The organism is uncultured Rhodoblastus sp. (assembly GCF_903903185.1).
GTDB lineage: Bacteria > Pseudomonadota > Alphaproteobacteria > Rhizobiales > Beijerinckiaceae > Rhodoblastus.
Window position 1 is genome coordinate 1 of record NZ_CAIUXT010000135.1, and the last position, 57,441, is coordinate 57,441.

A 57,441-nucleotide genomic window follows, 5' to 3' on the forward strand; every position below is an offset into this window, starting at 1 on the left:
ATTGCCGGCGCTGATCCTCGACGAGAAAGACCATTTCGCCCATCTGATCGCGCTGGCGGCGCAATTGCCGCGTCTCAAAGTCGTCGTGGTCTGCCCGGAGGACCATAATTCGCTCGGCGGCGCGCTGCTTTCGGCCGAAAAAGGCCGGATTACAACGTCATGGGACCGGTCAAGTCGGCGCTGGAGGCGACGACGCGCGACCTCGCCGCCGAACTCGGCGAAAAGCGTATACGCGTCTATGCGGTTTCGCCCGGCCCGCTGAAGACCCGCGCGGCGAGCGGCATCGCCGATTTCGACGAGTTGGTCGAGGCGGCGGTGAACCGCAGCCCGGCGCGTCGTCTGGTCGATATCGCCGAAGTCGGCCGCGTCGTCGCCTTCCTGGTCGGCGGCGGCGCCTCGGGAATGACCGGCGATACGATCTATGTCGACGGCGGCCTGCACAACGTCGCCTGAGCGGGGGCGAAACTCAAGAGACCGCGCGCTGCCGGACCGTTCGAGAATATTTGACGCGCCGCTCGCCGCCGAAAAGAGGTTTATTGCATTGGGTTTGCGCTTTACGCCGACCTCGCCACCATTTTCGAGGACGAATTCAATACCGGCCGCTTCAAGCGTGGTTCAAGATCAAGGTTGCACGACGAACGATATTTTTCTGCAGCTCGCTCGAAGCTCACTCCCATTCCTTCATTCGGTTGATCAGAACGAAATCGGTAATGCCGGCCTTCCCGGCAATATATGCCGAAGCCGCCTCCGAGAGCCGATCAACCAGTTTCTTTTTGTATTTTTCAGACAGGGGGTCGAGGACAATGGTCGTCACAATCACGAGAACATTGCGGTCGGATCCGTCCCGCGACTTCATCGGCCAGACCTTGGCCCTTTTAGCAAGGGGGTGAGCAAAACTCATGGCAGCCTCGATTGCGTAGTTGAAGAAAATATCCAATCCAATGTTGCACAACAATGACCTGACGTCTTCAACGTCGTGATATCCGCAAATTCCAATATGCGGATCGGCCCACACACAACAATATTGGAATGACGACGACGATCGTTCTCTTGACGGCTTTACCCTTCCCAAGGCTCGATCCGGCCCTGCCAGTAGAGCCTTTCCTTCCCGTCGATTACCCAGCAGACTTCGCCGGCGTAAGGAATCCAAACAGTGCCGCTTTGGCGATAGTCGGCGAACCTCCCGCGCCATGGCGTCGGCAGGATTGGCGCCGCAACCGACCTAGCCCCCGAGAGGCTGCGCGCGAAGTCATGCGGCGTCTTTTCTGCTGACTGGAGGCGCTTTGCTGGCCGCCAGCGCTCTTGCGGACGGATTTGGATGTCTTGGCTCTATGGCGACATTTGCGCCTGCCGGCTTCGTCTCGGGACTGGCCCTGCTGGCGTTGGCGGGGACAACGTGGACAGGGCGCATAATTCGCCGACGAAATCAGCGCAAAAGGCTGGCGCCATTTGAGCCAGACGAGTCCGCCGCGAATGCGCAGCTATCTGTGAACTCTATGGCGCTTGACAAATCATGAGCTTCGGACGCTGATCGGAACCGCGGCGCGAGGACGGTCAGCGACCTCTCTCAGCGCATGGGCGACGCCTGTCGAACTGGGCGCTATGCGACCTCTTGACAGCTGAATCATGGGTTGCAGCCATCGCCGGATCGGGACCAGATGATTTCGACGCTCAACCCTTCGCAAATTGGACGGCCTGCCGATTTTCTATCGAATGACGAGGTGTTGCAAATCCTCGAACGCCGCCTGGGCCCGCTGCACGCGCGACAGCGCCGGGGGATAGAATCAGCCCATGAAGCTCAGGTTTTCGGACAGGGCTTGACCTTCTTTCATTTCGAAAACATGCCATTATCGCACGTAATCATCGAAACGATCCTGCGTCTTTCGGGAACATATTGGCGCGGACGGTCGAATGCAGCCAAGGTAGAGCTGCGGACGCATGACGTCATTTCGGCGAGGCTTCCCGCCGCCTTTGACGGCTACACGATTCTCCATCTTTCCGATCTGCACACCGACATCAGCGCGCCCGCGATGAAACGCGTCGCGGAACTCGTGGCGGGTCTGCACTATGACTTATGTGTCCTGACCGGCGATTATCGAGGCTTGACCTTTGGTCCCTCTCGTCCGGCGCTCGAAGGATTGGCGGAACTCCGTCAGGCATTGAGCGGCGACATTTATGGCGTACTCGGCAACCACGATTCAATCCTGATGGTTCCGGATCTCGAGCGCATGGGTGTGCGGATGTTATTGAACGAGCACGTCATGATCGAGCGTGGCGATGCTCATGTGTTCGTGACGGGCATCGACGATGCGCATTTCTATCGCGTCGACAATATCGAGAAGGCGGCGGCCGAAATCCCTCACGAAGCGTTTTCAATCCTGTTGTCGCATACCCCCGAAGTCTACCGTCAGGCTAGTCATGCAGGTTTCGATCTCATGCTTTCGGGACATACGCATGGCGGCCAGATTTGCTTGCCGGGCGGCATTCCAGTGACGTTGGACTCCGATCTTCCCCGCCGGATGGGACGCGGTGTCTGGAAGCACCACGACATGATCGGATATACATCCGTTGGCGCCGGCTCCAGCGTCGTGCCCGTCCGATTCAATTGTCCGCCGGAAGTAACTGTCCATACGCTCCGAAAGTCGCCGTGAAGCAATCAATACGGCTTTTCACGGATGTTAAGCCAACAAGCGCGAAGCAAGCGTCGTTAGCAGGAGCGAAGACAGAAGTCCGCGAACGGTCTTGGATGCGCCAGGCAGCGGCCCTTCCATCCAGGAACCGAGCCCCGGCATCGAGCGGCCACGATAGGCGATTTTTCAACAACTTCGTCATGACGACAGGCGCGCCATTTGCGACCGCGAGAAGGACAAGAAGCTGTCCCAACAGAACAAAATCCACAGAAATTCCGCGCTGAAAGCCATATTCGCCGCCCGCGACGCGAAGCTTCGACCGTGGATATGTCTTTCCTTCGAGCCGCGCGCCAGAATAATTTCTTGCGGGAGTTATGGACGCGGTTGAACCGCGCCGGCTTCGCCCGCGTTTCTCGTTTTCCTGGCGCGGCCTTGCCTTCCGCCCTTCAGATCGAATAATCGAGCGGGAAATCGACATGGGCGCGGCGGGCGGCGAACCAGACTTTTTCGCCGCGTTCGAGTTTCAGCTCGTGGTAAGCCTGAGCCGTCAATTCGACATCGACGCGGTGGTTGTCGGCGCCTTCGAGTTCGATCTTCACCACCGGGCCGCCGAAGCCGATATGCGAAACCACGCCTGCCCGGGCGTCCGGTTGGCCGCCATCCGCCTCGCGGAAAATGGCGATGTCATGCGGGCGCACGAAGGAGCCGGCGCCGGCGCGGCCGTGGAATACGTTGTAATTGCCCAAAAATTTGAAAACGAAGGCATTGGCGGGATTTTCATAGACTTCCTGCGGCGAGTCGAATTGCTCGATCTGGCCATGGCCCATCACCGCCACGCGGTCGGAGACCTCCAGCGCTTCTTCCTGGTCATGGGTGACGAAAATCGTCGTGACATGGATCGTATCGTGGAGATGGCGCAGCCAGCTGCGCAATTCGCGCCGGACGGTGGCGTCGAGCGCGCCGAAGGGTTCGTCGAGCAGCAGCACGCGCGGCTCGACCGCCAGCGCGCGCGCCAAAGCCACGCGCTGGCGCTGGCCGCCGGAAAGCTGCGAGGGGTAGCGCTGCGCAAAACTGCCGAGCTGGATCAATTCCAGCAGCGATTTGACCTTTTCCTGGATCTGGGCCTCGTTTGGCCGCTCGCGGCGCCGTTTGGCGCGCAGGCCGAAGGCGATATTCTCGAAGACGGTCAGATGCTTGAACAAAGCATAGCTCTGGAAGACGAAGCCGATTCCGCGCCGGCCAAGATCGACGCCGGAGACGTCCTCGCCGTCAAACACCACCGCGCCGGAGCCCGGATCGGCCTGCTCGATCCCGGCGATGATGCGCAGAAGCGTCGTCTTGCCGGAACCCGAAGGTCCGAGCAGCGAGACGAGTTCGCCGGATTCGATCGTCAGGTCGATGTTGCGCAGCACCTTGGTGGGGCCATAGCTCTTCGAGATATTCCGCACTTCAATGGTCATGGCTTCGAAGTTCCTCCTATTCCATTCGATTCAAGCGCGATGTGTCGCGATTGAGGAGTCGTTGGGGCAGGCCTCAATCGGATCGTTCGATGTCGCGCGCCGCTTTCCATTCGACGATGCTCTTGGCGACCAGCGTGATGACGGCGACGAAGGCCAGCAGCGAGGCGACGGAAAAGGCGGCCTGGTTATTATATTCGTTCCAGAGTTTTTCAATGCGCAGCGGCATGGTGTCGTTGACGTCGATATGGCCGGACACCACCGAGACGGCGCCGAATTCGCCGAAGGAGCGCGCCATGCACAGGATCACGCCATAGAGCAGCGCCCATTTCACGTTGGGCAGGGTGATCTTGAAAAAGGTTCGCCAGCCTGAGGCGCCGAGCGACAGCGCCGCCAGTTCTTCGTCCGTTCCCTGGCTTTCCATCAAGGGCGTGAGCGAGCGCGCGACGAAGGGGAAAGTCACGAAAATGGTCGCGAGCACGATCGCGAGCGGGGTGAAGATGATCCCGACATGGGTCTGCCCGAAGGCGAGGGGCCAGAACCCGTCGGCGAACCCGACCCAATGCAGCGAGAAAGGGTCCGGCCATTCGAGTTTCGTCGCCCAGGGCCCCCAGATGCCGTTGCGGCCGAGCAGCAGCACGAAGACGAGGCCGGCGACCACCGGCGAGACCGAAAAGGGAAGGTCGATCAGGGACGTGAGCAGCGCGCGGCCGCGAAAATTGAACTTCGTCGTCGCCCAGGCGGCGGCGAGGCCAAAGAGGATGTTGAGCGGCAGCACAATGGAAGCGACGGCGGCGGTCAGGCCGATCGAGCGCCAGGTGCGGGCGGCCTGCGCCGCAGCTTCCGCAAGGCGGCGCTTCTGGCTGAAGGTCAGGACGGCGTCGGGGTCCGGCCGCTGCGGGAAGAAAACCGACAGATAGGCCTCGTAGCCTTTGGAAAAGGCCTGGTTGAACACATTGATCAGGGGAATCACGACGAAGATTGTGAGGAAGAGCACGGTGATCGAGATCAGGATGCGGCGCGCGGCGGGGCTTTCGGTCGAGACGGCGCGTTTCGTTTCGGCGACGTGGGGGACTGCTGCGGTGATGGCTCCGGCCATGGGGACGCCTCTTGCGTAATCGTGTCAGGCCGCCGCGCGTTCATGGCGGCGGGCGTAATGCTCCACCGCATTGATCGCGAGCAGGATGAGAAGGGAAATGAACAGCAGGACCACGCCGATCGCCGCCGCCGCCGCATATTGGAAATCGTCGAGCTTGGTGACGATCTGCAAGGGCGCGATCTGTGATTTGCCCGGAATGTTCGCGGCGATGAATATCACCGAGCCATATTCGCCAATGCCCCGGGCGAAGGCGAGGGCGAATCCCGAAACCCAGGCGGGGAAAAGCTCCGGAAAAATCACGCGGCGGAAGATCATGAAACTGCCGGCGCCGAGGCTGCGCGCGGCGGTTTCGAATTCGGGGTCCCATTCGATCAGCACCGGCTGGACGGTGCGCACCACAAAGGGCAGGCCGACGAACACCAGCACCAGCACGATGCCGGCCGTGCCGCCGGTATAGGGAAAGGTCAGCCAGTCGAGCGCCTCCGGCGCCAGCGGCGCCGACAGCCCGGCGAGGCCGGCGAGGCCGTTGACGCCGCCGACGATGCGCGGACCGAGGCCGCCGATCCAGCCGTCCTTCAGGTAGAGGCTGGCGTAGGTCAGGCCCGCGACGGCGGTCGGCAGGGCGAACGGAAAATCGATCAGGGCGTCGAACACGCGCCGGCCGGGAAATTCGTAGCGCACCAGCGCCCATGCCACGATGAGGCCGAAGATTCCGTTGATCAGCGCCGCGAGGAAGGAGGCCGTGAAGGTGAGCCGATAGGACGCGAGGACGATCGGATCGGTGGTGACGGCCCAGAACTGCGCGAAGCTCATCTCGGTGGTCTTGAGCACGAGCGCGCCAAGCGGAATCAGCACCAGGGCGGACAGATAGAACAGGGTATACCCCAGGGTCAGCGAAAACCCCGGTATCACGCGCGACGGAGAACCGGCCATCGATATTCCTCGATTGGAGAAAGGCCGCGCCTTTTAGTCGCGGGGCGCGGCCTTTCAGTCCATCATTTCGCGGGCTTGTAGATCTGGTCGAATGTGCCGCCGTCGGCGAAGAACGTCGTCTGCGCCTTCTCCCAGCCGCCGAAAGTCTCGTCGATGGTGAAGAACGGGATGTTCGGCAGTTGGGCGCTGTATTTCTTCAGCGCTTCGAGACTGCGCGGCCGATAATGCAGCTCTCCGGCCAGATTTTGCGCCTCGGGCGTATAGAGTCCCTTCAGATAGGCTTCGGCGACGGCGCGCGTGCCGCGCTGGTCCACGACCTTGTCGACCACGGCGACCGGCGGTTCGGTGAGAATGCTGACCGGAGGATAGACGATGTCGAACTTGTCGGCGCCGAATTCCTCCTGCGCCAGCCAGAGTTCGTTCTCCCAGTTCAGCAGCACGTCGCCGAGCTGTTTCTGTGCGAAGGAGACGGTCGAGCCGCGCGCGCCGGCGTCGAGCACCGGCACGTGGTTGTTGAACAGATCCGCGACCTGGGCCTGGACCTCGGCGTTCCGGAAGGCTGGGAAATCCTTGGCGGCCGCGCCGGCCGCCACCGCTTCGGCCTGGCCCTTGGCCGTGGAAAAGTCGTGGGTATTGGCCTTGGCGAGAGCGCCCCACAAAGCGAGATAGACCCAGCGCGCGCCGCCGCTGGTCTTCGGATTGGCGGTGATGACCTGGACGCCTGGCTTGAAGAGGTCCTTCCAGTCCTTGATGCCCTTCGGGTTGCCCTTGCGCACGAGGAAGGCGATGGTCGAGGTATAGGGCGCCGCGCCGTTGGGGAGTTTCTTCTGCCAGCCGGGCGCGATCAGGCCGGCGCGCTCGATGGCGGTGATGTCCCAGCCCAGCGCCAGCGTCACCACGTCGGCGTTGAGCCCATCGATGACCGAGCGCGCCTGTTTGCCGGAGCCGGCATGGGATTGCTCGATGGTGACGATGTCTCCCGTCTCCGCCTTGTATTTGGCGGCGAAAAGCTCGTTGTAATGGGTGTAGAGTTCGCGCGTCGGGTCATAGGACACATTGAGCAGGCGCACCTGCGCCGCTTGCGAGACCGGAGCCGCGCCGAAAAGGGCGATGACGCCGAGGGCGGCGCCAAGCGTGCGCCGGGAAAGCCAATTGTTCATGTGCGCCTCGTGATGGTGGACTGGAAGGTTTTTTATCCTTATACAGAGCATATTCGTTTGTCTATAAAAATAGTCATGTTTATTGGAGGGATGTCGCCGCTTGTTGGGTGCTTCGCGGGAGGCGCTGGATTTTCCGGTGAAACGCGGCGTTTTTCGCGGGCGTTTAAAGGCCAGTTTTACGCCAATCGCGATAATGACCCGCTGACCTTTCCCGCCTATCATGCGATCATCGACACTTGGGGAGCAAAGAGCGGAGGCCGGTTCAAGAATGCGAAAACATTTTCTGCTCGGCGCATGGGCGATTTTCTCTCTTCTTTCCGCCAGCGAAGGAACGGCGGCGAAAGACGGGGCCATGCCGCCGGTCCCCGGGCCGGCTGTCGAGGAAATTCCCATTCCCGACGTGGACGTGAGCGCCAGCGCGGGTCCGCGGGAACTTTCCTATGAGGCGATCGCCCGGGGGCTGGAGGCCTTCGCCCTCCACCAGCAGCAGGCTCCGGCGGCGAAACCGCAGTTCAGGGTCAGGCCGGTTCAGCAGGAGGCGAGCCTGAAGGGGCTGCATCTTGTCCTGTCCACGCCGGGCCGGAACAGGGACCTGCCTTTCGACAAGAACGGCGCTTTCACGCCGCCCCAACTCGACGCCGCCGACCGCGCCCAGGCGCGCATCGCTTTGAACCCGACGGATGGCGCCTTTGCGATCGCGCCCTTCGTCCGCACGCCCGGCCTCGCGCCCGACACGCTGCGCATGGGCGACCTGCGCGTGGGATGCGAAATGCGCTGGGCGATCGCGCGCGAGGACAACGATACATTTCCGCTGATTCTGTATGGGCCCGGCGGCCCCTGTCACAGCCACCTGGTCAAGTCCGTCCTGCAGGCGCCGCGCCCCGTTTCCTCGATCTGGCTGGTTTATGGCCAAAGGCGGGAGGCCTTGCCGGTCGAGCGCCTCAAAGCGGACCGCATCACCTTCATGCCGCCCATCCATGACGATTCCTGGCCCGACGATACGCTGATCGAACTCAAATTCCTCGAGGACGCGAGGCGGTGACGGACGGCGACTTGCTTGACTGGCGAGAGGATCGAGGCAGGTCGATGCAATGATCCAGGACTTTCCGCCAGAGCTTCAGCAATTCGCCAGCGATAATTACGCGGGCGTCTGCCCGCAGGCCTGGGCCGCGATGGAGGCGGCCAATAGCGGCCACGCGGCCGCCTATGGCGATGATTTCTGGACGGCGCGCGCGGCGGACGCCTTGCGCAATCTGTTCGAAACCCATTGCGAAGTCTTTTTCGTGTTCAACGGCACGGCGGCCAATGCGCTGGCGCTGTCGGCGCTCTGCCAGTCTTATCACAGCGTGATCTGCTCGTCGGTCGCCCATGTGGAAACCGACGAATGCGGGGCGCCGGAGTTCTTCTCCAATGGCTCCAAACTGCTCGTCGCCGCGACCGAACAGGGCAAGCTCACGCCCGACTCGGTGCGCGCGCTGGCGACGGGAAGGTCGGACCTGCATTTTCCCAAAGCCCGGGCGGTGACGATCACCCAGGCGACGGAAACGGGGCAGGTATACAGTATCGATGAAATCAAGTCGCTGTCAGCCGTCTGCCGTGAACTCGGTTTGCGCTTGCACATGGATGGCGCGCGTTTCGCCAACGCCTGCGCGGCGCTCGGGCGCCCGCCGGCGGAGCTGACCTGGAAAGCCGGCGTCGATGTGCTGTGTTTCGGCGGAACGAAAAACGGCATGGCCATGGGCGAGGCGGTGCTGTTTTTCGATCCCGCTCTGGCGCAGGATTTCGCCTACCGCTGCAAGCAGGCGGGGCAACTCGCGTCGAAAATGCGCTATCTGGCCGCGCCATGGGTGGGGATGCTGGAAAGCGGCGCCTGGCTGGCCAATGCGGCGCACGGCAATGCCTGCGCCCGGCGGCTCGCGGCCGCCATCGAGCGCGTTCCCGGCGTGGCGGCGCTGTTTCCGGTCGAGGCCAATTCGGTGTTTTTGCGCGCGCCTCCGCGTGTATTGGAAGGCTTGCGCGAAAAAGGCTGGCGGTTTTACAGTTTTATCGGCGGCGCCGGACGGTTCATGTTCGCCTGGGACGCCGATCCCGCGCGCGTCGACGCTCTGGCCGCCGACATCGCCGAACTTGCGGAGGCCAAACGCGAGTGACTGCGTCTGTTGCGCAGGGCTCCGAATCCAGTTTAATTTCCGAGCCTTGGGGGCCGTCATGGCCGTGCTTGTCACGGCCATCCACGCCAGCGAACTGCGCGAAAGATGCCGGAAGAAGCGGGATTGGCGCAATTCCCTTCGCCGATGATGCTGCGGCGCCGCGTGGATGCCCGTGACAAGCACGGGCATGACGGCGTTGTTAACCCGAGTTCGGAGCCCTGGTCTGTTGCGCGGGTGGAGCCGCAAGCTCGTTAAAGCCAGGCTTTGGCGGCGGACGCGAAGCCCGCGCCGTGAATTTGGCTCCGGCGGCAATTGAGGGTAATCCTGTTGGAACGACAGGCGTATAACGGATGTACGCGCGCCGCCGCGCCGGGCATGGCGGCGGCGGAAGGAGTGGTGGCGCGTCTTGGGGCTGTTCGGAAAACGGGCCGAAACGGCAAATTTGCCCGGGCAATCGCCAGACGCGCGGCAAGGCGCGTCGGCGCCGGAGGATGTTTTCGCGCCCTTTTGCGCCGCCCCGGCGCATCGGCCTTTCGTCGTCGCCCAGCTCGGCCAGTCGCTCGATGGACGCATCGCCACAATCAGCGGCGAATCCCGCAACATCAGCGGCGATGCCGCGCTCGATCATCTGCACCGCCTTCGCGCCCATGTCGATGCGGTGATTGTCGGCGCGGGCACGATTGTCGCCGACGATCCGCGCCTTTCGGTTCGCCGGATTCTTGGACAAAGCCCGGCGCGGATCGTCATCGATCCTTCGGGTCGTCTTGGCGAAGGCTGGAACTGGCTCGCGGAAGACGGCGTCCGGCGCCTCGTCGTCTGCTCTGCCGCGATCGAGCCGCCCGCGGGCGCTGAAACGATCCTTGTTCCCGCGTGCGAAAACCGCATCCCGCCGGCCGCGATCCTCGACGCGCTTTTCGCGCTCGGGTTTCGCCGCATCCTGGTCGAGGGCGGCGCCCGCACCATCGCCGCCTTCATCGAAGAAGGCTGTCTCGACCGGCTGCATGTGCTGGTGGCGCCAATCATCATCGGCTCGGGCCGCTCCGGCCTCGACCTGGCGCCCGAACCCAAACTTGCTTTGGCCCGGCGCCCCAGCGCGACGGCATATCTGCTTGGCCAGGGCGAGGTGCTGTTCGACTGCGACTTTTCCGCTTATCGCCGCAACGAGAGCTGAAGAGGGCTTGCCGCCGGCTGCCGTTGGCCCCGCTGCGCTAAACAGGGTGGCCGTACGCCGATGCTTGTGGCCCCCGACATGGCCCGCGACTGACCCTATACGGCGAGGAGCGGACGATCCTGATAACCGCCGGCAAGGACGGGTGCGCGTAAAATTGCGGACGTCGGAAAACCGGTCGCGGGGCTGATAGCCGATGTCGCCCTCTGCCAAGCGGCGGCGCAACGAGAGTTGGACGAACTGGAGCGGCGCTTGCAGAGGGTGATGTCGGGAAAAAAGCTCAACTGACGTTGAGGCGCTGACTCAAGAGCGCCGAAGGCTTGAAGATGAGGACGTTGCGCGCTTCGATTTTCGCGTCGACGCCCGTTTTCGGATTGCGTCCAACGCGCTCCCGTTTCGGTCGCACATGGAAGCTTCCGAAACCCGGAAGCTTGACGTTTTCGTTGCGGGTGAGGGCGTCGCCAATTTCGACCAGGAGCATTTCGAGCAACCGCCCGGACTCATGGAGCGAAAAGCCAATCCTGCGACGCATGGCGTCGGCAAGCATCGCTCGCGTCAAGGTCGCTCGTTCGTCGACGAAAGGCGCCGCAATGACGACATTGGCATCAGAGCGGAACTCGGTTTCTGGAGGTAAGGGCCGATATACGTTCATGGTACGTTCCAGTATTGTTTGACCAAACCCCCCACAAGTCTGACGCCAAACGGTAATCTTTGCTTCGGTGCTCGTCGATCTGCTGAAAAATGGTCTGCCGCCGGGAAAGGCCACGTCGCGACGGTCTTTCCGAAGTCGTTGGCAGAGGTTATCGGCTAGCGATAGAGGCCCTCTTGTTCCGTCGATAGCGCGCTATGCCGATACCGACGAAACCAAGCAGCATCAGCGCCCAAGTCAAGGGCTCCAACTCCCACCAAGCCGATAGTGTATCGCTGAGCGCCGGTCGATGTCCACGCGTGTTCACATATTGCCGTGTCAGATTTTTCTGACCGCCACATGCGGAAGTCCTGGTATTGACTATGGTGGTTTCACTGACGAAGGAAGCGGTGCGAGAGGGTTATTACCGACGAAGGCCGCCGGGCCGTCATGCTGCGGAGCGACGCCCATCCGCTTGCGTCCTTTTTCTCCAGCTCGCTGCGATCAAATGGCAAAAACATCGGGGTCTCCTTTTTGTGAGCGAGCTTTTTTCGGCACTTGATGTTAAGCTGTTGGAAGAAAACGCTAAATTCGTTTCGCCGAACGCGAAGATGCGCGCTTGGCGCAGAGGCGGACCGATGCGTTGCAAACGCGAAGGCGGCATGCGATGAGCGAAGCTCCCCCACCGGACCAGACGGCAGGCTTGTGCCGACAGGGGCCGGCTTTCGGCGGCGTGGACCTGACCAGTTGCGACAGGGAGCCGATTCACATCTCTGGATCCGTTCAACCGCACGGGGCCCTGGTTGCGTTCGACCCGCTGACGCTGCGGGTAGTGCATGCCGGCGGCGATACGCTGCGGGTCTTCGGGATTGCGCCTGTCGATTTGCTCGGACAGAGCATGGAGGCGCAGCTTCCACCCGATCGGTGGGCCTGCCTGCGTTCGCTGCTGGTCGACGGCGCCTTGCCGGGTCCAATGCACGCGTTCGTCGTTCCGGCGAAACGGGACGCCCGGGATATGGACGCCATCGTGCATTTCAGCGGCGGCCTCGTCGTGCTTGAGTTTGAACCCTTGTTGGAACGCTTGCCTGACGACGCGATGGTCGTCGTGCAGGCGATGCTTTTGCGCGTGCAGCAAGCCGCCACGTCTCGGGCGCTTTGCCAGACGATCGTCGAACAGGTGCGCAGGGTCACCGGCTTCGACCGCGTCATGCTGTATCGCTTCCTCCCGGATGGCAGCGGCGCGGTCGATGCCGAGGCGCGGGACGAGATTTCCGAATCCTTCCTCGGGCTGCACTATCCAGCCTCCGATATCCCGCGGCAGGCGCGCGCCCTGTATCTGAAAAACTGGATTCGGATTATCCCGGACACCGGTTACAAGCCGGCTCCGATCGCGCCGGCGCTCAATCCAGCCAATGGCCAACCGCTTGACCTCAGCTTCAGCGTACTCCGCAGCGTCTCGCCGATCCATATCGAGTACCTGGCCAATATGGGGGTCGCCGCGTCGATGTCCTTATCGATCGTCATGGGCGGGGAACTTTGGGGGCTGATTGCCTGCCATCACCGAACGCCGCACTTTCTGCCGCACCGACTGCGCATGGCGTGCGAATTATTTGCGCAAATGGCGTCGTCGAAGCTTGAGGCCAAGGTCGCCGCCGAGCAATTCGACGCACAGATCCACTGCAAGCGCTTGCACGAAGAACTCATCAAGAACATGAGCCAGGAGGCAGATCTAACCAGGGGGCTAACCCGTTACAGACCCAATCTTCTCGACTATATCCCCGCCGATGGCGTAGGGCTGTGGCTCGACGGCCAATTCACCAGGCTCGGCAATACGCCTGACCCCGAGCAGGTGGCCGCATTGATATCCTGGCTGAACGAGACGGTCGCGGATGGCGTGTTCTGCACCGACCGGCTGCCACTGCTCTATCCGCCCGCGGAAGCTTTCGCCGATGTCGCAAGCGGCCTGATCGCCTTTTCGGTGTCCAAGACGCCACGTGACTACGTACTCTGGTTCCGGACGGAATTCTTGCAGACAGTGACCTGGGCCGGCAATCCCGACAAGCCATTGGAGTGCGGGCCCAACGGCGACAGGTTGACGCCGCGCAAGAGCTTCGCCGCGTGGCGCGAGGCCGTGAAACTGCAGTCCCGTCCATGGCGGAGCGCCGAAATCGAGGCGGCCCAGGTTTTGCGTTTGTCACTGCTGGAGGTCGTCCTCAGACGTATAGATCAACTTGCCCGCGAGCGGGCGCAGGCCCAGCTAACGCAGGCGGCGATGACGATCGAACTGGACCGGCGGCTCCATGAATGGCAAGCTGTCGCAAAGGAGTTGAAAGAGGAGGCCGAACGGCGCACGATCCTTGAGTCCGAACTTTCGCGGGTGCGTCGTTCTGCCTTTGAGGATCAGGAAGCCGAGCGCCGCCGGATTGCCCGCGAACTGCACGACACGCTCGGGCAGACTCTCACCCTCATGCAACTCGGTCTTGATGGATTGAGCCGCGCTTCGGCCGAGGACGCGCCTTCTCAGGTGGCGGCATTGAAAGCGATCGCAGACGGCGTCGGGTCGGAAGTGAACCGGCTTGCATGGGAGCTCCGGCCTACAGCGCTCGATGATCTGGGCCTTGATGCAGCCGTTCGTCACCTCACCCATACCTGGAGCAAAAGATCGGATTTGCGATTTGGACTACATCTGACGCTCGAGGATCGGCGGCTTGCTCCGGCGGTGGAAACGGCGTTGTACCGCGTGCTGCAAGAGGCCATCATCAATATCGTTCGACACGCCGAGGCGACCAAGGTCGACGTGCTGCTCGATGCGAACGATACGGAAGTCCGAATGATCATCGAGGATAACGGACGCGGCTTTTCGACTCACTTCGAGCCGTCCGACCCGCCCTCGGAACGCCTCGGCCTGCTCGGCATCCGGGAACGGTTGTCCCTCGTGTCGGGGCGGCTGGAGGTTGAGTCGGCCCCCGGCCAAGGCTGCACGCTGTTCGTCACGGCGCCGTTATGAGCGATCCATCGAAGCTGCGCGTGTTTCTGGCCGATGACCACCCCGTGGTCCTGGCGGGCATCAAGTCCTTGTTGATCGCGGACGCGGGGATAGAGGTCGTCGGCGAGGCAGGCGACGGACCTGCCGCGCTGAAGATGGCGAGCGAGCTCAAGCCGGATGTTTTGGTGCTGGACCTGTCGATGCCTGGCCTGAACGGTGTCGAAGTGGCCCGCGAAATGCGGGTGACGTCGCCCCAAACCAAATTGCTGGTGTTGACCGTTCACGAGGATCAATCCTACGTTCGAAAGTTGCTCGAGGTCGGTGTAGCCGGTTACGTTTTGAAACGCTCGGCGGCGGCTGATCTTCTTCGCGCCGTTCACGCCGTCGCCGGAGGCGGCATCTATCTCGACCCCAGGATTGCCGGACAGATCGTCGACAGCGCTGTAAACCCGTCGCACGTTGGTTCAAAGGAGCAAGCGGTTGAACTGAGCGAGCGCGAAGTCGAGGTGCTTCGCCTTACTGCGATCGGCCATAGCAACAAGGCTATCGCGAACAGCTTGCAACTCAGCGTCAAGAGCGTGGAAACCTACAAGGCGCGTGCGATGGAAAAACTCGGATTCCATGGCCGTGTGGAGCTTGTGGGCTATGCCCTCATCAAGGGATGGCTGGCGCCGGCGCCTGAGGCATGTGGTTGATCCAGGCCGCTTCGCCGCCAGTTTCACAAAATGGAACGCGACAGCTGCGCCTTTGCTCCGCCGGAAGGCTTTTGCGAATGAGCGCGCGATCAACAATTGCCTCAGCGTCGGCGAATGAGCCGAACCTGACAAGTCGGTCGAATAAAATTCCCAACGCCTATTCGATACTGGCATGACCGCTGCAGGTCGAATATGGAAAAGGCGAACGGCGGCTATCTGCTCAGGACGGGACGATCGCCGATCCTATCGCGATGGTCGCCTTCGAGCAGAATGCGGAAGATGCGCGAGTCTCTCGCGGCGCGGCCTGTTCGCGCTCAGGTTGCAAAACAGAGCGGGGGCGGCGGCAATGGGATTTTTTGAAAAAAGGCGCATTTTTTTGATGAATTTGTGAAAAATCGCGTCGATTTTCACTCGTTTTCACTCGTTTTCGCCCCTGTTTTTCCCGTTTCAACCGCAAGGTTGTGGTTCGCGGAGGCGCGGCGCGCGGCTTTCCGGCTCTCGCGCGGGCCGAAGGACGGCGCCGGAAAAGCGCGCTATTTCAAGGAAAAAGCCGCAGCGACGGCAAACCGAACCCTTGCCTTGTTTCACGTGAAACAAAACAAGAACGCTCCCCACCCGGCGCTTGCGCTGTTTTCGCCATTTTCACATTCACGCCAGAGAATGTTTTGGCAAAATCTTTCATCGGCGCGCCCCTCGGCGAGACTTCAACTCCGATCATAACAAGCGACCAGCACATCTGGCGTTTTTGGAGCCTCCTCCGTTGCGGAAGAAACCGCGCGAAGAATCTCGGGCGTGCAAAACTCCTCCGGCGTCCCGCAGAGCCCTCGCGTGAAAAACCAGCGGCCGATTTTTGGCGACGCGCTGGCGACAGCGAAGGGAATGGCGAGGAAATAGCCCGCCGTCAGCGGCAGGGACCAGAGCGCGAGTTTTGGCGCGAACGCCGCCGCCACGCCGACGACAACAACGCCGAACAGCAGATGCGGCCAGAAGGCTCTTGTCGCCGCCCGCCAGGAAACGCCATGGACGTCGCGGGACTGCGCGCCCCACTCGATCTTGCGGCCGAAGGGCAGGGTGGCGAGCAGCAGGGTAATGTTCAAATTGGTCGCCGCGCCGATGATGAAGGAGCAGAAGGTCTCGGCCAGCACCCCGGCGCCAAAGCGCAAACTCCCCCCATAGCGCGCTAAGCCGCCGCGTTGCAGGATCGCATCGAAAAAGCCGGCCAGTTTCGGCGTCAGATAAAAAGCCAGAAACAACAGATAGAGCGCCTTGGCCGAGCCGGCGGGGATTTTTGCGACATTTTCGGTCGCCGGCAGCAACGCGGCCAGAAAAAGGATCGCCGTCCAGGCGGGAGCGCCGATGAACATGCTGATCGCCCAGATCAATTGAAAGCGGCTCATCGGCAAAAGGCCGGGCGTGCCGAGCAAATGCGGATATTGCATATTGCCCCGGCACCAGCGGGTTTCGCGCGCGACGAAATCGAGCAGGGTCGGCGGGTTTTCCTCGAAACTGCCGCATTCGACCGGCAGCACCCGCACCTCGAAGCCGCCGCGCCGCATCAGCGCCGCCTCGATCTGGTCGTGCGACAGGATCGGCTTGCCGCTTTTCAACTCCGGCAACTCGCAATGGGCGACGAAAGGCGCGATGCGTACGAGCGCGTTATGGCCCCAGAACGGGCCGCAATCGCCCGCCCAAAAAGTCGCGCCCATCGTATAGGCGCGCATGCCCGCCCTCATGCCGAACTGGAAGATGCGGGCGAAGGCCGAATGCGACGGCGCGCCGACGACGAGCGTCTGGACGATGCCGATTTTAGCAAAGGCCTCGCCGATGCGCGCGAGCCGTAAAATCGTCGCGCCATCCATCAGGCTGTCGGCGTCGAGCGGGATCATGAATTCGTAATCGCCGCCCCAGTGTTCGCAGAAATCGGCGATATTGCCGGCCTTGAAGCCGATGTTCTCGCTGCGGCGGCGGTAATGCAGCCGCTCAGCGTCGCTCATTCCCTCGCGCCAGAGCGAAAATTCCGCCTCCTCGGCCTGCGCGATAGCTGTCGCCGTGGTGTCGCTCAAAACGAAAAAATCGAAAGCGGCGCCTTCGGGCAGGGCGTCGAGGCTGGCCTTGATCGCGCGCAGCCGGGCGAAGGCGCGCGCCGGATTTTCGTTGCGCAGGGTCATCAGGATGGCGCTGCGGGTTTTCAGCGGCGACGCTTCCAGCGGCAGAGCGAAAGGCGCCGCCTGTTCGAGCGCGTCGGCGCGAAAATGCAACAGCCAGAAGCCGAGCAAGGAATTGCAGACGCCGAGCACGCTCCAGGGCGTGGCGACGGCGAAAGCGACGAAAATGCCCACCCGCAACAGGGTCCACCCGTCCGAGCCCAAAATCGCGGCGAGCCAGACCAGCAGCGCGGCGTAAAGCCCGAGATTGGCCAGCGCCACTCCCATCCGCCGGCGTCGCAACGTGGACCGGCTTTGCAGGCCCGCGGGCGTCAGATCGGGGTTCTGGGGCATGTTTCGCTCAAATCCGTTTGACCTTGCGAGGGATTTTGCCTTTGACCGGTAGATGGAATAGAGAACTATGCAATGTCCGTCGAGAAATTATCGGATCAATTCGGCATGATGAGCGCCCGCGCTCTATGGTTTGAGGCGCCACGCTTCGCGGGTCTGCGGGAGACGCCGCTCCAGCCGCCGGGCGAGGGCGAAGCGCGCGTCGCCGCCTTGTGGAGCGCCGTCAGCCGAGGCACCGAAAGGCTGGTGTTCGAGGGGCGCGTGCCGGTTTCGCAGGCCGAAATCATGCGGGCGCCGTTCCAGCAGGGCGATTTTTCCTTCCCGGTCAAATATGGCTACTGCCTGGTCGGCCGCGTCGAGGCGGGTCCGTCGGACTGGCTGAAAAAGACCGTGTTTTGCCTGCATCCGCATCAGGATCGCTTCAACCTCAGCGTCGATTCGCTGCGCCCCGTGCCGCAAGAAATTCCGCCGCGCCGGGCGACGCTGGCCGCCAACATGGAAACGGCGCTCAACGCCCTTTGGGATTCCGGCGCCGGGCCGGGCGACCGCATTGTCGTCATCGGCGCCGGCGTTCTGGGACTGCTGACGGCGGCGCTGGCGGCTGGCTTGCCCGGCGCCGAGGTGATGGTCGTGGATCGGCAGAGGGCGCGAAAAGAAGTCGCGGAATCCCTCGGCGCGGAATTTTGCCTTTCGGATTCTTTTGCCGAAAAAGCCGGCGTTGAAGCCGATATCGTTTTCCACGCCAGCGCCAGTTCCGCCGGGCTGGCGTTGGCGCTGGGCTGCGCCGGACTGGAAGCGAAAATCGTCGAGCTGAGCTGGTATGGCGACGCGCCTGTGTCCGTCCCGCTCGGCGGCGCCTTCCACAGCAAGAGACTGCGGCTGGTCTCCTCGCAGGTCGGGCAGGTGTCGCCGTCGCGCCGCCCGCGCTGGAGTTTTGCACGCCGCCTCGACAAGGCCCTGCAATTGCTCGCCGATCCGCGTTTCGACGCCCTGATCACCGAAGAAATCGCCTTCCCCGATTTCCCCAACCAGGCGGCGCGTGTTTTCGCCGCCGACGCGCCAGGTCTCGCAACCGTCCTGCGCTATTGAACCGCGTTTCCGGAGAGCCCCATGTATGCCGTCGAAGTCCGCGATCACATCATGATCGCCCATAGTTTCAAAGGCGAATTCTTTGGCCCGGCGCAAAGGCTGCATGGGGCGACTTTTGTCGTCGATGTCGCCTTTTTCCGCGAGACCCTGACCGCCGATAATGTCGTGGTCGATATCGGCCGCGCCCATGAGGCCCTGAAGGCGGCGCTCGCCCCGCTCAACTACCGCAATCTCGACGAAATCGAGGTTTTTACCGGCAAGCAGACGACGACCGAATTCTTGTCGCGCGAAATTTTCAATTCCATGGCGGAAGCGGCGCGTTCCGGCGCGCTCGGCCCCGGCGGCGAGGGCATTGGCTCGATCCGCGTCACCTTGCATGAATCCCATGTCGCGCGCGCCTGGTTCGAGGGGCCGGTCGGCTGAATGGGGCGGCTCGTCTTCGCCATTCCCGGCGATATTTCAGCACGCACCGGCGGCTATGGTTATGACCGACGCCTTCTCGCCGAACTGCCGCCTATCGGCGTCGAGGCGGTCCATCTGCCGCTGCCGGGCCGCTTTCCGGACGCCGGGCCGCAAGACGTGGCGGCGGCGCTGGCCGCGATGCAACAGGCGTTGCAACCCGGCGGCGCGCTGCTCATCGACGGTCTCGCTTATGGCGCCTTGCCGGCGGAGGCGATCGGCGCCCTCGCGGCGCCTGTCATCGCGCTCTGCCATCACCCTTTATGTCTCGAAACGGGGCTGGCGCCCGGGCGCGTCGAGTTTTTAAGGCAAAGCGAACGTGCGGCGTTGGCGCTCGCTCGCCATGTCATCGTCACCTCCGCACATACGGCCGAGATCCTGCGCCGGGACTTTGACATCGCGCCAGATCGCCTCACTGTCGCGCCGCCGGGAACCGATCGGGCGCCCAGGGCGCGGGGTTCCGGCGGCGCGCCCTTACTGCTGGCGGTCGGCGCGATTATGCCGCGCAAGGCCTTTGACGTTCTGGTCGAGGCGCTCGGCGGGCTGACGGAGTTGGATTGGCGGTTGCAAATCGTCGGTTCGCGCGCGCTCCATCCCGTGATCGTTGCGGCGCTTGAAGCCCAGATCAAGGCGCTCGGTCTTGAATCGCGCATCGAATTGGCGGGCGAATTTTCCGGCGGCGAAATCGACGCTATTTACGCGGCCAGCGATATTTTCGTTTCCGCTTCGCTGTTCGAGGGATTTGGCATGGCGCTGGCCGAAGCCATGACGCGCGGCCTGCCGATTTTGACGACGACGGGTGGCGCGGCGGCGCAAACCGTTCCCGACGCGGCGGCGCTGAAAGTTCCGCCGGCGGATGTCGCGGCCCTGCGCGAGGCTTTGCGCCGGCTCCTTTGCGATGACGGCCTTCGCCGCCGCCTCGCGCAGGCGTCGTGGCGCGCCGGACAGGGTCTGCCGCGATGGCGCGAATCCGCGCGGCTTGTCGCCGCGGTCTTTCGGGCGACGATCGGAGGTTAAATTTGCCGCCGGGCGCGAATCGAAAACCGCTCTTTTTCCCCGAAGCCAAAGCGTGTGAAAAAACAATCTCGTTGACGGGAAATTCAATTTAATAAATACTAAAACGGTCGGATTTAACGATTGGAAAGATCCGACGCCGTGTTCCGCCCTGTTGTCCCCGGCCTCGAGAGGCAAATCGATGATCCGCCGCCCGCCGGCCTCCCTGCGATGTCGCCGATGTCTGTTCCGCCGTTCTTGAAGCAAACAACATCTGGCCATTCGAGGCGCCGGTTCCGGCGTGAGGGAAATCATGTCTCAAGCTTACATTATCGAATGCGGCGACGACGACGCGGGCATTGTCACACGGGAAACGCGCGGCTTTCTGTTTCACGCCGCCAACCGGACCTATCGCCGTCTCGAAGGGCGGACCTTCGAGACCTTGCGCAAGGCGCAACTGGCCGCAGAAGCGCTGCAACGCGAGAAACTTGCGTCGCAGGGCGCCCAGGAGTTGCCGGTCTTGCCGGCGCGAAACGGCCGCGCATTTTGAAACCAAATTCAACGAAATTGATCGGGAGTTGAACCATGACGATTCGCATCGCAAGGAAAACGCTGTTTCTCGCCGCCGCGCTGCTGGCGGCGACGGCGGCGCAGGCGCAACAGCAAAGGCCGGATTTCAGCAAGGTCGAAATCAAGACGACCAAGCTCGCGGACAATTTCTATACGCTCGAAGGGCAGGGCGGTACGATCAGCGTGCTGACAGGACCCGATGGCGTATTGCTGGTCGATTCGCAATTCGCCCCGCTCACCGAAAAACTGGTCGCGGCGATCCGGCAGGTGTCCGACAAGCCGATCCGCTTTCTCGTCAACACCCACGTCCATGGCGATCACGTCGGCGGCAACGAGAATTTCGCCAAGCTCGGCGCGGTGATCTTCGCGCGCCAGCAGCTGCGCGAACGCTTGGAGCATCCGGCCCCGGCCGCCGACGGCGCGCCGGGGAAACCGGCCGCGCCGGACGCTTTGCCGGTGGTGACCTATGACGATCCGGTCACGATCCATCTCGACGGCGAAAACGTGCGCCTGCTGCCGATCCGCAACGCCCATACCGACGGCGACACGCTGGTGAGCTTTCCCCAGCATGACATTCTCGCGGTCGGCGATTATTTCCGCAGCGTCGGTTATCCGATCGTCGATCTCAACAATGGCGGCAGCCTAAACGGCCTGCTCGAAGCGCTTCGCGTCACCATCGAGCGCGCCGGCCCCGACACCAAAATCATTCTTGGCCACGGCCCGATCGTCGGTCGCGACGCGGTGATCGCCCAGCGCGACCTGCTGATCGCCTATCGCGACAAGGTCGCTGTGCTCGTCGGCCAGAACAAGACGCTCGAAGAAGTGATCGCCGCCAAAATCACCGCCCCGACGGATGCGCAGATTCCGCTCAGCGAGCAAAGCGCCGAGCGTTTCGTCAAGTGGCTTTACGCTGAAGTGAAAGCTGCGAAGCTCAAGTCCTGATAGGAACCGCCGTGCGATCGCAGCGCGTTTTCGGGTCCCGGAAGCCATGGCTTCCGGGCCCCGCTTTAGACATGAGGCGGCCTCGATGCGGCAGGACCGCCTTTGCGCCGCTTTGCAACCCTCCGCCAAAAAGCTATGTTCAACTTATGTTCCGATGGGGCGAATCGCTTGAGCGTCGCCTTCCCCGGCTTCGGACATTTGTAAAATGGAACTGGAGCTTTTCGTGGTCGCCGCGCATCTCGCCAAACTCAACGCCGACCAGATTCGGGCGGTCGAACATGGCGTCGATGCGTGCAAAACCGTCGGCGCGCCGCTGTTGATCATCGCCGGCGCCGGCACGGGCAAGACCAATGCGCTCGCCCATCGCGTCGCCCATCTGATTCTCCACGACGCCGATCCGCGCCGCATCCTGCTGATGACCTTTTCGCGCCGTGCGGCGGGCGAGCTGACCTCGCGCGTCCGGCGCATCTGCGCCGAGACTTTGGGCGCCAAAGCCGGCGTTCTCGCCGATGCGCTCGCCTGGGCGGGGACTTTTCATGGCATCGGTGCGCGGCTGCTGCGCGAATATGCGCAGATCATCGGACTCGATCCCGATTTCACCATCCACGACCGCGAGGACAGCGCCGACCTGATCAATCTGGCCCGCCATGACCTCGGGTTCTCAAAAACCGAAAAGCGCTTCCCTGCCAAGGGAACCTGCCTTGCGATCTATTCGCGCGCCGTCAATGGGCAAGCGCCGCTCGACGAGGTTTTGGGCAAGAACTTCCCGTGGTGCGCCGGCTGGAGCGAGGAACTGAAAAAACTGTTCGCGGCTTACGTCGAAGCCAAGCAGGCGCATAACGTGCTCGATTACGACGATTTGCTGCTCTATTGGGCGCAGATGGCCGGCGAGCAGGAACTGGCGCGGGAGATCGGCGGGCGCTTCGACCATATTCTCGTCGATGAATATCAGGATACCAACCGCCTGCAGTCCTCCATCCTGACGGGACTGAAGCCCGACGGGCGCGGCCTGACCGTGGTCGGCGACGACGCCCAGTCGATTTATGCGTTCCGGGCCGCCGACGTGCGCAATATTCTGGATTTTCCTCGGCAATTCGCGCCGCCGGCGCGAATCGTCACGCTGGAGCGCAATTACCGTTCGACCCGGCCGATTCTCGCCGCCGCCAATGGCGTGATCGCGCTGGCGAGCGAAGGTTTCGCCAAAAACCTGTGGACGGAGAGGTTATCCACAGAGAAACCGCGTCTGGTCGCGGTGCGCGACGAGACCGATCAGGCCAATTACATCGTCGAACAGGTTCTGGCCGCGCGCGAGGCGGGCGAGCGGCTAAAGGCGCAGGCGGTGCTGTTTCGCGCCTCGCATCACAGCGGGCCGCTCGAAATCGAGTTGACGCGTCGCAATATTCCGTTCGTCAAATTCGGCGGCCTCAAATTTCTCGACAGCGCTCATGTCAAGGATATCCTGGCCTTGCTGCGTTTCGCGCAAAATCCGCGCGACCGCGTCGCCGGTTTCCGCCTGTTGCAGCTTTTGCCCGGCGTCGGCCCGACCTCGGCGCGCAAAACGCTTGACGCCATGGCCGAGGCAGCCGAACCGCTGGCGGCGCTGGGCGCTCTAAAGGCGCCGCCGCGCGCGGGCGATTGCTGGGCCGATTTCGTCGCCCTGTTGCAGGACTTGCGCGGCGGCAAGGGGCCATGGCCGTCCGAACTCTTCGCCGCGCGAACCTGGTATCAGCCGCATCTGGAGCGCCTGTACGAGGATTTCGCGACGCGCGCGCTCGACCTCGCGCAGCTCGAACAGATCGCCTCGACTTATCCGTCGCGCGAAAAATTCCTCACCGAACTGACGCTCGATCCTCCCGACGCCACCAGCGCCGAGGCCGGGATACCGCTGCGCGACGAGGATTACCTGATCCTGTCGACCATCCATTCCGCCAAGGGCCAGGAGTGGAAATCGGTGTTCCTGCTCAATGTGGTGGATGGCTGCATCCCCTCCGATCTCGCCACGGGCGCGGCGGCGGAAATCGAGGAGGAGCGCCGCCTGCTCTATGTCGCGATGACGCGGGCCAAGGACCAATTGCATCTGATGGTCCCGCAGCGCTTTTTTACCCATGGGCAGCATCCGCAGGGCGACCGCCATGTCTATGCCGGGCGCAGCCGGTTCATTCCCGCCGATCTTGCGCCCTTGTTCGAGGCGACTTCCTGGCCGCGCGCCTCGCCGGAGACCGCCAGCGCCATGGCTGCGGCGAGAAAACTCGACCTTGGCGCGCGGATGCGCGGCATGTGGCGTTGAGGCCGAACCGAAACAGGCGGACACGAAAACGTTGCAAAAGACGCTTATGAGGTCATGCTGACGCCTTGTTTTTTCTTCTATGGTAAACTGCCGGAAAGACCTTAGCCCGACGGCGCCGTCCCGATGACAAGGAACCCGACCATTCGCAGCCTCGACACGCCGCCGCCCTCCGCGCTCACCCCGGCCAATCCGGGCGTCGAAGCGTCTTTGGCGCTAGCGGCCGAATCCCTGACAGATCCGGCCTCCTTCGAGCGGCTCAGGCGTTTTTCGCCGCGTATGGGGCGCTGGATCGAGACGTTGCAGGAAGCGGACCTCGAATCGGTGCGCATCCTCTCGCGCACGGCTCAGGGGCCGGTGGGGCGGCGTTGCGCCATCGTCATCAGCAAGCTCGGCAATGGCTGGTTCTATCTGTTTCTCGCCGCCCTGCTGTTCGCCCGCTGGGGCTGGGGCGGCGCGCGCATCGTTCTGCTGGCCTGCGTCAACGCCGGGGTCATGCACAGCCTTTATCCGCGGCTCAAGCGCCGTTATCGGCGCCGGCGGCCTTTCCGGGTCGATCCGGAACTGTCGTCGCTGCTGGCGACGCTCGACGAACATTCCTTCCCGAGCGGTCACGCGATGACGCTTTCGGCGGTGCTGGCGCCGATCGTCATGCTGTGGCCAGCGATGGCCGTTCCGGGCGCGATGATGTGGCTCAGCCTCGCCTGGTCGCGGGTCGCCACCGCCCATCATTATCCAAGTGACGTGCTTGCCGGGGCTTTGCTCGGGCTCGGCCTCGGCTATCCGGTTTCCGCCGGCATCCTGTCCTTGTGGTAAGACTGCGGAAATCGGGAACCGACCATGCTGAAATGGGTCTATCTGCTCGTCGCCATTTCGGCCGAGGTCGGCGCGACAACCGCGCTGAAGGCCTGCGAGCGATTCACCCGGCTGACGCCCTCGGTGCTGGTCGTCCTGGGCTATGGCGTCGCCTTCTATTTCCTGTCCCTGACGATGGAAACCATTCCGGTAGGGATTTCCTATGCCCTGTGGTCGGGCATAGGAATCATTTTGATCTCGCTGATCGGCTGGCGCTTCTTCGGCCAGGGTCTCGACGCGCCGGCGCTGATCGGCATCGCCTTCATTCTTTCGGGCGTGGTCGTCATCAACCTGTGGTCGAAAACGGCGGTGCGGTGAGTGTCGCCCGGACGGCGCGAAATCAGGGCACCGCCGACAGCAGCAAAAAGACGCCGAAAATCACTAGATGCACGGCGCCTTGCAGAATGGTCGCGCGTCCGGTCGAGAGCGTCAGCGTGCTGGCGATCAGGGTCAGCGCCAGCAGCACCATTTCCTGCGAGCCGAGGCCCAGAATCAACTCCTGCCCCAGATAGAGCGACACCGCGCCGACCACCGGAATCGTCAGCCCGATGCTGGCGATGGCCGAGCCCAGCGCGAGGTTGAGGCTTGTCTGGATGCGGTTGGCCCGGGCGGCGACCACCGCCGCGCCGCTTTCCGGCAGCAGCACCAGAGCGGCGATGACAACGCCATTGAACGAGGGCGGCAGGCCGGCGGCGGCGATGGCCTGCTCAAGCGCCGGCGAAAGGGATTTGGCCAGGAGCACCACCGCGACCAGCGAGGCGAGCAAAAAAGCCATCGAGATCAGCGCCAGCCTGGTCGAGGGCTTGTATTCGGCGATGTCGGGCGTAGCTGCGGAAAAATCATCGGCCAGCGCCGGCGACGGTTCGGGGACAAGAAAATAATCGCGGTGGCGCACCGACTGGACGAAAACGTAAACGCCGTAAAGCAACAGCGACAACTCGCTGACGAAGATCAGTTGGGTCGGCGCATATTGTGGCCCGAGCTTGGTGACGGTGAAATTCGGCAGGACCAGCGTCATCACCGACAGCGTGGCGAGGACGCTGAGCGAGGAGGCGGTGCCCTCGACGCGAAAGGTCTGTTCGCGGTGGCGCGCGCCGCCGGCGACGAGACATAGGCCGATCACCCCGTTCAGCACGATGATGACCGCCGAAAACACCGTATCGCGCGCCAGCGCCGAAGCTCCTGGCGGCGCCGACACCATCATCGACACGATCAGCGCCACCTCGATCACCGTCACGGAAACGGCGAGCAGGATCGAGCCGAACGGCTCGCCGACCTTGAGCGCCACCACCTCCGCATGATGGACGGCGGCGAAAACCGAGGCGAGCAGGAAGATCGAGGCGACGACGAGGAGGCCGGGCGCGTCCTTGGGCAGCACGCCGCCATATTTGAGCCCCAGCAGCACCAGCGCGCCGAGCGGCGCCGCCCAGACCCACCAATGCGACTCGTGCACGGATTGCGACGCGCTCATCCACCAGCTCCCGAAACGTTTCGAGCCGGCGCCAGCGCGTCACGGCCAAGGCTGTTGTTGAGAGCTTTGGCCGGCTTGTCAATCCGGCCGCGGCGACAGCCCTCAGGCGGGCGCAAGATTATTTGAGCAGCACGATGTAGTGTTCGGCCTCGCCCGGGCGCTGAACTTCGACGCGCCTCATGCCGATATAGCGCGTGATGCGCAGGCGGTCGCCCCCCTTGAATTTGGCGCAAATCCCGGCGGCGACCTGTTCGTCGATGAAGTTTTCCGCCGCGTCCTTGCCGACTTCGATATTCAGTTCGATCCAGCGCTTGATCGGGCCGGGGTCCTTGCAGCCGAATTGCGGACCCTGGATCGTGCAGAGATCGCCGACCGCACAGGCGCCGAGCGCCGAGGCTTTGGCGCCCGCCAGAACGGCGAGGAGGCCGGCGGCGGCCAATCCCTTGCTGAAAGACATGGAGGCGTCCTTGAGAAAATCGGGCTTCGGTTTAGGCCCGGTTTCTAAACGCCAAAACTTGCTCCAAGCCTTTCGGCTTTCGCAGCGGAGCCTTTTGGACATCGCCGCTTGAGCGGCGCGGATAAAATTCCGGAATATCTGGAGATTTTCACTTCACGGTTTAACCACGTCGCGCAACTGGGGCAGAACCGAGTCGGCTATCGCGGCATGTCCCAGGGCGTTGGGATGAAAAGCGCCGCTCATCGTCGCCGCGAACAAGGGCTGAGCGATGTCCACCGGTGATATTCCCGACTTCATGTAATTGCCGGTCAAAAAGGCGTCGTTCGGCGTCACGAACCACCTTTTGCGCGGCGCATAGGCGGTCCATTGCTGCACCGGAAAATAAAGCCATTTTTTCTTTTTCATATCCCAGGTTGGAAATTGCAGGGGGTCCGCCGCATCCTCGCCCTGGCAAATCGCGTGTCCGGAGAATTTTTGCACATGATCGGTGACAAGCCGCCAATGGCCTTCGCCCAGCCGGCCGGCGACGGCGTCGCCTAATACGCCGTTCAGGCGGTTGACGAAAACTGCCGCTTGTTCGCCCGTCGTTGCTTTCCTTAACCCAAGAATTTCATGGACCTGCATTCCGTCCGTCGCCCGGTCGGGGCGGCAGACCTCCCGTTCGCCATCGCCGACTTTTGTCAGATTGGGATAGGCCGTCTGGATGACGGTCAATTCCTCTTGGCCGGAGGCGATTCTTGCTTTCAGGGCGGCGGCGAGTTCGCCAAACAGATGCGGAAAATCGCTCCTGGCTTTCGATAAAGCCTCGTCGAAACCGATTGGATCGGCCGCCTCCTTCCAAAGTCCGAACAGGCTGGCGCGCAAGGGATCGAAACGACCGCCGGAATCGACGCTTTCATTGGCTATGACGCCGGCAAAGTTGACGTCATTGCCGCCGATGCTGAGCAGGACGGCGTCTATTTTCGCGACCCGCCGCCGCGACGCCGCGCAGGGTTTGAGATTCTTTCGCCAATCGAACCCGTCGCGGTCGGAATAATAATTGTAACCTGCCTGATCGACGCAGAGGTCGCGTAGCAATTTCATCAGTTGCGGCGCGGAATCCTCGTATTTTTTGGGGACATCGTCGCGCGCCGCCCAGAAATCGAGCAACCCTTCCTCGATGGCGGCGCCGGTGCAGGCATAGCCCAGAAAATTCACGGCGAGGTGCGGCTGTTCGATAGCGAGTTGCAGCGAAGCCTTGACCTGCTGGCTGTAAAGCGAGCGATGGCATTGCGCCATCTGCCATTTGGCGGCCGAAGACGGGCTGCCGAAATCAACCGGCGCATTGCCGAAGCCAAAATGCACACCCGAACGCAAAGGATAAAGCCGATAGGCGTTCGCACCTTCGATATGCGAAGAATTATTGAACAGATTCAGATAGTTTCCGAATAATGCCGGCTTGTCCGGATTGCCTTCGCCCGAGGCGAAGGAATCGCCGAGACCGACAATCGTGACGACCCTGCCGGTCTGGTTTTCCAGAGTGGCGATGGTCGAACCGCCGGCGGCGACCGCGATGGAAAAGGCTTGGCCATAGAGGAGGTTGGGCAGGCGGACCTTCTCGCCGCAGGCGCCCTCGGCGACCTTGGCGCCGTTCACCGACCAGATGCAGGACTGGCCCTGAAAAGCCGCGCCATCGACCAGACCGGCCAGCGCGTCGAATTTTTTCGGTTCGAGATAGGGTTCGCCATTGGCGAGCCGACATTTGTAATAGCTTTTGTCGCCGGCCATGAAACAATTCTTGTCCTGGTTCACTACCGCCGAGGCCCAGCCATAGCGCGCGACGGCAACCTTGTCGCCGAAAGCCGGCCCGAGCTGTCCTGCCGCCGCCTTTTTCTCGAGCGCGATTTCGAGGGCGAGGGCGGGTTGACTGGCCTTGTCGCTTTCCGGCAGCGACGCATAAGTATCAACGAGCGCGCGAAACTGGCCTTCATCCTTGAACAGGCGGTATCGATTGGCGATTTCCCAGTCGATCGAGACGGCCGAAGCGTGAAATGAAAACAGCGATGCGATTAAAAAAAGGCAGGAACGGACGAACATCAGAACCTCCGCAAAAAAATCAGCAACTTAACATTTCATAAGGCAAGAGCTTGTCAAGTCCCGGCGGGCTTGTTTACGCGCTTTGGGCGACCGCGAAAATGCGATGGGTTGCAAAGGCAAAAAAGCAAAAAACCGGTCGCCCGCTCGGCACGATAATAACGTCGCCTGTCTCATAAAGTCCCTGCGTTCACACCGTGACCTGCGCGCCAAGCTCGACCACGCGGTCGGAGGGGATCGAGAAGAAATCCGTGGCGTTGGTCGATTGTTTCGACAGGCTGACATAGAGCTGGTCCTGCCATTGCGGCATTCCCGAAGCCGGCGAACATTTGAGCGTTCTTTTGCCGAGGAAGAACGACGTCGTCATGATGTCGAATTTCATCCCGCATTTGCGCATCAGCGCCATGGCGGCGGGCACGCGCGGGCTTTCCATGTAGCCGTAATAGAGCGTGACGCGCGTGAAATCGTTGGTCAGCTTTTCGACCTCGAAACGATGGGCCTCGCTGATGCGCGGCATCGGTTCGGTGACGACGTTCATGATCACCACCCGCTCGTGCAGCACCTTGTTGTGCTTGAGATTATGCATGAGCGCGGAAGGCGCGACATTGGGGTCGCCGGTCAGGAAGACGGCGGTGCCGGGCACGCGGGTCGGCCGGGATTTTTCCAGCATCCGGATCAGATCGACGGTCGGGATCGAATCGCGATGGGTCTTCCGCGACAACAGGTCGTTGCCGCGCACCCAGGTCCACATCACGATCATCGACAAGGCGCCCAGACTCAGCGGCACCCAGCCGCCCTCCAGAACCTTGACCAGATTGGCGGCGAGAAAGGCCATATCGATGGTGAGGAAGAGGCCGATGAACGGAATGGCGAAATAAAGCGGCCAGCGCCACAATTTCCACACCACGAAAAAGGCGAGGCCCGTCGTTACCACCATGGTGCCGGTGACGGCGATGCCATAGGCATTGGCAAGATTGTCGGAGGAGCGGAACAGGAACACCAGCATCAGCACGCCGATCAGCAGGGTGCGATTGACCCGCGGCACGAAAATCTGCCCTTCCGTCGTCGCCGACTTGTGCTGGATTTCGAGACGCGGCAGCAGGCCGAGCTGGATCGCCTGACGCGACAGCGAGAAGGCGCCGGTGATCACCGCCTGGCTGGCGATGACGGTGGCAACGGTGGCGAGAATGACGAAGGGAATAAGCGCCCAGGCCGGCGCCATCAGATAGAACGGATCCTTCATCGCCTCGGGGTCCTTGAGCACAAGCGCGCCCTGGCCGAGATAATTCAGAATCAGCGCCGGTAAAACGAACACCAGCCACGCGACCTGAATCGGCTTGCGGCCGAAATGACCCATGTCGGCGTAAAGCGCCTCGGCGCCGGTCACCGCCAGAAAGACGAGGCCGAGGGTGACGAAACCCTGCGCGCCGTGGCCGAACAGGAACGACAGGCCGTTCAGCGGATTGAACGCGTGCAGGATGCGCGGCGCGTCCGCGATATGGAAAAGCCCGAGACCGCCGAGCAGAGCGAAAAACACCACCATGATCGGGCCGAAAAACGTCGCCACCCGCGCCGTGCCGCTGCTCTGGACGACGAAAAGCGACACCAGGATCACCACGGCGATCGGCAGGACATAGGGCTTGAAGGCGGTGGAGGCGGTATTGAGGCCCTCGACCGCCGAGAGCACGGAAATGGCGGGGGTGATGATGGCGTCGCCGGAAAACAGCGCCGCGCCGGCCACGCCGAGCAAAAAGATGATTTTCGAGCGCCGCCCGAGCGCGTTCTGCGCCAGCGCCATCAGCGACAGCGTGCCGCCTTCGCCCTTGTTGTCGGCGCGCATCAGGAAGAACACATATTTGAGCGTGACGACGAAGAACAAGGCCCAGATCAGCAGCGAGACAATGCCGACCACTTCCGATTCGACGATCTCGCCGGCGCTTTTCATGTGGTCGAGCGCCGCCTTGAGCGCGTAGAGCGGGCTGGTGCCGATGTCGCCATAGACCACGCCCATCGAGCCCAGCATCATCGTCCAGAAACCTTCCGGGCGATGTTCGGGGACGACGGGGGCGGACAGGCTTCTTTCCGGCGCGGGTTGGGCTGCGACAGGCGTCTGAGCGGCGTCTTGCGACATGGATGGTTCCTGGCTCCGCCCCGAACAGGGGCCTCCCGAGGATGCCGTATAAACCTTTCTTTCTTGTGGGAAAAGAGGGCTGTTGGTCAGGTCTTCCAACGCCGGATTGTCGCATCGCGCATTTGCTGGCATGAGGCGGCATGGAATCTTCTTCGGGATTTTCTTCGCTTGCCAGCCGGACGCCCGCGTTGCCGATCGACGAGGCTTTGCCGCGTCTTGAGCAGGTTCTGGCGGAATTTTCGCGCGCCGTGCTGGTCGCGCCCCCGGGCGCCGGCAAGACCACGCGTGTTCCACTGGCCTTGCTCGACGCGAAATGGCGCGACGACGGCAAGATTCTGGTGCTGGAGCCGCGCCGCATCGCCGCCCGCGCCGCCGCCGACCGCATGGCCAGCCTGCTCGGCGAAAATCTGGGGGAAACCGTCGGCCTGCGCGTGCGCCTGCAGACTCTGGTCGGGCCTAAAACCCGCATCGAGGTGGTGACGGAAGGCGTCTTTGTCCGGATGATCCTCGACGATCCCTCGCTTGAGGGTATTGCCGCCGTGCTGTTCGACGAATTTCACGAACGCGCGCTCGACGCCGATCTCGGCCTCGCTCTGGCGCTTGACGCGCAAGCGGCGCTGCGGCCCGACCTGCGGCTGCTCGTGATGTCGGCGACGCTCGACGGCGCCCGCGTCGCCGCGCTGATGGGGGCGGCGGGGCGCGAGCCCGGGATAGACGCGCCGGTCATCGAGTCGCGGGGTCGCGCCTTCGACGTCGAAACCGTCTATCTCGGCCGCGACGCCCGCGAAAAAATCGAGGAAGCCGCCGCCCGCGCCGTGTTGCGGGCGCTTTCGCAGGAAAGCGGTTCGATTCTGGTCTTTCTGCCCGGACAGGCGGAAATTACCCGCCTTGCCGCCCTGCTGGCCGACAAGCTGCGCGATCCCGCCGTCGACCTCTGCCCGCTTTATGGCGCGATGGACCGCGCCGCGCAGGATCGCGCGATCCGGCCGGCGCCGGCGGGACGACGAAAAATCGTACTGGCGACCTCGATCGCCGAAACCTCGATCACCATCGACGGGGTGCGCGTGGTGGTCGATGGCGGCCTCGTCCGCGCGCCGCGTTTCGAGCCGGACCTCGGCCTGACGCGACTCGAAACCCTGCGCGTTTCGCGCGCCGCCGCCGACCAGCGGCGCGGTCGCGCCGGCCGCACCGAGCCGGGCGTCTGCTACCGCCTGTGGGAAGAGGCGGGCAACGGCGCGCTGCCGGCCTTCGCGCAACCGGAAATCCTCGCCGCCGATCTTTCCGGTCTCTTGCTCGACCTCGCCGCCTGGGGCGCGCGCGATCTCGGCGATCTCGCCTGGCTCGACCCGCCGCCCGCCGCCGCAAGCGCCGAAGCGCGGGCGCTGCTGCGCGAACTCGGCGCGCTCGATGCGGGAGGGGCGATCACGTCGCGCGGAAAGGCCATGCGCGCGCTGCCGCTGCCGCCTCGCCTCGCCAGCATGGCCCTTCAGGCGGAAAAGTTTTTTAACGGAGAAATGGGCTGTCAGCTTGCGGTGCTGCTGACCGAACGGGGGCTTGGCGGCGATTCGCCCGATCTCGGCGACCGGCTGGAGCGTTTTGCAGGCGACAATTCGCCGCGCGGAAACGACGCGCGAAGGCTCGCCCATGGCTTTACCCGGCAATTGCGCTTCGCCGCCCGCGAACTGGGCGAAATGGGCGAGGCCAAGGCCCTTTCTCCCGGCGCCCTCGTCGCGCTCGCCTATCCCGACCGCATCGCTGTTTCACGCGGCAAGGGGGGCGAATTTCTGATGGCCAATGGCCGCGCCGCTCGTCTGGAGCCGCATTCCCCTCTGGCGCGCGCCAAAATGCTGGCCATTGCCGAAGTGACGGGGCGCGCGGGCGCGAGCCGCATCGTCGCCGCCGCCGAACTCGACGAGGCGACATTCGAGGCGCTGTTCGCGGAAAAAATCGAAACGCGCGACGAAATCCGCTTCGACGCGGCGAGCGGGGCGCTGCGCCGGCGCGCCTCCCGCCGTTTTGGTGCGCTGGCGCTGGCCGAGCAGAACCTGCCCGTCGCCGCCACGTCTGAAAACGCCCGGATTTTTTCGCGCGGCATTGCGGCATCTGGAATCGACCGGCTCAACTGGACCAAGGCCCAAATGCAACTGCGCGAGCGCGTGGAATTTCTGCGCCGGGCGCACGCGGGCGTGGGAGAGGCGAATGCCGCTTCCAATCCTTGGCCCGACCTGAGCGAGGCGGGGCTGAAACAGGCGCCGGAAGATTGGCTGGCGCCTTTCATCCTCGGCTGCATCCGCCGCGACGACATCGGCCCGGAACAATTAGGCGCGGCGCTCTCGGCCCTGCTGCCCTGGGATCTGGCGCGGACACTGGAAGCCCAAGCGCCGACCCATTACGTCACCCCGGCAGGCTCCTCGATCGCGATCGACTATGCGGACGCTGGCGGCCCGGTCCTCGCCGCGCGAGTGCAGGAGTTTTACGGGCTTTCGATCCACCCGAGCCTCGCCGGCGGACGGGCGCCGTTGACCCTGCATCTGCTGTCGCCGGCCCATCGCCTGATCCAGATCACGCGCGACCTGCCGGGCTTCTGGAAAGGCTCCTGGGCGGGCGTCAAGGCCGAAATGAAGGGGCGCTATCCGCGCCATCTCTGGCCCGACGATCCCGCCTCCGCCGTCCCGACCGTACGCGCCAAACCGCGTGGGACGTAAACGGCCCAGCGCAAGCCCGGGCAAAAAAAACCGCGCCGACGTCCTGGCGACGCGGGCGCGGCTTTTTTAAGAAACGGCTTTGTCTTATTTCTTTGGCTTATTTCTTGCCGAAGGACATGCCGCCGAAGCGCGAGTTGAAGCGCGACAGGCGGCCGCCGCGGTCGAGCAACTGCTGCGAGCCGCCGGTCCAGGCCGGATGGGTGTTGGGATCGATGTCGAGATTGAGCGTGTCGCCTTCTTTGCCATAGGTCGAGCGGGTCAAAAACTCGGTCCCATTGGTCATGACGACTTTGATCGTGTGGTATTCGGGATGGATATCGGACTTCATGGTGGAAAACCTTGGATGGCAGGAAATCTTGGCGGCTGCGTCCCGCGACGTCGCCGCCCCGGAACCGGAAGGCGGCGCGGAAAACGCCGGGAAAGTGGAAGCGCGCTCAGTAAACCAGAACGCGCGCCGGAGCAAGAAAGAAAGCGCAGTTTAAAACCGCTGCCTTTTTCGCCGTATCGGCGCTATATAGGCGCCCATGACGCAAACTTCACCCGAAACCCCTTCGAAAACCCGCTCGCCCCGCGACTCCCTCAATTCCCTCAAGCCGATCCTGCCCTATGCCCGCCGCCGCATGGGCTGGGCCATGGGCGCGCTGGCGGCGCTGGCGACGGCCTCGGCCGCCACTCTGGCCATGCCGATGGCGGTGCGCGGCATGATCGACCGGGGCTTCGCCGCCGATCACGCCGGAGTGGTCAATTCCTATTTTATCGCTCTGATCGGCGTCGTCGGCGTACTCGCGGCGGCCTCCGCCGTGCGCTATTTTCTGGTAATGACGCTTGGCGAACGCATTGTCGCCGACCTGCGCGAGGATTTTTTCGCGCATCTGACCCGGCTGGACCCGGCCTTTTATGACGCCAACCAGACCGGCGAACTGGTCTCGCGCCTTACCGCAGACACCACGCAGCTCAAATCGGCCTTCGGCGCCTCCGCCTCGATCGCCTTGCGCAATGCGTTCCTGTTCGTCGGCGCGGTCAGCCTGATGGTGTTCACCAGCCCCAAATTGTCGGGGCTGGCGCTGATCGCCATTCCGGTCATCGTGCTGCCGCTGGTCGCTTCGGGGCGGTCGGTGAAGGGCCGTTCGCGCGCCGCGCAGGATACTCTGGCCGAGGCCAGCGCTTTCGCCGCCGAAAACCTGGGCGCGGTGAGGACCATGCAGGCATTTGGCGCCGAGGAGTTCAGCCGAAGGCGCTTCGCCGCCGCGGCGGAGGGCGCCTATCGCGCCGCCCGCGCGGCGACCAAGGCGCGGGCGCTCTTGACCGCGATCGGGATTTTTCTGGCTTTCGCCAGCGTCGTCGGGGTGTTGTGGCTTGGCGCGCGCGACGTGCTGGCGGGGCGCATGACCGGCGGCCAATTGTCGCAATTCCTGCTCTATGCCGTGCTCGGCGCGAGTTCGCTCGGACAATTGTCGGAAGTCTGGAGCGAGCTTTCCGCCGCCGCCGGCGCCGCCGGACGCCTCGCCGAAATCATGGCGATTCCCTCGCGCATCGTCGCGCCGCCTCATCCGGTCGACTTTCCGGAGCCCGGACGCGGCGAGATTTTTTTCGACCATGTCGGCTTCGCCTATCCCGCGCGGCCGGACAAGCAGGTGTTCGACGGCCTGTCGCTCAAAATCGCGCCGGGCGAAAAGGTCGCCATCGTCGGCCCCTCGGGCGCCGGCAAATCGACGCTTTTTCAATTGCTGATGCGCTTTTACGATCCGACTTCGGGGCGCGTTCTGATCGATGGCGTCGATGCCGCCAAGGCCGATCCCGCCGCCCTGCGCCGCCGCATCGCCCTGGTGCCGCAGGATGCGGTGATTTTTGCGGCCTCGGTCGCCGAAAACATCGCCTATGGCGCTGCCGGCGCGAGCCGGGCAATGATCGAGGCGGCGGCAAGGCGCGCCGCCGCGCATGAGTTCATCGCCGCACTTCCCGAAGGCTACGACACAAGGCTCGGCGAGCGCGGCGTCACCCTTTCGGGGGGCCAGCGCCAGCGCCTCGCCATCGCCCGCGCGATCTTGAAGGACGCCCCGATTCTGCTGCTCGACGAGGCGACTTCCGCGCTCGACGCCGAAAACGAGGTTCTGGTGCAATCGGCGCTCGATCATGTCATGCAGGGCCGCACCACCTTGATCATCGCGCACCGCCTCGCGACGATTCTAGCCGCCGACCGCATCCTGGTGCTCGAAGGCGGTCATATCGTCGAGGAGGGAACGCACGCCGAACTGGTTTCGCGCGACGGGCTTTACGCGAGGCTGGCGCGGTTGCAGTTTAACGCGGGGGCGAGCGTTCTTGTGACCGTGTGAGGGGCGTTCCCCTTTCCGAAGTCCAATGCAAAATCACCTTGTTCAGGCCCGACAGCGGGTTTTCGCCCGCCCCCGTCTCGACAAACCCCTCGCGGCGGTAAAAAGCGAGCGCGCGGAAATTATCGGCGTTGACGTCGAGCCCGAACCCGTGCGGGCAGGCGGCCTTGGCGCAGCCGAGCAGCGCCCGCGCCGCGCCGCCGCCTTTTGCGCGCGGCGCGACGGCGATCTGCTCCAGCCATTTTCGCGCGGGATCGAACATCACGAAACCGGCAAGGCCCTTGTCGTCCTCGGCGACGAAAACCTGCGCCCCCGCCGCGAGGCTGGAGGCGAATAGATCGGCCAGCCAGGGCGCGCGGGCGGAAAAATCAATCTCTGGGCGCGCCTGCGTCCAGCTTTCGACCCACAAGGCGATGAGCGCCGTCCAGTCGCTCTCGTCATAGCGGCGCAGCTCAAAGCTCATCTGTCCGACAGCCGGAAAACGTCACGGGACGGCATGGCGCGCGCACTCCGGCAGTTGCAGCGGCGCGGTCAGAATCAACGCCTCCATCGCCAAATCAAACCTTTTTCAGCAAATCGAGCAATTGCTTCTGGATATATTCATTGCCGGCGCAGACCGAGCCGTTTCTTAGAAAATCCTGTCCGCCATCGGCGTCGGAGAGGTAGCCGCCGGCCTCGCGGATCAGGATCAGGCCCGCCGCCATGTCCCAGCTTTTGAGGCCGCGCTCCCAAAAACCGTCGAAACGACCGGCGGCGACAAAGGCGAGGTCGAGCGAGGCGGCGCCGAGCCGGCGCACCCCGCCGGCGCGGGTCATCACGATCGAGAGTTCGGCCTTGAAACGCGGATGGATGCCGGCGGCGGCGAGCGGCGGAATCCCGGTGGCGATCAGCCCCTCCGCCATGTCACGGCGCACGGCGACGCGGATGCGGCGGTTGTTGTACCAGGCGCCCTGGCCCTTTTCGGCGACGAAAAGATCGTCGTTGGCCGGATTATAGACGACGCCGGCGACGATCTGACCGTCGCGCTCGAGCCCGATCGACACGGCGAAGATCGGCAGGCCATGCAGGAAATTGGTGGTGCCGTCGAGCGGATCGACATGCCAGACATGGCTCTTGTCGGCGCCCTCGACGATTCCGCCCTCTTCGAGAATGAAGCCATAGCCGGGCCGCGCCCTCGACAATTCCTCGAAAATGGTCTTTTCGGACTTCTTGTCGGCGATGGTGACGAAATCGCCCGGCCCCTTGACCGAGACCTGCAAATTCTCGACTTCGCCGAAATCGCGCTTGAGGCCGCGCCCCGCCTTGAGCGCGGCGGCGGTCATCACATTCATCAGGGCGGAATTGATCATGATTTCTTTCCTGGCCGCGCGAGGAGGCCAGCCTGCGCCGCGCCTTAAGTCGCAGGTCATGTGCCCTGCCCGGAACATGGCGTCAAGCTGGGGGCAATGGCCGGGCAGCGCCAAAGCCCGGCTCCGGGTCCCGCTGACGTTGCCTAGGTTTCCTCACCTATGCCGCAAAAAAACAGTGGCGGCTTAGATATCCGATTCGATCGTTTTAAAATCAGACGCGTGGCGCCGTCATTGTCAGGCCGCGCTGGGCCGCCCCCCTGCTTGCCGCCCCGCCAAAATCCCCTAAACTCGCGCAACCCCCGCAAACGGAAGCGCAGCCCATGGATCAGCCGAACTGGAATGACGTGGACGATTATATCGTCGGGCGTCTCGTTCCCCCCGACAGCGCGCTCGATGCGGCGCTGGCGGCCAACAGAGCCGCAGGCCTGCCGGCGATCGACGTTTCGCCGGCGCAGGGCAAGCTTTTGCAGCTGTTCGCCCGCATGGTCGGCGCGCGAAAGGTTCTGGAGATCGGCACGCTCGGCGGCTATTCGACCATCTGGCTGGCCCGGGCGCTGCCCGCCGATGGCCTTGTCGTCACGCTGGAGGCGCTGCCCAGACACGCCGAGGTGGCGCGTCAAAATATCGAGCGCGCCGGTTTGAGCGCAAGGGTGGAAATCCGCGTCGGGCCGGCGCTCGAAACCCTGCCGGTTCTCGCCAGGGAGGGCGGCGGAGCCTTCGATCTCGTGTTCATCGACGCCGACAAGCGTGGCAATCCCGACTATCTGCAATGGGCGATAAAGCTCGCGCGGGTCGGCGCGGTCATCGTCGTCGATAATGTCGTGCGCGACGGCGCGGTTCTTGACGCCGACAGCGACAGCGCCGACATCCAGGGCATTCGCCGTTTTTACGACGATCTGGCCGGCGACGCCCGGCTCAGCGCCACGGCGATCCAGACCGTCGGCGCCAAGGGGTGGGATGGTTTCGCCATCGCCTTCGTCGGAAGCCAGTGACTAAGGCCCCGTTCTTGTCGCGCCGCAAAAAACCCCTATCTATAGCGCCTTCCCCTTCCCGGAGGCGCGCATGACGACGAAAACCTTCAAGATCGCCCATACCGACGCCGAATGGCGCGCGCGGCTCACGCCCGAGCAATATGAGGTGTTGCGCGGCCATGGCACCGAACGGCCGGGCTCCTGCGCGCTCAATCATGAAAAACGCCCCGGCGCGTTTTTCTGCGTGGGATGTGGGCAGGAATTGTTCCGCACGGCCAAGAAATTCGAGAGCGGCACCGGCTGGCCGAGCTTTTTCGACCCCGTCGAGGGCGCCGTCGAGACCAGCCGCGACGTAAGCTTTTTTATGGTCCGCACCGAAGTCCATTGCAGCCAGTGCGGCGGCCACCTGGGCCATGTCTTCGAAGACGGCCCGCCGCCCAGTCATTTGCGCTATTGCATCAATGGCGTGGCTTTGGACTTCAAGGCGGACTGAGCAGGATTTCAGGAAGCAGACGGCGTCTTTCCGCGAAAAACGCCGGTTCTTCGAGGAAGTCAGACTATTGGCGATTTGACCCAGCGGCGGAAAGTCTGGCCAATTTTTCCAAAAAACGCTATGCAGCGCGCAAATGGCTGAGGCTTCCTCCAGCTGCAAGGATTGTTCATGCGCAAGGTTGTCGGCGCCAAACTGCACGGAATTCATGTGACGGACGCCAATATCGACTATCACGGCTCGATCACGCTCGACCCCGATCATTGCGAGGAAGCGGGGATTTTGCCGCTCGAATTCGTCGAAATCTGGAACAAGAATTCCGGAGCCCGCATTTCCACCTATGTCATCCTCGGTGAACGGGGCTCGCGCTGCTGCATCCTCAATGGCGCGGCGGCGCGCACCTGCCAGCCCGGCGACCAGATCATCATTTGCAGCTCGATTTATGTCGAGGCCGATGAAATCCCCTCGATGCGGCCGAAAATCCTGGCCTTCGACCGCGACAACCGCATCATCGACCGGCTTTCCTACCACGTCGACCGCGACGAATCCGGTCGCTTCCGCTTTTCCATCCATGACGAGACGGGGGCGCCGCAGCCCATTCCGCTCAAATCCAAGAAAATCTGAACCAAGATCCAAGAAATCTGACCTTTCCGCGCAAAGGCTGAAGTTTTGCGCGCGGCGCCCGTCGTCGCCGCTCAAGGAGTGACTCATGAATTCCGCGTTGTCGTTTCCCAAGGACAAGATCAAGGTTTTGCTGCTCGAAGGCATCCACGAAAGCGCCATGGAGCTTTTTGCCGCCGCCGGATATCCCAATGTCACTCGCCTGACCAAGGCGCTCGACGGCGAGGCTCTGGGCGAGGCGTTGCAGGGCGTGCATATCGTCGGCATACGCTCGCGCACCAAACTGACGGAAGAGGTTTTCGAGGCGGCGGACCGGCTGATCGCGGTGGGCTGTTTTTCGGTCGGCACCAATCAGGTCAATCTCAATTCCGCCCGCGTGCGTGGCATTCCGGTGTTCAACGCGCCTTTCTCCAACACCCGCTCGGTGGCGGAACTGGTGATCGGCGAGATCGTCATGCTTTTGCGCCGGATTTTTCCGCGCTCGGTTTCGGCCCATGCCGGCGGTTGGGACAAGAGCGCCAACGACAGTCTGGAAGTGCGCGGCAAGACGCTCGGCATCGTCGGCTATGGCAATATCGGCAGCCAATTGTCGATGCTCGCCGAGAGCATGGGCATGAAGGTGATCTTTTTCGACATCACCGACAAATTGCGCCACGGCAATACCGAACCCTGCGACACGCTCAACGAATTGCTGGCCCAGGCCGACGTGGTCAGCCTGCATGTGCCGGAAACTCCGCAAACCGAAAACATGATGGGCGAGGCGCAGTTCAGGGCGATGAAGCCCGGCGCTTTTTTCATCAATAATGCGCGCGGCACCGTGGTCGATATCGAGGCGTTGGCGCGGGCGCTCAAGGACGAGCATCTGCGCGGCGCCGCCATCGACGTCTTTCCGAAGGAGCCGGCGGGCAATGCGGATAAATTCGTATCGCCGTTGCAGGGTCTGGAGAATGTCATCCTGACGCCGCATGTTGGCGGTTCGACCGAAGAGGCGCAGGGGCGGATAGGCGCGGAAGTGGCGCGCAAGCTGATCGATTATTCCGACATTGGCTCGACGCTCGGCGCGGTGAATTTTCCGCAGGTGCAATTGCCGCCGCGTCCCAATGGCACGCGCTATATGCACGTCCATCGCAATGTGCCGGGCATGATGATGAAACTGAACGATATTTTCTCGCGCCGGGGCATGAATATCGCCTCGCAGTTCCTGCAGACGGACGGCGAGGTCGGCTATGTCGTGATCGAGGCGGACGGCACCCGCGAGGATTGCGAGCAGGTGCTGGAGGAAATTAGGCGCCTCGATGGAACCCTGCGCGCCCGCATCATTTACGAGCGCTGAGCTTTATCGGGCGCGGAATCTGCGCGCCATCAAACGACGGCGCGCTCACTTTGCGAGATTACTACTGTTTGGCGATGATCTGGTCCTTGATGCCCTTGTAGACGCCCTTGGGCACGATTTTCTTCTGCCATAATTCGTCCTTTCCCTTGTAGGGGCGCCCGGCGACGATCGCCTTGGCGCGGACGTCTCCGACGCCCTTGAGCGCCTGCAACTGCTCCACGCTGGCGGTATTGATGTCGAGCGGGTCCGCCTTGGCGGCGACTGCGGCCGGCGCGGCGGCCGCAGGTTTTGCCGGGGCGGTCTTGGCCGGGGCCGGCGTCGCCGGCGCCTGCGCGAGGGCGGGAACGGCGAAAGCGAGCAAGGCGACGGCGGAGATGGCGCGCAGAGTCTTGAACATGACGAATTCCTTGTGGCTTCAGTGGCGTGTCTTCAGAGGCGTTTTTCAGGCAATACAGGGCAGGGGAGGCGCCGCGCCCCGACAAAAACTTCACCAATTGGGGCGATTCGTCAACTTTTGCCGGAGAAACGGCGAATTTGCGGCAGGCGGACAAAAAAGCCGTCGTCGCGCTTGCCCATGGGCGCTGCGGTGACTATGGTCCGACCCCAAAGATCCGCCAGGTTTTGTGTTTGTCGGGTTGGACTATTGGGGCGTCGCCAAGCGGTAAGGCAGCGGATTTTGATTCCGCCATACGGAGGTTCGAATCCTCCCGCCCCAGCCAAAACGCGTTTTTTGCGCGCTAACTCCTTGTAATTCCTCATGGGGACGGTTCCTGGCTGGGATGCAGCCGGAGCAATTGTACCCAGAGCTGTCGCACACGCCTGTCGCCAGGAGAATCGGCATGGGCCTGTGTCAGAACGTTTATCGGCGCGGCGGCGTCTATTGGTGGCGTCGCAGAACAAAGCTTGAACGTGGCGCCCAGTCGCTCTATCTACACCTGAGTTTGAAGATCCGCGATCCCCGCCATGCCCGCGTCCTGGCGTTGCGTGTCGGCGTCGAGGCGGATCGTCTGGAGCAATTGGGCATGTTGGACGCCGCCAAAAAAACCGAGTTGTTGAAGCTTTTCGTCGAGTCGCAAGCCGAGAATTTGGAACGCTATGCGCGAGTTGACGCGCATGCCGACGCCGACAGGGGGGCATCAGCCGAGCCTGTCGAAGAGAAAATCAGGCGCGAAAAGCAGTTTTCGATTGTTTATGCGACGATCGCGACGCGCGGTCCCGCCGCCGCGCTGTCAGCCGGCGACGAGCTGACCCTTCTCCACTCGGGCTTTTCCGAACACGACGTCAACGAGATCAAGGAAAAAATCTCCCATTTCCGCGATATGGTGCCTCGGCTCGGGCCGGACGGCCGGATTGCGGAGACCGGCGCAGCCGGTCTCTTGGGCCCGGATAACGACATTTTCCGCACGGTATTGGCCGGGCTTGGCGTCGGGGCCAATGACGAGACTATCGATCTCGTGCGCAGCATTTGGATGCGCGCCACCGCGACCGCCTATGCGGACACCGCTCGGCGCTACCCGCCGCTTTTCGAGATGTCGGCTATGGCGGATCCCGGGCTCAGCCACGCCGCGAATTCGCCGACGCTTCCTCCGGCGCCGGTGTCGGCGACTTTGGTTCCGCCCGCGTCAGCGCCGAAGACCGACGTCGATTATACGATCTCGGGCCAAATCGCCGCGATGATCAAAGAAAAGGTGGGGGATAATTGGAAAGTCACCAAGCGTGGCGATCAGGACGTGAGCGACAGCGCTGAGACTTACATGTTCCTTGGAAAAATCCTCGTCAAAATGATCGGCGTTGACGACGTTCGCGTGTTGGCCAGGAACCACGCGGTCGAACTGCGCCAACTTCTCAAGGATCTGCCGACATATTATGGGAAAGCCCCGGCCGACTGGAAGCTATCATTCGAGGAGGCGATCAAGCTAGCGAAGGAGCAAAACAAGCCAATCGGTCGGGCAGGGAGCACCATCACCAAATATCTGACCTGTCTTCAAAGCTTTTTGCGTTTCCTCGACGACCATGAGATTTCAGTCGCGTTGAACCCGGACAAGATCAAGAGCCTCAAACCCAAGGACAAACGTAAAGCCAACGCGAAACGAACGGCGTTCACCGAGGACGACTACGAGACTCTGTTTGCCGACGAAACCTGGACGGCGCCGGAAGTCGCGCACGACAGCACATACTGGGTGCCTCTTTTTACTCGTTATGGAGGAGGGCGGCTGGAAGAGCCTTGCGGAATTCTGATCGAAGAGGTCGACTTTTCGTCCGAAGTCCCATCTTATACGATCCAGGAAAATTGGATGCGCACCATAAAGAGCGAAGCGCGCCGCGTCCCTGTTCATTCCGAATTGTTGCGCCTTGGCTTTCGCGAGTATTATGAGATGGTCAAACAGCTCGGATTTAAGGAACTGTTTCCGGATCTTCGTTTGCGCGGAACCAATACCTCGATCGGTTCGCTTTTGAACAAAAAATTCGTTCCCATTTTGGACCGGGCTCTCCCGGAAGCGCGGGAGAACAAGAAGACGCAGCATTCTTCGCGCAAGACGATGAATACCGAACTGCGCGATAATAAAATCGACATCACGGTCCGTTGCGAATTGCTGGGGCACGCGCAGGAAGGCGTAAACTCGAGTGTTTACATGGACCGGGCGCGCGACCCGCTCAAACGAGAGGCCATCGAGACGATCGCGAACGTAACTTCACACGTTCCCGCTCGTCCGATCCGGCTTAATTCGCTACTCTTGGCGGCGACGACAGGGAAAAAGCCGCAGGCGAAACGTCGTGCGCCACGACTTCGCAAATGATCGGGGTGGCTGGCGCTTGCTCGTGCGAAAAGTTATCAACTACCTCAAAATGGCCCTCTCGCGCCAAATTCGGAGCGACCGCCTTTCAAAATCGCATGGTCCCGTCCGCGCCCGCACGCAAGATTTTTTCCCAACAATTCAATTGATATGGCGAAACGCATCGGCGTCAGCGATGGCGGCTGCGCCGCCAAGGGAATGGAAGAGCTCCGAAGGCAGAGGCCTGGGGTTCGAATCCCTTCGGGTGCGCCATCAAATCAATGACTTAGCGATTTTTTGGTGAAACTCGTCAAATATCCGTCAAATAAAACGCGTGTGCACGGCTCTGTACGCGCTTGGACGTGTGCGGAAAGATTCGTCCGCAGTCGTCGGTCTCGGTGGGGGTCAGGCGGTGGCTGGGTGCCCGTCGCGCTAGCACTATCCTACCATTCGCACGCATGACTAGGCGCGAACGCCATTCATCGCGGTCCTAAGATCGATGCCACTGGGTTCAAGCACGAATGGGCGGTGTTGCCTCTAGCGTGTGAGGCGCCCTCCTCGTCGAAGCTGAATATCGACGCCGGTCATCCGCAGACGCCATTCGCAAAGCTGTCGGCTAACGCCAAAATCACGCGCGATGTCTTCGGCGCTTTGGCCCAGACCACGGAAATGACGCAGGGCGTCTCTTGGTAAAAGGAGAGCGCCCGCTAGCCAGTCGGCTTCGTCTTCGTCATCCTGCGAAAAGTCGCTGACGAGCAGGATGCCGTCGGGACCAACGTCGACGCGGGTCGCGACGTGTCCCAGGCTAATGTGCGCCAATTCGTGCATGATCGTATTGGGCCACCGTTCTGGCGCGTGCTCAGGATTTACAAGAACGCCGTTTAGGCCATTTATTTTGATCGTCATCCCCGACCAGCTCTCGGGGTCAGCGACCAACAATTGCTTTTTGGACGCGGCGGAAATCTCCAGCTCGGCAAAGGTCAGAATAACCACGCCAAGGCGCTCGGCGTATCGCTCTACCGCCAACGGATCGTGCGGCCCCTGCCCCAAATCCTCGCGAACGGAGATCGACAGGCGCTCCGCCTGAGCTTTAAAGCCGTGGCGCAACGCTTTACTCGATCAGCTTGCTGCGCGCGAGCAAGGCGTTCTGCGCAGCAAGGATCAGTTCGCCAAGCGCCACCGCCGTCTCCATCGACACGGCTTTCTTTTTGCGGAAATGGGCGACTGCCATTTGGGGCACCTTTTCCGGCTCATCGAAGCCGAGAAACTCGCGGGGATCCCTCTCCAGCCACTTACAGATTTTGGCGAAGGTCGCGAGATCCGGCATGTGGCCATTTTCGACGCGAGAAAGCGTCGCCGAACTGATTCCCACGTCTTCGGCCGCGGCACGGACGCCGCGCGATCCGCGCTTCCGGGCAATCAAACGGCCAAGCTCTTCAATTTTAACGGTCATTGATGTTCCGGACGGATGAACGTCTCCGCAGCTTGACAGAGGACGGCCCGCTGCGGTATGTCTTATTCATAAGACAGTTTGTATCTTATGTTAAACGTCTCTTTCGTGAAACACACCGAATCACATGTCATCGACCCCGTCAACTAGAGGATCGAATTATGATCAACGAACAGGACCTCCCCCGCGAGGATGACCGCGATGGTAGCTTCGTCGGCGAGGAGAAGGCGCTCGAGAATTTGAAGCGCGCCGAAACCGAGATCAAGGAAGCTGCCGAACTGGAAGAGCTGGGCCGCGCCAACCTCCGCATCGCGGAAAAGGAGCTGGAAGCCGCGCGTCATCCGGTCTTTATCTTTTACGTCGGCAAGGAAAAGTTCGAGACCCATTGCGCTGTGCTGACCGGAGCCGAGATCAAGGCGGGCGCTAAAGACTTTCCCCAAGGCTACGGCCTTGAGCTTGAAGGCCACGGCGAGGAGCCCGACCGCCTGGTTCGTGATGATGAGAAGATCCATATGGACCCTCATTGCGCCATGCGTTTCACCGCCGTTCCCCCGGCGACGTTCGGAAGCGTTGCGCCGTGATCGCGGTTCAATTCGCTGATGTCATGGCGCGCTTCAAGGGCGCCACATTGGAGCGGCTTCCTAGCGGAGCCGCTCTGATCGCCGTGCCCAATTTCGTCTTACCGCCGGGTTGGAGCAGTGCCGAATCCACGATCCGGTTTCTCGCGCCCGTTAATTATCCCTATGCGAATCCAGACTGCTTTTGGGCTGACGGCGATTTGCGCCTCGCGAACGGCGGCGAGCCGCGCAACAGCGCATTGAATTCAATTCCAGAAACCTCGCTCGCCAACCTTCGTTGGTTTTCCTGGCACGTCCACAACAACTGGAATCCAAGCCGCGACACACTCATGTCGTGGATGGCCAGCATCGCAGCTAGATTTTGGAGCGCGACGTGACCGAGCTTGTTTTTCCATCGCCGCTGCTCGCGGAATATCGGCGCGCGGCGTGGTCGACGCAACACGAAACCTGCGCTGTTTTCTTCGCCTATCCAGCGCCGCATGATCGGGTTCTCGTGCACGATGGCGGAATTGTTCCTGTCGATGCTTATGCGACTCGGTCGGAAATCGCCGCACAGCTGACGCCGGCCTTTCTCTTTGAGATGGTCCAGCAGGCGCGAAAGCGGCGCGCGCGCCTCATCTTGTCGCATAGCCATGCTCAGCTTGAGGACGCCACCTTTTCAGTGATGGACGACCTCGGCGAAGCTGCGCTCGCGCCCTATTTGGACGCCAAGCTGCCGGGCCTCGAGCCTTTTTCCGCGCTCCTGACCCGCAGCGGTGTCCTTGGCCGCAGAATCGGAAAGCATGAGGCTGTCGACATTGTCGAGGTGGGCTCCACGATTCGGCGCCATTTGCTCAATGATCCGTCGTATTCCGCCGCTATCGAAGAAATCTTTGATCGCCAAGCGCGCGCATTTGGCGCCGCGGGGCACCGCCTTATCGCCAATTGCAAAGTCGCGATCGTCGGCCTGGGCGGCACCGGTTCGCTAGTCGCGCAGCAACTCGCCTATCTGGGCGTCCGGAACTTTGTCCTCGTTGATCCAAAGCTTCTCGCCGCCACCAACCGCAACCGGGTGGTCGGAGCGGTCGCGGCGGATGTCGGTCTGGCAAAAGTCGATATCGCACGTCGGATGATTTTGAGCGTTGCCGAGAACGCGCAAGTCGAGCCGATTTGCGATGACGCGACCCGCGAGGCCGTTTTGGAAAAGCTTGCCGGCGTCCAGTTCATTTTCCTTTGCACCGACTCGCACACCAGCCGCGCCGCCGTCTCCAAGCTTTGCTATCAGCTGCTCATCCCTGGTGTCGATCTCGGCGTCAATATCGTCACAAGCGACCAGCGAATCGAGCATATCGTCGGGCGAACCCAGATGCTTGCGCCTGGCCTGCCCTGCCTCTGGTGTTGCGGCGCGATCGGCGCCGACGCGATCCGCCGCGAGTCGATGACCCAGGAGCAGCAGGCGGCCGATCCCTATTTCACCGGCCAGGGTGAGCCACAGGCAGCCGTGATATCCCTTAACAGCACGATGGCGTCGCTTGCAGTGACAATGTTCCTGTCCGCCGTAGCACGCGTTCCAGGGCAGGCGCGTTATCAGCGCTATGACGGCATCGCAGGAACGATCCGCTCCATCACGGCGACCGCCGACGAGCGCTGCATCGTCTGCTCCCGTTACGGCGGATTTGCGCGCGGCTCCACCCGCTCCCTTTCACTCACCTGACGATATCGAGCTGCATATGCACATCCATAAAGAACCCGCGCGACGGACCTCATATAAAGGTGAGGTTGCCAATCGGCATGAGGCCGACGACCTCACTCCCGCTGCGGGTGACAGCGCGATCGTGATCCGCGCCAGGAATCGATCCTTCGTCATCTGCTGTCCCGACGGCTGTGGCGAGCATCTGACAATCAACCTCGACGAACGCGCTGGGGCCGCCTGGTCGCTTTACCGATCCGCGAGAGGCGTCACGCTCTACCCGTCAGTCTGGCGAGAAAACGGCTGCAAGAGCCATTTCATCATCTGGCACAACGCCATTTTGTGGTGCGACAGCTATTCTGAGGGGAACCGTGAGCCGGAGGATTTGAATCCTGGCCTGCGCGAGCGTGTGATTGCGATTCTGGATGAGGATTGGCGGTCTTATCGAGCTGTCGCGATGCAGCTCGATGAAATTCCCTGGGAAGTTTCCCGGGCGTGTCGAGACCTAATTCAACAGGGCTTGGTCGAAGAAGGCGACGACGCCTTTCGGGGTCATTACCGGCGCCGACAAGCCGGCGGGCCTAATCCGCATAATCCGGATTTGGACCCGTCAGCAGCGCCAAGATGAACGCTTGGAAGCGTTCTCCACACTTGAAATCGAGGACATGCCAACTCGCCGACGCCGCCACAATCTGTCCATGCCTCTCAGTCGGTCAGAATTCGTCGCACTCAATGCCGGCGATATTCTGGGTAAAATTCAATTTTTCCTCCCGGATTCCGGCCGAATCGCGCAGACTCACACCATGACAGCTTCATTTACCCATTGGCACAGCAAATATCTGGCGCATCGATTGACCCTAAAGGGACATGGCGAGGATGCTTTTGCCGCCAGTCTGTCGACGGCGCGGGTCGATATGAAACCCCACCAGGTCGAGGCGGCGCTATTCGCGCTGCATTCGCCGATCGCGCGCGGCGGCATCCTCGCCGATGAAGTCGGTCTGGGAAAAACCATCGAGGCCAGCCTTGTTATAGCGCAGCGGTGGGCGGAGCGGCGGCGCCATATTTTGCTGATCGTTCCGGCGTCCTTGCGAAAGCAATGGAGCCAGGAATTATCCGAGAAATTCGGCCTTACCAGCATCATCCTCGACGCAAAGACCGCCAAAGAAACTGAGAAGTCTGGCGTCAGCCGTCCCTTCGATCGGACGGATGCCGTAGTCATCACGTCGTATGAATTCGCCGCGCGGCGCGCAGACGACATCCGCCTCGTTTCCTGGGATCTTGTTGTTTTCGATGAAGCCCATCGGCTTCGCAATGTTTATCGAAAGGCCGGTTCTGCGCGCGCCAAGGAGCTGAAGGCCGCCTTGGCGGACCGTTTCAAAATTCTCCTGACCGCGACGCCGCTGCAAAACAATCTGATGGAGCTCTATGGCCTTGTTTCAATGGTCGATGAGCGTTTTTTCGGCGACCAGCAAACGTTCAAGATCATGTATGCCGGCAGCCGGTCGGACGGGGTCGATATGGCGAGCCTGCGCAAGCGTCTGCTGCCAATCTACAAGCGCCACCTTCGACGGGACGTGCAGGCAGCTGGCCATGTCGCATTTACGAAGCGCGAGGCGACGACCTTTGATTTCGAGCCGTCCGATCGCGAGACCGAATTATATGAAAAGGTCTCGACCTTCCTGCAACGCCCGGATTCCATCGCCTTTGGTTTAAAGCCGAATCAACTCGTCATCATACAGGCGCGAAAAATCCTGGGCTCGTCGGTGGCGGCGATCACCGGGTTTCTGGAGCGGGTGCTGAACAGGCTTCGATCGAAAAGGCACGTCGAAGCGGCGGATCTGGATGACGACGATAATATCGACGAACTGGCGGAAGAAATCGCGGAAGCGGCGATTTTGAATGATGAAGCCGTCGACCCGGCGTCCGATGACGACGGAAGCTCTCAAGCTGCGATTGAAGTCCAAAAGCTGGAAACCGAAATTTTCGAGGTTGAGCAATATCTCGTCCTCGCCAAATCGATCGGCGCCAACGCCAAAGGCGAAAAACTCATTGCGCGTTTACCAGAGGTTCTCGACGCTATCGAAGCGCGCGGCGGCCAGCTCAAAGCTGTCATTTTCACCGAGTCCGTCCGCACCCAGAAATACCTCGCCGCGTTGCTCGCCGAAAACGGCTATGGCGACCGCATCGTTCTGCTCAATGGTTCGAACGCCGATCCGGACAGCGCCGCGCTTTATAAGGATTGGCTCCGGCGTCACAAGGGAACGGATGTTGTCTCAGGCGCCAAATCTGCCGACATGAAAGCTGCTGTCGTCGAAGCCTTCAAGAGCGAGGCCAAGACCATTTTGATCGCGACGGAGAGCGGCGCCGAAGGAATCAATCTCCAGTTTTGCTCTCTGATCGTCAATTTCGATTTGCCTTGGAATCCCCAAAGAGTCGAGCAGCGCATCGGCCGCTGCCATCGATATGGCCAGAAGATCGACGTGTCTGTCGTCAACATGCTCAACCTGCGCAACAAAGCGGAACAGCGCGTCTACGAATTGCTGGATCGCAAATTCAAACTTTTTACGGGCGTTTTTGGCGCCAGCGACGATGTCCTTGGCGTGATCGAAAGCGGCATCGATTTCGAGCGGAAGGTGGTTGAGGCCGTTCAGCGCGGACGCAACGACGAGGAGGTCGAAGAGGCATTCAAGGCGCTTGAAGAAAAACTCCAGGCCCAGATCGACGCCGACATGTCGGACGCGCGGAAAAAGCTGTTCGACCATATGGACCGCGACGTGGTCGCGCGCTTGCGACGTCGCGGCAACGAGATCGACGCGACCCTGGATGCTTTTAGCCAACGACTGGTGGCGGTCGCGCGCGCCGAATTGCCGGCGGCGAAGTTTCACACCACGAACGGGGTGCGTTTCGATTTTGATGGCCGCACCTGGACAATCGAATGGCCTTTGGCCGATGAAAAAGGCTGGCAGTTTTTCCGCCTTTCCGAGGGAACCCTGGCCCGAAGCATCGTCGACCTCGCCAAATCGCGGTCGCTTGGGCCTTGTGAGCTAAAGTTCGACTATGAAGCCTACCGCTCCGCCGGCTTCCCGCGGCTTTCCGATGTCGAAAATTTGAAAGGCCGGAAAGGCTGGCTGAAAATATCTGTATTGCGCGTCGCGACGGCTGTGCTGGACGAACGCGAATCCTTGGTTATTGCGGCCTTGGCGGATGACGGCGAGATTCTCGATGCGGATTTGATCGACCGTCTTTTTTTTGTCCCCGCGACTCGTGGAAATCAATCCGGCGATTTGGTCTCGGCGGACCTCGAATCGCTTGAACAGACGGTGCGCGCAAAAAAACTTGAGGAAGCCGAGGAGGAAAATGGCCGTTGGCTCGATGAGGAGACGGACAAACTATATTCCTTTGCCGACGACCTCGAAAAGGCCGAGGAAATTCTTGAGCGCGAACTCGATGGGTCAATAAAGGCGGCGAGGCGCGCGCTGCGCGAGAAGGGCGCGATTCCGCTCGAGGAGAAGATCGCAGAACAACGTCGCGTCAGGAAAATGGAAGACGATCTCGACGAGTTGAAATTCAACACCTTTCGTCGGCGCAAGGAGATCCGCAATGAAGTCGAAAGCCGGCTGGACGCCATTGCAAAATCGCTCGACATCACCCCATCGATGGAGCCGGTCATGACGATCCGCTGGGAAGTGATATAATAGGGTTTTAAGGGCGCCGTCGCCCTGATTCGCGATTATCAGCGAAGTCGTTTCAGGGATTTTCATGACAAAGTCGCCGTTGGCCGCGCTTGGGTCACAATCTTTCGAAGGCCTCAAAAAACGGAACGAGCACGGCGCTGAATATTGGAGCGCGCGCGACCTTCAGCCCTTGCTCGGCTACGCCCAATGGCGGCGGTTCGACGACGCCGTCAAACGGGCCATGGAATCCTGCGAAGCCTCAGGAAATAAGGCGGATTATCACTTTGCCGGCGCCGGCAAACCGATCCCTGGCGGCAAGGGCGCCATTCAGGTCGTAGATAATTATCACCTTTCCCGCTTCGCCTGTTACCTGATTGCCCAGAATGGCGATCCGCGAAAACCGGAAATCGCCCGGGCGCAGGAATATTTCGCTATTCAGGCGCGGCGACAGGAGTTGTCGGACGAACTGGCCGCCAATGTCGAACGGCTCGAAATACGCAAGCAGACCGGCGAAGAGTTCAAGGCCCTGTCGGGCGCGGCGCGACAAGCAGGTGTCGAAAACCGCATGTTCGGCGTGTTCCATGACGCTGGATACAAGGGCCTGTATGGCGGTCTCGGCAATGAAGACATCAAGGTAAAAAAAGGCATTCCCGAAAAAGACGCCCTGATGGATCGCATGAACGCGACGGAACTGGCCGCGAACCAGTTCCGCATGACTCAGACCCGCGACAAATTGGCCCGGGACAAGGTGAAGTCGCAAAGCGCGGCCATTCGCACCCATCAGGATGTTGGCAAGGAAGTGCGGGAGGCGATCAGGCGAATCGGCGGCGTCTTGCCCGAAAACATTCCGGCGGACGAGCACATCAAGCAGGTCGAAAAGAGGGTGAAATCCGCAACGCCGAAACTGGCTTTGGAAGAAAGGGACGCCTCCGGACTTCTAGGGAATGGCCCCGACGATATCGTGAAGGAATAACGCCACCGCCATCAACGCCTCCTTCATCGGCGTGATCGGATGGGAAAGTCGATTTCTCGGAGGCAAAATGAGCGATTGTCCGGTTTGCGGCGAGACCAGTTCCCAGAATGATTTTGCGCCATTGCAGGGTCAGCAAATCATTTGCCCGCGATGTGGAACATTCGTCCTTTGCGGCACGATACGCGATTTGTCGACCGAAAATTGGTCTGTGCACCGGAGATCGGTATTCAGCCATCGCCTACGGCGAATGCAGCCTCGCGATGGCCGCGTTTTGGATATTTATGAAACGACCTTTCAAAGTCTTCGCCTTGAAGACCCATTGCCCAATGTCGCCGAACAAGCTGACAGCCTTGTTTTATGGATCGGGGAGCGGCAAATAACTCCGCCTGTCCTCCTTCATGTCTCGCAGGCGGAACTTTCGGCGTGGATCGGCGCCGCGATCGTTCGGCCGGGCGCTTACGACGGACTTTGGTGGCTAATTCGGCAACCCGAGGTAAAAAATTTCCTCGAACCCTCCAGCTCTTCGGATGGCGTTTTCCGGGCCGGATTGAATTTCGCCGGGTGGCGCCGGTTTGAGGAATTACGCCGCCTGAGAATCGAAAGCCGGGCGGCATTCATGGCGATGAAATTCGGCGACGACGATCTTACCCAGATGGTCGACAATTCGTTCAGGCCCGCTGTTCAAAGAGCCGGCTTCGACTTGCGCCTTTTAACCGACGGACAACCGGCCGGTCTTATCGACGACCAGATGCGCGTCGTCATTCGCACGTCGCGTTTTGTCATTGCCGATCTCACTCACGCCAATAATGGCGCCTATTGGGAGGCGGGATTCGCGGAAGGTTTGGGACGTCCGGTCATCTACACATGTCGAAAAAAGGAGTGGGATGAACGCCGGGTCCACTTCGACACCAACCATCTTGTGACCGTGATATGGGATAGTGATCAGCCGGATGCGGCATCGGCGAAACTCGCGGCTACGATCAGGGCGACCCTCCCCGATGAAGCCAGAATGAACGATTCTTGAGGAATAAGCCGTTGAGCAGTAGGAAAACCCGCCTGGAACTGACTTGGATCGGCAAGGATGAACGCCCTCGGCTGGAGCCGCGCATTCTCATCGAAGAGCCGAATCTGTCGCATCACGCCTCGGCGCGGCGCGTGGGCGACATTTTCGACAATATGCTGATCCAGGGAGATAATTTGCTCGCGCTGAAAGCGCTTGAGACGGATTTTACAGGAAAGGTAAGATGCGTATTTATTGATCCACCGTACAACACCGGTTCCGCCTTCGAGCATTATGATGACGGCATTGAGCATTCTCTCTGGCTGTCTTTGATGCGTGATCGTCTCGTTTTGCTCCGACGTATGTTGACAAATGACGGCTCGGTTTGGATAACTATCGATGATAACGAGTCTCATTATTTAAAAGTGATGTGCGATGAAATATTTGGACGAGAGAATTTTGTCGCGAATTTAATATGGGAAAAGGCCGACTCACCTCGTAATTCTGCGCGTCAGTTTTCGACGGATCACGATCATATTCTTGTTTTTTCAAATGAACCAAATTGGGTGCCGAAGAGGTTGCCGAGAACGGATGAGTCGAACGAGATTTATTCCAATCCGGACAATGACGAACGGGGTCCTTGGATTCCGGGCGATCCGTACGCGAATAAACCGTACTCCAAGGGGCTTTATTCAGTTGAAGGTCCGACTGGCAGAACTTTTTCACCGCCTCCTGGCCGATACTGGCGCATTTCCGAGGCGAAGCTAAAACAGCTCAATGAAGATGGGCGCATTTGGTGGGGGCCGAAGGGAGATGCTCGTCCCAGCATAAAGAGGTACTTGGCGGAAGTTGCTGATCTCGTTCCTCGCACCCTCTGGTCAAAATTGGATGTCGGAAGCAACCGAACATCCAAAAATGAAATGCGAGCCTTGTTTCCGGGTGACACGTCCTTTGACACGCCCAAACCAGAACGATTGCTGGAAAAGGTCCTAACCATTGCATCCTCACCGGGCGATCTAATCCTTGACTCATTCGCCGGATCAGGAACGACCGGCGCCGTTGCGCAAAAGATGGGACGGCAATGGATTATGGTCGAACTGGGTGATCACGCTCAAACTCACATCGTGCCGCGCCTGAAGAAAGTCATCGATGGCGAGGACAAGGGCGGCATCACCGACTCCGCCGATTGGAGCGGCGGCGGCGGATTCCGATTTTTCCGCCTCGCGCCGTCTTTGCTCGCCAAAGACCGCTACGACAATTGGGTGATCGCCAAGGAATTCAACGCCGCCATGCTGGCCGAAGCGGTCTGCAAGCTGATGGGCTTCACCTATGCCCCGAGCCAGGACGCCGCCGAATATTGGCGGCACGGCCATTCGACCGAAACCGACTTCATCTATGTCACGACACAATCGCTGACCCATGACGCGCTGAAAAAACTCTCCGAGGAAGTCGGGCCAAAACGCACGCTTCTGATCTGCTGCAAGGCGTTCAATGCGACCGACGGCGCGTTCGAGAATTTGACGATCAAGAAGATTCCCCTGGCGGTCCTCTCCAAATGCGAATGGGGCCGCGACGATTATTCCCTCCGCGTAAGCAACCTGCCGACAGCCGCCGAGCCGGAAGAAACGCCGGTCGATCATACGGCGCCAACAACTCGGAAAAAGAAGACCGGTTCGCGCGCGGAGCCATCCCTTTTTGATGTCGAAGAGGCCTAAAAAATGCTCGACGCGACCAGCGACCAGCGGCTTCGCTCGCAAATCAAGGCGCGGCTTTCGTTGCGCTCGCCGCAAGCGGACTCGCTCGACATTCTCGCCAACCTCTTGTCGGCCTTGGAGTTCGAGAAGGGCGCCGATCCGGTCGCCGCGCTCGAGGCGGTGTCAAAGCTCTATCCGTCGGTCGAGGATTTCGAGCGGGAATTTCCATCGCTCTGCTTCGCGCTGGCGACCGGCGTCGGCAAGACGCGATTGATGGGCGCCTTCATCACATACCTCTTCCTGTCGGGCCGCAGCCGCAACTTTTTCGTGCTGGCGCCCAACACCACCATCTACGAAAAGCTGGTCGCGGATTTCACCGCCGGCACGGAAAAATACGTTTTCAAGGGCATCGCCGAATTCGCGCAAAACGCCCCTTATCTCGTCACCGGCGAGAACTGGAGCCAGGGGCGCGATCTGTTCGGCGAGGCCTCGTCGGTGCGCATCAACGTCTTCAATGTCGACAAGATCAACAAGGAGCAGGGCCGTATCAAGCGCCTGCACGAATATATCGGCGAAAGCTATTTCGACTATCTCGCCGGCCTGCCCGATCTGGTGCTGCTGATGGACGAGGCGCACCGCTACCGCGCCAAGGCCGGCATGAAAGCGGTGGCGGAATTGAAGCCGGTGATGGGTCTGGAATTGACCGCGACGCCCAAAACCGTTGGCGCCAAATCGACCGCCTTTCGCAATGTGGTTTTTGATTATGGGCTTGGCAATGCGATGGCCGACGGTTTCGTCAAAGAGCCCGCGGTGGCGACGCGAAAGGATTTTCGGCCCGATTCCGTCACGACGGAACAATTGGAGCGGATCAAGCTTGAAGACGGCGTTCATTGCCATGAGAACGTCAAGGCCGAGCTCGATATTTACGCGCGCTCAACCGGGCGACCGAAGGTTCACCCCTTCATGCTCGTCGTCGCCCAAACCATCGAACATGCCGGAGAAATCCGCCAGATCGTGGAGGCAGACGCCTTTTTCAACGGTCGCTACAAGGGCCGCGTCATCGAAGTCCATTCGGGAACCAAAGGCGAAGAAACCGATGAAGCGACGGAGCGGCTGCTCGCCCTTGAACAGGATGGAACGACCGAAATCGTCATCCACGTCAACAAGCTGAAAGAGGGCTGGGACGTTCGGAATCTCTATACGATCGTGCCGTTGCGCGCTTCGGCGTCCGATATTTTGACGGAACAGACGCTGGGTAGAGGTTTGCGTTTGCCCTATGGCTTTCGGACGGGCGTCGATGCGGTGGACACGCTGACGGTGATCGCCCACGACCGGTTTGACGAAGTCATCCGCGCCGCGAGAGATCCAAACTCGATCGTCGCCATTCGCAAAGCGGTGCTGGTTGGCGAAGGCGGGGACATTTCTCCGCAAGGCGCCGTGGTCCTGGAATCCAAGGCCAATTATGAGACCGCGCTAACCGGCGGCGGATTTGAGGAAGGTTCGGCGAGTGCCGGGCCTTTCGTTTTTTCGACGGCGGAGGAGCGATCCACTGCGGAAATCACAATCCGCGTAATTCGGGACCATTATGAGAGGGAATTGAAGAGCGGGTTGCGCCAGCTGAACGAGCCGGAGGTGCGGGCGCGGATCGTCGAGGATGTCAAGGCGGTTTTGCAGCCGGTGCAAAAAGAGCTCGACGTGACGCCGTCGCTCGACGTCGCCAAGGTGGTCGCCAAAGTGGCTCAACAGGTCGCCGAATTCACCATCGAAATTCCGGAAATCATTGTGCTGCCAAAGCGCGAGGTGACGTTCGGCTTCCGCGACTTCGATCTCGAAGGGTTGGCTTCGATCGCGAAACAGCCCGTCGACGATGAAATCATGATCCACCATTTGCGGGACGAAACGCGGGTGTTTCTGGCGCGCGCGATCGAGGGCGTCAGGGAAGAGCGACTGGAAAATTACCTGGTCCGGCATTTGGTCGATTTTCCGCAGATCGACTACGATGCGCAGTCGGACCTGCTGTTCAAGCTCGCCGGGCAGATTCTCGGACGCCTAAAAACTTATTTGTCGGACGACGACGCGATCGAGAATGTCTTGCTGGTTCATGGCAAGGATTTGGCGCGGTTTATTTTTGAGCAAATGAAGGCGCATATGTGGGAGACGCCGACGGATTATGAGGCGCGCGTAGCCCGTGGCTTTCAACTTCTGAAGCCGCAGGCATTCAACGTGGCCGGCGCCGAATCCGTCCGTAATTTTCGTATGCCGGTCGCGCCGCTCGGCGATACGAGGAAATTTGTTTTCGGCGGCTTCAACAAATGTTGTTACCCCTATCAGCGATTTCAGTCGGAACAGGAGCGGGAATTTGCCGTCCTGATCGATAGCGTCAGTGAAAGCGCGGTGGTGCGGTGGATCAAGCCGGGAGTTCGCCAATTCCGGATCGAATATGCGAGCGGCCATGAATATGAGCCGGATTTCGTCGTCGAGACCACGGCCGGCAAATTGATCATAGAGATCAAACGCTCCGATGAAATGGCTGATCCTATCGTACTCGCCAAGGCGCGCGCCGCCGAAAAATGGGTGAGCTATGCCAATGCGCACGCCAAAGACACGGGCGCGACGTTATGGACCTACGTCATGATTCCGCACAATGAGGTGTCTCCCAGCGCGACTTTGGCGGGCCTGGTGGCGAGGAATGCGAGGACGACGGCAGGTGAGCTTGCTGGTCGAAATTGAAAATCGTCTCGCAAACAGAGGCGACAGATTTCTTCGCTGTTCGCGTCAGACTCCTGCGCCAGCCCCAATAGGATAAGGAAAATTGCGCTTCACGGCGCATTCCATTTGTTCGGATTTTCCGAACGAACTCGGAGGTGTCCTTTTTGGACAAATTCAACAAAGATTCGCTGCGTCTCGATAAATGGGGGGCCATGGTCGGCCATGGCCTTACCCGATGGGGTTAAGGTCACGGAGTCTGACTCGAAAAGCGAAACGCCCATGTTGGCTTCGACCCGTCGAATGGCGTCGGTGACGATGCTGCGGCCTAATCCGCGTCGCTTGGCGACTTCGTTACGAACCCCTCGGGGTGATTTCGATTTATTCGTCCCGGTGACG

The 57,441-nt window shown here is 61.4% G+C and carries 49 protein-coding genes, 1 tRNA gene and 1 pseudogene (1 of these 51 only partly in view); 32 read left to right on the forward strand and 19 right to left on the reverse strand.

The genetic code is table 11. The features are described from left to right. Window positions 1-150: 150 nt before the first annotated feature. A pseudogene (locus QZY01_RS12115) lies at window positions 151-453 on the forward strand (SDR family oxidoreductase); the annotation flags it as partial. 214 nt (window positions 454-667) lie between these two features. Here QZY01_RS12115 and QZY01_RS12120 read toward each other — a convergent pair. Beyond that, a complete protein-coding gene (locus QZY01_RS12120) occupies window positions 668-937 on the reverse strand; it encodes a hypothetical protein (RefSeq protein WP_294537500.1) in 270 nt (89 codons plus the stop codon). A 721-nt stretch (window positions 938-1,658) separates the two neighbouring features. On the opposite strand from QZY01_RS12120, the gene QZY01_RS12125 reads away from it, so the two are divergent. Next, window positions 1,659-2,651, forward strand: a complete 993-nt coding sequence (locus QZY01_RS12125; RefSeq protein WP_294537502.1) for a metallophosphoesterase — start codon at window positions 1,659-1,661, stop codon at window positions 2,649-2,651. A gap of 425 nt (window positions 2,652-3,076) precedes the next feature. Here the strand turns inward: QZY01_RS12125 and QZY01_RS12130 are convergent, their stop codons facing one another. The 4 genes from QZY01_RS12130 to QZY01_RS12145 form a co-directional block, all read right to left on the reverse strand. Next, on the reverse strand, window positions 3,077-4,090 hold the full coding sequence (locus QZY01_RS12130; protein ID WP_294537504.1) for a sulfate ABC transporter ATP-binding protein: 1,014 nt from the start codon (window positions 4,088-4,090) through the stop codon (window positions 3,077-3,079). Between the two features lie 73 nt (window positions 4,091-4,163). After that, window positions 4,164-5,186, reverse strand: coding sequence for an ABC transporter permease subunit (locus QZY01_RS12135; protein WP_294537506.1), 1,023 nt, complete (start codon window positions 5,184-5,186; stop codon window positions 4,164-4,166). Window positions 5,187-5,210: 24 nt separating this feature from the next. Then, window positions 5,211-6,119, reverse strand: coding sequence for an ABC transporter permease subunit (locus QZY01_RS12140; protein ID WP_294537509.1), 909 nt, complete (start codon window positions 6,117-6,119; stop codon window positions 5,211-5,213). A gap of 62 nt (window positions 6,120-6,181) precedes the next feature. Further along, a complete protein-coding gene (locus tag QZY01_RS12145) occupies window positions 6,182-7,279 on the reverse strand; it encodes a sulfate ABC transporter substrate-binding protein (protein ID WP_294537511.1) in 1,098 nt (365 codons plus the stop codon). Window positions 7,280-7,547: 268 nt separating this feature from the next. Between QZY01_RS12145 and QZY01_RS12150 the strand changes: the two genes are divergently transcribed. The 3 genes from QZY01_RS12150 (at window position 7,548) to QZY01_RS12160 (ending at window position 10,600) form a co-directional block, all read left to right on the forward strand. Continuing rightward, window positions 7,548-8,321 carry a hypothetical protein gene (locus QZY01_RS12150; RefSeq protein WP_294537513.1) on the forward strand — a complete coding sequence of 258 codons (774 nt, stop codon included), beginning with the start codon at window positions 7,548-7,550 and terminating at the stop codon, window positions 8,319-8,321. A 49-nt stretch (window positions 8,322-8,370) separates the two neighbouring features. Continuing rightward, window positions 8,371-9,429 (forward strand): low specificity L-threonine aldolase, encoded by a 1,059-nt coding sequence (locus QZY01_RS12155; protein WP_294537515.1) that lies wholly within the window; start codon window positions 8,371-8,373, stop codon window positions 9,427-9,429. Window positions 9,430-9,871: 442 nt separating this feature from the next. Continuing rightward, complete coding sequence (locus QZY01_RS12160; RefSeq protein WP_294537519.1) at window positions 9,872-10,600, forward strand: dihydrofolate reductase family protein; 729 nt, start codon at window positions 9,872-9,874, stop codon at window positions 10,598-10,600. A 277-nt stretch (window positions 10,601-10,877) separates the two neighbouring features. Here the strand turns inward: QZY01_RS12160 and QZY01_RS12165 are convergent, their stop codons facing one another. Beyond that, window positions 10,878-11,363, reverse strand: a complete 486-nt coding sequence (locus tag QZY01_RS12165) for an integration host factor subunit alpha (RefSeq protein ID WP_294537522.1) — start codon at window positions 11,361-11,363, stop codon at window positions 10,878-10,880. Window positions 11,364-11,892: 529 nt separating this feature from the next. Here QZY01_RS12165 and QZY01_RS12170 point away from each other — a divergent pair. Together QZY01_RS12170 and QZY01_RS12175 are read left to right on the forward strand one after the other, a co-directional pair. Beyond that, the gene (locus QZY01_RS12170) at window positions 11,893-14,232 is read left to right on the forward strand and encodes a GAF domain-containing protein (RefSeq protein WP_294537523.1); all 2,340 of its coding nucleotides are present in this window, start codon (window positions 11,893-11,895) and stop codon (window positions 14,230-14,232) included. Further along, window positions 14,229-14,906 carry a response regulator transcription factor gene (locus tag QZY01_RS12175; RefSeq protein WP_294537524.1) on the forward strand — a complete coding sequence of 226 codons (678 nt, stop codon included), beginning with the start codon at window positions 14,229-14,231 and terminating at the stop codon, window positions 14,904-14,906. The genes QZY01_RS12170 and QZY01_RS12175 overlap by 4 nt, the downstream gene beginning before the upstream one ends. 538 nt (window positions 14,907-15,444) lie before the next feature. Here the strand turns inward: QZY01_RS12175 and QZY01_RS12180 are convergent. Together QZY01_RS12180 and mdoH are read right to left on the reverse strand one after the other, a co-directional pair. Then, window positions 15,445-15,588: a hypothetical protein gene (locus QZY01_RS12180; protein ID WP_294537525.1), complete on the reverse strand. Its 144-nt coding sequence runs from the start codon at window positions 15,586-15,588 to the stop codon at window positions 15,445-15,447. A gap of 22 nt (window positions 15,589-15,610) precedes the next feature. Then, window positions 15,611-17,404 (reverse strand): glucans biosynthesis glucosyltransferase MdoH, encoded by a 1,794-nt coding sequence (gene mdoH, locus QZY01_RS12185; RefSeq protein WP_294537526.1) that lies wholly within the window; start codon window positions 17,402-17,404, stop codon window positions 15,611-15,613. A 72-nt stretch (window positions 17,405-17,476) separates the two neighbouring features. On the opposite strand from mdoH, the gene QZY01_RS12190 reads away from it, so the two are divergent. The 8 genes from QZY01_RS12190 to QZY01_RS12225 all read left to right on the forward strand — a co-directional run bounded on the left by QZY01_RS12190 (window position 17,477) and on the right by QZY01_RS12225 (window position 24,911). Next, a complete protein-coding gene (locus QZY01_RS12190; protein WP_294537527.1) occupies window positions 17,477-18,490 on the forward strand; it encodes a zinc-binding alcohol dehydrogenase in 1,014 nt (337 codons plus the stop codon). A 21-nt stretch (window positions 18,491-18,511) separates the two neighbouring features. Then, entirely contained in the window at window positions 18,512-18,913 is a 402-nt protein-coding gene (locus QZY01_RS12195) for a 6-carboxytetrahydropterin synthase (protein WP_294537528.1), read from the forward strand. After that, entirely contained in the window at window positions 18,914-19,966 is a 1,053-nt protein-coding gene (locus QZY01_RS12200; protein ID WP_294537529.1) for a glycosyltransferase family 4 protein, read from the forward strand. 289 nt (window positions 19,967-20,255) lie between these two features. Beyond that, entirely contained in the window at window positions 20,256-20,492 is a 237-nt protein-coding gene (locus QZY01_RS12205) for a hypothetical protein (protein ID WP_294537530.1), read from the forward strand. 35 nt (window positions 20,493-20,527) lie between these two features. After that, on the forward strand, window positions 20,528-21,454 hold the full coding sequence (locus tag QZY01_RS12210) for an MBL fold metallo-hydrolase (RefSeq protein WP_294537531.1): 927 nt from the start codon (window positions 20,528-20,530) through the stop codon (window positions 21,452-21,454). A 205-nt stretch (window positions 21,455-21,659) separates the two neighbouring features. After that, on the forward strand, window positions 21,660-23,741 hold the full coding sequence (locus tag QZY01_RS12215; RefSeq protein ID WP_294537532.1) for an ATP-dependent helicase: 2,082 nt from the start codon (window positions 21,660-21,662) through the stop codon (window positions 23,739-23,741). Between the two features lie 123 nt (window positions 23,742-23,864). Continuing rightward, window positions 23,865-24,554: a phosphatase PAP2 family protein gene (locus QZY01_RS12220; RefSeq protein ID WP_294537533.1), complete on the forward strand. Its 690-nt coding sequence runs from the start codon at window positions 23,865-23,867 to the stop codon at window positions 24,552-24,554. 24 nt (window positions 24,555-24,578) lie between these two features. Then, window positions 24,579-24,911: a multidrug efflux SMR transporter gene (locus QZY01_RS12225; RefSeq protein WP_294537534.1), complete on the forward strand. Its 333-nt coding sequence runs from the start codon at window positions 24,579-24,581 to the stop codon at window positions 24,909-24,911. Window positions 24,912-24,933: 22 nt separating this feature from the next. Here the strand turns inward: QZY01_RS12225 and QZY01_RS12230 are convergent, their stop codons facing one another. From QZY01_RS12230 to QZY01_RS12245, 4 genes are all read right to left on the reverse strand, one after another. Further along, on the reverse strand, window positions 24,934-26,064 hold the full coding sequence (locus QZY01_RS12230; RefSeq protein WP_294537535.1) for an ionic transporter y4hA: 1,131 nt from the start codon (window positions 26,062-26,064) through the stop codon (window positions 24,934-24,936). A gap of 118 nt (window positions 26,065-26,182) precedes the next feature. After that, on the reverse strand, window positions 26,183-26,521 hold the full coding sequence (locus tag QZY01_RS12235; protein WP_294537536.1) for a hypothetical protein: 339 nt from the start codon (window positions 26,519-26,521) through the stop codon (window positions 26,183-26,185). A 153-nt stretch (window positions 26,522-26,674) separates the two neighbouring features. Continuing rightward, window positions 26,675-28,597, reverse strand: a complete 1,923-nt coding sequence (locus QZY01_RS12240; RefSeq protein ID WP_294537537.1) for a hypothetical protein — start codon at window positions 28,595-28,597, stop codon at window positions 26,675-26,677. A 187-nt stretch (window positions 28,598-28,784) separates the two neighbouring features. Next, window positions 28,785-30,725, reverse strand: coding sequence for a potassium transporter Kup (locus QZY01_RS12245; RefSeq protein ID WP_294537538.1), 1,941 nt, complete (start codon window positions 30,723-30,725; stop codon window positions 28,785-28,787). Between the two features lie 140 nt (window positions 30,726-30,865). Here QZY01_RS12245 and hrpB point away from each other — a divergent pair, with 140 nt between their 5' ends. Further along, complete coding sequence (gene hrpB / locus QZY01_RS12250) at window positions 30,866-33,430, forward strand: ATP-dependent helicase HrpB (protein ID WP_294537539.1); 2,565 nt, start codon at window positions 30,866-30,868, stop codon at window positions 33,428-33,430. Window positions 33,431-33,527: 97 nt separating this feature from the next. Here the strand turns inward: hrpB and rpmE are convergent, their stop codons facing one another. Further along, window positions 33,528-33,758, reverse strand: a complete 231-nt coding sequence (rpmE, locus tag QZY01_RS12255) for a 50S ribosomal protein L31 (protein WP_294537540.1) — start codon at window positions 33,756-33,758, stop codon at window positions 33,528-33,530. Window positions 33,759-33,954: 196 nt separating this feature from the next. Between rpmE and QZY01_RS12260 the strand changes: the two genes are divergently transcribed. After that, on the forward strand, window positions 33,955-35,763 hold the full coding sequence (locus QZY01_RS12260) for an ABC transporter transmembrane domain-containing protein (protein WP_294537542.1): 1,809 nt from the start codon (window positions 33,955-33,957) through the stop codon (window positions 35,761-35,763). Here QZY01_RS12260 and QZY01_RS12265 read toward each other — a convergent pair. Continuing rightward, window positions 35,729-36,223, reverse strand: coding sequence for a GNAT family N-acetyltransferase (locus QZY01_RS12265; protein WP_294537545.1), 495 nt, complete (start codon window positions 36,221-36,223; stop codon window positions 35,729-35,731). The genes QZY01_RS12260 and QZY01_RS12265 overlap by 35 nt on opposite strands. A 94-nt stretch (window positions 36,224-36,317) precedes the next feature. Continuing rightward, window positions 36,318-37,109, reverse strand: a complete 792-nt coding sequence (locus QZY01_RS12270) for an inositol monophosphatase family protein (RefSeq protein ID WP_294537546.1) — start codon at window positions 37,107-37,109, stop codon at window positions 36,318-36,320. Between the two features lie 320 nt (window positions 37,110-37,429). On the opposite strand from QZY01_RS12270, the gene QZY01_RS12275 reads away from it, so the two are divergent. The 4 genes from QZY01_RS12275 to serA all read left to right on the forward strand — a co-directional run bounded on the left by QZY01_RS12275 (window position 37,430) and on the right by serA (window position 40,524). Next, entirely contained in the window at window positions 37,430-38,101 is a 672-nt protein-coding gene (locus tag QZY01_RS12275; RefSeq protein WP_294537547.1) for an O-methyltransferase, read from the forward strand. A gap of 70 nt (window positions 38,102-38,171) precedes the next feature. Continuing rightward, the gene (gene msrB / locus QZY01_RS12280; protein ID WP_294537548.1) at window positions 38,172-38,573 is read left to right on the forward strand and encodes a peptide-methionine (R)-S-oxide reductase MsrB; all 402 of its coding nucleotides are present in this window, start codon (window positions 38,172-38,174) and stop codon (window positions 38,571-38,573) included. 168 nt (window positions 38,574-38,741) lie between these two features. Further along, entirely contained in the window at window positions 38,742-39,194 is a 453-nt protein-coding gene (gene panD / locus QZY01_RS12285; protein WP_294537549.1) for an aspartate 1-decarboxylase, read from the forward strand. 85 nt (window positions 39,195-39,279) lie between these two features. Next, entirely contained in the window at window positions 39,280-40,524 is a 1,245-nt protein-coding gene (gene serA, locus QZY01_RS12290) for a phosphoglycerate dehydrogenase (RefSeq protein WP_294537550.1), read from the forward strand. Between the two features lie 61 nt (window positions 40,525-40,585). Here the strand turns inward: serA and QZY01_RS12295 are convergent, their stop codons facing one another. After that, window positions 40,586-40,921 carry a helix-hairpin-helix domain-containing protein gene (locus QZY01_RS12295; protein WP_294537551.1) on the reverse strand — a complete coding sequence of 112 codons (336 nt, stop codon included), beginning with the start codon at window positions 40,919-40,921 and terminating at the stop codon, window positions 40,586-40,588. A gap of 247 nt (window positions 40,922-41,168) precedes the next feature. Here QZY01_RS12295 and QZY01_RS12300 point away from each other — a divergent pair. Further along, a tRNA-Gln gene (locus tag QZY01_RS12300) sits at window positions 41,169-41,243 on the forward strand. Window positions 41,244-41,363: 120 nt separating this feature from the next. Beyond that, window positions 41,364-43,322 (forward strand): hypothetical protein, encoded by a 1,959-nt coding sequence (locus QZY01_RS12305; protein WP_294537552.1) that lies wholly within the window; start codon window positions 41,364-41,366, stop codon window positions 43,320-43,322. Between the two features lie 513 nt (window positions 43,323-43,835). Here the strand turns inward: QZY01_RS12305 and QZY01_RS12310 are convergent. Further along, window positions 43,836-44,405 carry an ImmA/IrrE family metallo-endopeptidase gene (locus QZY01_RS12310; RefSeq protein ID WP_294537553.1) on the reverse strand — a complete coding sequence of 190 codons (570 nt, stop codon included), beginning with the start codon at window positions 44,403-44,405 and terminating at the stop codon, window positions 43,836-43,838. A gap of 4 nt (window positions 44,406-44,409) precedes the next feature. Beyond that, a complete protein-coding gene (locus QZY01_RS12315) occupies window positions 44,410-44,751 on the reverse strand; it encodes a helix-turn-helix transcriptional regulator (RefSeq protein ID WP_294537554.1) in 342 nt (113 codons plus the stop codon). 158 nt (window positions 44,752-44,909) lie between these two features. On the opposite strand from QZY01_RS12315, the gene QZY01_RS12320 reads away from it, so the two are divergent. The 9 genes from QZY01_RS12320 (at window position 44,910) to QZY01_RS12360 (ending at window position 57,066) form a co-directional block, all read left to right on the forward strand. Next, window positions 44,910-45,329: a hypothetical protein gene (locus tag QZY01_RS12320; RefSeq protein WP_294537556.1), complete on the forward strand. Its 420-nt coding sequence runs from the start codon at window positions 44,910-44,912 to the stop codon at window positions 45,327-45,329. Beyond that, complete coding sequence (locus QZY01_RS12325; protein WP_294537557.1) at window positions 45,326-45,703, forward strand: E2/UBC family protein; 378 nt, start codon at window positions 45,326-45,328, stop codon at window positions 45,701-45,703. Before QZY01_RS12320 ends, QZY01_RS12325 begins: the two co-directional genes overlap by 4 nt. Then, complete coding sequence (locus tag QZY01_RS12330) at window positions 45,688-47,019, forward strand: ThiF family adenylyltransferase (RefSeq protein WP_294537558.1); 1,332 nt, start codon at window positions 45,688-45,690, stop codon at window positions 47,017-47,019. Before QZY01_RS12325 ends, QZY01_RS12330 begins: the two co-directional genes overlap by 16 nt. Window positions 47,020-47,035: 16 nt before the next feature. Continuing rightward, window positions 47,036-47,623, forward strand: coding sequence for a DUF6527 family protein (locus tag QZY01_RS12335; RefSeq protein WP_294537559.1), 588 nt, complete (start codon window positions 47,036-47,038; stop codon window positions 47,621-47,623). 175 nt (window positions 47,624-47,798) lie between these two features. Next, on the forward strand, window positions 47,799-50,690 hold the full coding sequence (locus QZY01_RS12340; protein WP_294537560.1) for an SNF2-related protein: 2,892 nt from the start codon (window positions 47,799-47,801) through the stop codon (window positions 50,688-50,690). A 64-nt stretch (window positions 50,691-50,754) separates the two neighbouring features. Next, complete coding sequence (gene dinD, locus QZY01_RS12345) at window positions 50,755-51,642, forward strand: DNA damage-inducible protein D (RefSeq protein WP_294537562.1); 888 nt, start codon at window positions 50,755-50,757, stop codon at window positions 51,640-51,642. A 67-nt stretch (window positions 51,643-51,709) separates the two neighbouring features. Beyond that, complete coding sequence (locus QZY01_RS12350) at window positions 51,710-52,666, forward strand: hypothetical protein (RefSeq protein WP_294537563.1); 957 nt, start codon at window positions 51,710-51,712, stop codon at window positions 52,664-52,666. 11 nt (window positions 52,667-52,677) lie between these two features. After that, window positions 52,678-54,357: a site-specific DNA-methyltransferase gene (locus QZY01_RS12355; RefSeq protein WP_294537565.1), complete on the forward strand. Its 1,680-nt coding sequence runs from the start codon at window positions 52,678-52,680 to the stop codon at window positions 54,355-54,357. 3 nt (window positions 54,358-54,360) lie between these two features. Continuing rightward, window positions 54,361-57,066, forward strand: coding sequence for a DEAD/DEAH box helicase family protein (locus tag QZY01_RS12360; RefSeq protein ID WP_294537566.1), 2,706 nt, complete (start codon window positions 54,361-54,363; stop codon window positions 57,064-57,066). Window positions 57,067-57,155: 89 nt separating this feature from the next. On the opposite strand, the gene QZY01_RS12365 is transcribed toward QZY01_RS12360, so the two are convergent. Then, window positions 57,156-57,441: the 3' portion of a hypothetical protein gene (locus tag QZY01_RS12365; RefSeq protein WP_294537567.1), read on the reverse strand. It continues 35 nt past the right edge of the window; the window shows 286 of its 321 coding nt (coding positions 36-321); its start codon lies beyond the right edge, outside the window; it ends in the stop codon at window positions 57,156-57,158.

Bases quoted from the DNA above. Each gene is read 5' to 3' on its own strand.
- QZY01_RS12125 (WP_294537502.1), top strand. From the start codon at position 1,659: ATGATTTCGACGCTCAACCCTTCGCAAATTGGACGGCCTGCCGATTTT.
- QZY01_RS12130 (WP_294537504.1), bottom strand. From the start codon at position 4,090: ATGACCATTGAAGTGCGGAATATCTCGAAGAGCTATGGCCCCACCAAG.
- QZY01_RS12135 (WP_294537506.1), bottom strand. From the start codon at position 5,186: ATGGCCGGAGCCATCACCGCAGCAGTCCCCCACGTCGCCGAAACGAAA.
- QZY01_RS12140 (WP_294537509.1), bottom strand. From the start codon at position 6,119: ATGGCCGGTTCTCCGTCGCGCGTGATACCGGGGTTTTCGCTGACCCTG.
- QZY01_RS12145 (WP_294537511.1), bottom strand. From the start codon at position 7,279: ATGAACAATTGGCTTTCCCGGCGCACGCTTGGCGCCGCCCTCGGCGTC.
- QZY01_RS12150 (WP_294537513.1), top strand. From the start codon at position 7,548: ATGCGAAAACATTTTCTGCTCGGCGCATGGGCGATTTTCTCTCTTCTT.
- QZY01_RS12155 (WP_294537515.1), top strand. From the start codon at position 8,371: ATGATCCAGGACTTTCCGCCAGAGCTTCAGCAATTCGCCAGCGATAAT.
- QZY01_RS12170 (WP_294537523.1), top strand. From the start codon at position 11,893: ATGAGCGAAGCTCCCCCACCGGACCAGACGGCAGGCTTGTGCCGACAG.
- QZY01_RS12175 (WP_294537524.1), top strand. From the start codon at position 14,229: ATGAGCGATCCATCGAAGCTGCGCGTGTTTCTGGCCGATGACCACCCC.
- QZY01_RS12180 (WP_294537525.1), bottom strand. From the start codon at position 15,588: ATGAAAGATTTTGCCAAAACATTCTCTGGCGTGAATGTGAAAATGGCG.
- mdoH (WP_294537526.1), bottom strand. From the start codon at position 17,404: ATGCCCCAGAACCCCGATCTGACGCCCGCGGGCCTGCAAAGCCGGTCC.
- QZY01_RS12190 (WP_294537527.1), top strand. From the start codon at position 17,477: ATGTCCGTCGAGAAATTATCGGATCAATTCGGCATGATGAGCGCCCGC.
- QZY01_RS12195 (WP_294537528.1), top strand. From the start codon at position 18,512: ATGTATGCCGTCGAAGTCCGCGATCACATCATGATCGCCCATAGTTTC.
- QZY01_RS12200 (WP_294537529.1), top strand. From the start codon at position 18,914: ATGGGGCGGCTCGTCTTCGCCATTCCCGGCGATATTTCAGCACGCACC.
- QZY01_RS12205 (WP_294537530.1), top strand. From the start codon at position 20,256: ATGTCTCAAGCTTACATTATCGAATGCGGCGACGACGACGCGGGCATT.
- QZY01_RS12210 (WP_294537531.1), top strand. From the start codon at position 20,528: ATGACGATTCGCATCGCAAGGAAAACGCTGTTTCTCGCCGCCGCGCTG.
- QZY01_RS12215 (WP_294537532.1), top strand. From the start codon at position 21,660: ATGGAACTGGAGCTTTTCGTGGTCGCCGCGCATCTCGCCAAACTCAAC.
- QZY01_RS12220 (WP_294537533.1), top strand. From the start codon at position 23,865: ATGACAAGGAACCCGACCATTCGCAGCCTCGACACGCCGCCGCCCTCC.
- QZY01_RS12225 (WP_294537534.1), top strand. From the start codon at position 24,579: ATGCTGAAATGGGTCTATCTGCTCGTCGCCATTTCGGCCGAGGTCGGC.
- QZY01_RS12230 (WP_294537535.1), bottom strand. From the start codon at position 26,064: ATGAGCGCGTCGCAATCCGTGCACGAGTCGCATTGGTGGGTCTGGGCG.
- QZY01_RS12235 (WP_294537536.1), bottom strand. From the start codon at position 26,521: ATGTCTTTCAGCAAGGGATTGGCCGCCGCCGGCCTCCTCGCCGTTCTG.
- QZY01_RS12240 (WP_294537537.1), bottom strand. From the start codon at position 28,597: ATGTTCGTCCGTTCCTGCCTTTTTTTAATCGCATCGCTGTTTTCATTT.
- QZY01_RS12245 (WP_294537538.1), bottom strand. From the start codon at position 30,725: ATGTCGCAAGACGCCGCTCAGACGCCTGTCGCAGCCCAACCCGCGCCG.
- hrpB (WP_294537539.1), top strand. From the start codon at position 30,866: ATGGAATCTTCTTCGGGATTTTCTTCGCTTGCCAGCCGGACGCCCGCG.
- rpmE (WP_294537540.1), bottom strand. From the start codon at position 33,758: ATGAAGTCCGATATCCATCCCGAATACCACACGATCAAAGTCGTCATG.
- QZY01_RS12260 (WP_294537542.1), top strand. From the start codon at position 33,955: ATGACGCAAACTTCACCCGAAACCCCTTCGAAAACCCGCTCGCCCCGC.
- QZY01_RS12265 (WP_294537545.1), bottom strand. From the start codon at position 36,223: ATGAGCTTTGAGCTGCGCCGCTATGACGAGAGCGACTGGACGGCGCTC.
- QZY01_RS12270 (WP_294537546.1), bottom strand. From the start codon at position 37,109: ATGATCAATTCCGCCCTGATGAATGTGATGACCGCCGCCGCGCTCAAG.
- QZY01_RS12275 (WP_294537547.1), top strand. From the start codon at position 37,430: ATGGATCAGCCGAACTGGAATGACGTGGACGATTATATCGTCGGGCGT.
- msrB (WP_294537548.1), top strand. From the start codon at position 38,172: ATGACGACGAAAACCTTCAAGATCGCCCATACCGACGCCGAATGGCGC.
- panD (WP_294537549.1), top strand. From the start codon at position 38,742: ATGCGCAAGGTTGTCGGCGCCAAACTGCACGGAATTCATGTGACGGAC.
- serA (WP_294537550.1), top strand. From the start codon at position 39,280: ATGAATTCCGCGTTGTCGTTTCCCAAGGACAAGATCAAGGTTTTGCTG.
- QZY01_RS12295 (WP_294537551.1), bottom strand. From the start codon at position 40,921: ATGTTCAAGACTCTGCGCGCCATCTCCGCCGTCGCCTTGCTCGCTTTC.
- QZY01_RS12305 (WP_294537552.1), top strand. From the start codon at position 41,364: ATGGGCCTGTGTCAGAACGTTTATCGGCGCGGCGGCGTCTATTGGTGG.
- QZY01_RS12315 (WP_294537554.1), bottom strand. From the start codon at position 44,751: ATGACCGTTAAAATTGAAGAGCTTGGCCGTTTGATTGCCCGGAAGCGC.
- QZY01_RS12320 (WP_294537556.1), top strand. From the start codon at position 44,910: ATGATCAACGAACAGGACCTCCCCCGCGAGGATGACCGCGATGGTAGC.
- QZY01_RS12335 (WP_294537559.1), top strand. From the start codon at position 47,036: ATGCACATCCATAAAGAACCCGCGCGACGGACCTCATATAAAGGTGAG.
- QZY01_RS12340 (WP_294537560.1), top strand. From the start codon at position 47,799: ATGACAGCTTCATTTACCCATTGGCACAGCAAATATCTGGCGCATCGA.
- dinD (WP_294537562.1), top strand. From the start codon at position 50,755: ATGACAAAGTCGCCGTTGGCCGCGCTTGGGTCACAATCTTTCGAAGGC.
- QZY01_RS12350 (WP_294537563.1), top strand. From the start codon at position 51,710: ATGAGCGATTGTCCGGTTTGCGGCGAGACCAGTTCCCAGAATGATTTT.
- QZY01_RS12360 (WP_294537566.1), top strand. From the start codon at position 54,361: ATGCTCGACGCGACCAGCGACCAGCGGCTTCGCTCGCAAATCAAGGCG.